Genomic DNA, 46,676 nt, shown 5'->3' with positions numbered 1-46,676 from the left:
CAAACCCTAAAAACGGCAACGTGCGTTGCCGTTTTGCTTTTATTACGGTGCCGGGTATGTGTATACCTGATGCACCGCTTCAATCTCCGCTAACACCTCTTCACTCAGGTTCAGATGGAAACTCTCAATGTTGGTTTTCAACTGCTCCAGGGTGGTCGCGCCCAGCAGGGTGCTGGCAACAAACGGCTGACGACGCACGAAGGCAAGCGCCATCTGCGCAGGGTCAAGACCGTGACGCTTTGCGATATCCACGTAGGCGGCGACGGCTTTCTGCGTCTGCTCGCCGCTGTAGCGGGTAAAGCGGCTAAAGAGGGTGTTACGCGCCCCGGCCGGTTTCGCCCCGTTCAGGTATTTCCCCGTCAGCGTGCCGAAACCGAGGCAGGAATAGGCGAGAAGTTCCACCTCTTCGTACTGTGTCACTTCGGCCAGACCCACTTCATAGCTGCGGTTAAGCAGGCTGTACGGGTTCTGGATGGTGACGATGCGCGGCAGATCGTGTTTATCCGCCAGATGCAGATAGCGCATCACCCCAAAGGCCGTTTCGTTAGAGACGCCAATGTAGCGGATTTTTCCCGCACGCTGGCACTCAGCCAGCGCTTCCAGCGTTTCCAGCAGCGTCACGGCAGGGGCGCTTTCATTCCAGCTGTAGCCAAGCTTACCAAAGCAGTTCGTGGGGCGCTGTGGCCAGTGAACCTGGTACAGATCGAGGTAGTCGGTCTGCAGACGCTTCAGGCTGGCATCCAGCGCGGCGCGGATATTTTTGCGATCGAGGATCTGATTCGGGCGGATCCCGGTATCGTTGTTGCGCGCGGGGCCACTGACTTTTGAGGCGATCACCAGCTTTTCACGGTTACCGTGTTTTGCCAGCCAGTTACCCACATACGTTTCGGTAAGTCCCTGCGTTTCCGGACGGGGGGGAACAGGGTACATCTCTGCGACATCAATCAGGTTAATGCCCTGGCTGACGGCATAATCGAGTTGTGCATGGGCATCGGCTTCGCTGTTTTGTTCACCAAATGTCATCGTGCCCAACCCCAGTTGGCTAATTTCGAGAGCGCTGTGGGGGATACGGTGATAATGCATAGCCGGCTTCCTCATGAGACATATAGACCGCGTCAGGGTGTTCCCGACAAAGGAATATAAACATGGCAGAGGGGAAGCAAAAGGGGAAGAAAAAAATCAAAAAGGCCAGCAAGCTACTGACCTCTCTCTGTTTATCGCTCGATAATTTGCGAGACTTCGTCGCGATTGATCTGCATTTTATTGCCTTCCTGATCGCGGTAGCTGACCAGACCGGTATCATCATCGACTTCGGGTTTGCCGTCAGTCAGGATCATTCGACCGTCTTTTGTCGCCATGACGTAATCGCTGCTACAACCCGATACGGCAAAGGCTAAACCGACTGCTGAAACTAACACTGCCCATTTTTTCATCGTTATTGTCCTCATCTGGCTCGTATCAAATCATAGTCTAGTATTAACCCGATATGGCGAATGGAGAAAGCGGTAAAATCTTAAAAACCAGGTGATTATGTTTGAGAGCTCTCAAAATAAGTAAAAAACTATGTGTTAAGCAGGAAATGGCGTGCCAGCAGCGCGCCGGTAAAATTCTTTTTGAGATAAAAACCGCGCGGCAGGGTCAGTATGGGTTCACCCTGTGCGCCGATGGCCTCCGTGAGCGCTTTACTGTTCGCCGCTTTCGGACGCAGCTGTAACACTTCTCCGTGTCGGGCTGTGATGCGCTCTACCTGCCCAAGCACGATCATGTCCATCAGCTCCTCCCAGTCCAGACGCAGCTGGTGCTCCTCATCATCGGTTGGGCTCCAGAGCAGCGGGGCGCCAATGCGACGATCGGCCAGCGGGATCGCCCGCTCGCCTTCAACCGGTACCCACAGGACGCGCTTCAGCTTATGGCGAACATGGCTGGTTTCCCACGTTACGCCGGTATTGCCGGTTAATGGCGCCACGCAGACAAACGTGGTTTCAAGCGGCTTCCCCTGACGGTCTATGGGAATGGTTTTTAACTCCACGCCAAGGGCGGCAAAATCTTGCTCAGGTTTACTCCCTGCGCTGGCGCCCAGCCAGAGCTCGAGCAGCATGCCGATCCAGCCTTTATCCCGTTTCAGATCCTTCGGGATCAGCAGCCCTGCCATGGCGGCCAGCTCGCCAAGCGAAAAGCCTGCCAGGCGCTGGGCCTGTTGTAGCAACTGGCTCTCGCTGGAGGGCGGTGAAAGCAAGGGTGTAAGCGGATGCATGATGGTAACCTTTTGATTAAAAAATAAACGAAGAAATTGTCCCCTGTGGATAGAGTTTAACTTTTTCTGTACCAATATGACATGTCTATGATTTATTGGATATTTTGTCGCGTTGAAATCGTTTCACCGTGGGCGGAAAAGCGGTTGTTCAAATCTGGTCACTGACAATGAACAGGATCTTACACCATGTTATCCACAGAAAAATGGGATAACTGGGCATAACCCTGACTACTGTTTCAATTTACAGCCTTGACGTGCGATGAAAATCGAATTTTCACACAAATTGTGACTAACTTATTGGCACAATCTGTGGATAAAACCGACGCTGTTCGATCTTTCATCAGCACAACGATCTCTGATGTGATGATCGTCACGCTATTCTGCTTTTTGTTTACCGATCTGCATTTAAATAACTGTAAATAAAGAAATTATATTAAGGTGGTATAAGAGGGAGACCGGCGGTGATAAAGGTTGTTCATCGGTAATCAGACACTTCTTCACAACTATATCCACAGAAAAGGTGAATAAAATTCCCCTCGCTGCCTCACATCTGTTTATAACTCAGCACTAATTTGTGAGTTATTCAAATGTTATTAGGTTGCAGGCCTGTAAGAGAGTGGTTTACCGCCTCCCTGTAGTGTGAAACAATCATTCATATATAAGGTTTAGTTTGGGGTAGTCCGGTGATTGATGACGATGGCTACCGCCCGAACGTAGGAATAGTAATTTGTAATCGTCAGGGCCAGGTAATGTGGGCCCGGCGGTATGGTCAGCACTCCTGGCAGTTCCCGCAAGGCGGGATCAATCCGGGAGAGTCCCCAGAACAAGCGATGTACCGGGAGCTTTTTGAAGAGGTCGGTTTAAGCCGGAAAGATGTTCGTATCCTGGCTTCGACCCGCAACTGGTTGCGTTACAAGTTACCGAAACGTTTGGTGCGTTGGGACACAAAGCCGGTTTGTATCGGCCAGAAACAGAAATGGTTTCTGTTGCAGTTGGTGGGTAACGATTCAGACATCAATATGCAGACCAGCAGTACGCCGGAGTTTGATGGCTGGCGCTGGGTGAGCTATTGGTATCCTGTTCGTCAGGTCGTGTCATTTAAACGCGATGTTTACCGTAGGGTGATGAAAGAGTTTGCAAGTGTGGTGATGCAGCTTCAGGAGATCCCGCCTAAGCCGCAGAGCGCACCTGCCTGGCGACGTAAAAGAGGTTAAGCTACGCAAATCATGCTCACCCGCTTGCGAGAAATAGTCGAGAAGGTGGCCAGTGCGCCGCGTCTGAACGAGGCGCTGAATATTCTGGTCACTGACATCTGTCTTGCGATGGAGACCGAGGTCTGTTCGGTGTATCTGGCCGACCACGATCGACGCTGCTATTACCTGATGGCAACCCGTGGTTTGAAAAAACCACGTGGACGCACTGTAACCCTCGCATTTGATGAAGGTATTGTGGGTCTGGTTGGGCGGCTGGCTGAACCCATCAACCTTGCTGATGCGCAAAAACACCCCAGCTTCAAATACATTCCTTCCGTAAAAGAAGAGCGCTTCCGCGCTTTCCTCGGTGTGCCGATTATCCAGCGTCGTCAGCTGCTCGGCGTGTTGGTTGTCCAGCAGCGTGAACTACGTCAGTACGATGAAAGCGAAGAGTCTTTCCTCGTGACGCTGGCTACGCAGATGGCGGCCATCCTCTCTCAGTCTCAGCTTGCCGCGCTCTTTGGTCAGTACCGCCATACGCGCATTCGTGCCCTTCCGGCCTCGCCAGGGGTGGCGATTGCTGAAGGCTGGATGGACGCCACGCTGCCGTTGATGGAGCAGGTTTACGAAGCCTCAACGCTTGATGAAGCGCTTGAGCGCGAGCGCCTTACCGCCGCGCTGGAAGAGGCGGCGAATGAATTTCGCCGCTACAGCAAACGTTTTGCCGCAGGCGCGCAGAAAGAGACGGCGGCCATTTTTGACCTCTATTCGCACCTTCTCTCCGATGCGCGTCTGCGCCGTGAGCTTTTTGCGGAGGTGGATAAAGGCTCGGTCGCGGAGTGGGCAGTTAAGAAGGTTATCGAAAAATTTGCCGAGCAATTTGCGGCGCTGACCGACGGTTACCTGAAAGAGCGGGCCGGGGATCTACGGGCCCTCGGACAACGGCTGCTGTTCCACCTTGATGACACTATTCAGGGGCCGAATGCCTGGCCAAAACGGTTTATTCTGGTCGCCGATGAACTCTCGGCAACGACGCTGGCTGAACTGCCCCAGGACAGGCTGGCCGGTGTCGTGGTGCGCGATGGGGCCGCTAACTCCCATGCCGCCATTATGGTGCGCGCGCTGGGTATTCCGACCGTTATGGGGGCGGATATCCAGCCGTCGGTTCTGCACCGACGGACGCTGGTGGTGGACGGCTATCGCGGAGAGCTGCTGGTCGATCCTGAGCCGGTTCTGCTGCAGGAATACCAGCGTCTTATCAGCGAAGAGAATGAATTAAGCAAGCTGGCAGAAAATGACGTTAACCTGCCCGCACAGCTTAAAAGCGGTGAGCGGATCAAAGTGATGCTCAATGCCGGTTTAAGCCCTGAGCACGAAGAAAAGCTTGGCAGCCGCATCGACGGTATTGGCCTGTACCGCACTGAGATCCCGTTCATGCTGCAGAGCGGTTTCCCCTCCGAAGAGGAGCAGGTGGCGCAGTATCAGGGCATGCTGCAGATGTTTAACGACAAACCGGTCACCCTGCGTACGCTGGATGTCGGGGCGGATAAACAGCTGCCCTATATGCCGATCAGTGAGGAAAACCCGTGCCTGGGCTGGCGTGGGATCCGCATTACGCTCGATCAGCCTGAGATCTTCCTGATCCAGGTGCGCGCGATGCTGCGCGCCAATGCGGCGACGGGTAACCTCAGCATTCTGTTGCCGATGGTCACCAGCATTGATGAGATCGACGAAGCGCGGCGGCTGATTGAACGCGCAGGCCGTGAAGTGGAAGAGATGATTGGCTATGCGATCCCGAAACCGCGGATCGGGGTGATGCTCGAAGTGCCTTCCATGGTCTTTATGCTGCCGCAGCTGGCAAACCGGGTTGATTTTATCTCCGTCGGCACGAACGACCTGACGCAATATATTCTGGCTGTCGACCGTAATAATACCCGCGTCGCCAGTATCTACGATAGCCTGCATCCGGCGATCATTCGTGCGCTGGCGATGATCGCCCGGGAAGCGGAGCAGTACGGTATTGATTTACGCTTGTGTGGTGAAATGGCAGGGGATTCGATGTGCGTCGCGATCCTGATTGGTCTGGGATACCGCCATCTGTCGATGAACGGCCGGGCCGTCGCACGCGTGAAGTATCTGTTGCGCCATATCGATATCAACGATGCCCGCGAGCTGGCTGAACGCAGTCTTGAAGCGCAACTGGCAACCGAGGTTCGCCACCAGGTCGCCGCGTTTATGGAACGACGCGGCATGGGCGGTCTGATCCGCGGCGGTCGCTAATCGCCTTTCGCCCTCTCCCTGTGGGAGAGGGCACCAGCGCGCATAAAATCCTATACACATCTTTTACATCTCTGGCGCATCCTCCGCGCCCGCCTTATGCTATGATTCGCAACTTTGGAGCCTCTGCTTACGGCAGAATCGCATTTCTACCGCTGTCCACTTTCAGCGGAATAACAACATCTTGTGGTGACAGATGAACAGTGGTTATCTGCATTTTCCGGAATTTGATCCGGTCATTTTCTCAATAGGACCTGTTTCGCTTCACTGGTACGGTTTGATGTACCTGGTGGGCTTCATTTTTGCCATGTGGCTCGCTGGCCGTCGCGCCAGCCGTCCTGGCAGCGGCTGGACCAAAAACGAAGTTGAAAACCTGCTGTATGCGGGCTTCCTCGGCGTGTTCCTCGGCGGCCGTATTGGGTATGTGCTGTTCTATAACTTCCCGGTATTCCTGAATGATCCGCTCTATCTGTTCCGCGTCTGGGACGGCGGCATGTCCTTCCATGGCGGTCTGATTGGGGTGATCCTGGTGATGGTGATTTTTGCCAAACGCACCAAACGCAACTTCTTCCAGGTTTCCGATTTTATCGCACCGCTGATCCCGTTTGGGCTGGGCGCTGGCCGTCTGGGTAACTTCATCAACGGTGAGCTGTGGGGACGTGTCGATCCGAGCGTGTCCTTTACCATGCTGTTCCCGGGCTCGCGTGCGGAAGATATCGCCCTGCTGCCATCACACCCGGAGTGGCAGTCCATTTTCGATACTTACGGCGTTCTGCCGCGCCATATGTCTCAGCTGTACGAGCTGGCGCTGGAAGGCGTGGTGCTGTTTATCATCCTGAACCTGTTTATCCGCAAGCCACGTCCAATGGGGGCCGTGTCCGGTCTGTTCCTGATTGGCTATGGCGCATTCCGTATCATCGTCGAGTTCTTCCGTCAGCCGGATGCGCAGTTTACCGGCGAGTGGGTACAGTACATCAGCATGGGGCAAATCCTCTCCATTCCGATGATTGTCGCGGGTGCCATTATGATGATTTGGGCGTATCGTCGTCGTCCACAGCAACAACTTTCCTGAGGAACCATGAAACAGTATCTTGAATTGATGAAAAAAGTGCTCGACGAGGGCACGCCGAAAAACGACCGCACCGGTACCGGTACGCTCTCCATTTTTGGCCACCAGATGCGCTTCAATCTGCAGGAAGGCTTCCCCCTGGTGACGACGAAGCGCTGCCACCTGCGCTCGATCATTCATGAACTGCTCTGGTTCCTGCAAGGCGATACCAACGTTGCATATCTGCACGAAAATAACGTCACCATCTGGGACGAATGGGCAGATGAGAACGGCAACCTGGGCCCGGTTTACGGCAAGCAATGGCGCGCATGGCCAACGCCTGATGGCCGCCATATTGACCAGATCACCACCGTGATGAATCAGCTGAAGAACGACCCGGACTCGCGCCGCATCATCGTTTCCGCCTGGAACGTGGGCGAGCTGGATAAAATGGCGCTGGCACCGTGCCACGCGTTCTTCCAGTTCTATGTCGCAGACGGCAAGCTTTCCTGCCAGCTCTACCAGCGCTCCTGTGATGTGTTCCTCGGCCTGCCGTTTAACATCGCCAGCTATGCGCTACTCGTTCACATGATGGCCCAGCAGTGCGACCTGGAAGTGGGTGATTTTGTCTGGACCGGTGGGGACACCCATCTCTACAGTAACCATATGGAACAGACGCATCTTCAGCTGACGCGCGAACCGCGTGCGCTGCCGAAGCTGATTATCAAACGCAAACCGGCGTCAATCTTCGATTACCGCTTTGAAGATTTTGAGATTGAAGGTTACGACCCGCACCCAGGCATCAAAGCGCCCGTCGCTATCTGATGGGTTAAAGCGTGACACAACCGGTGCTTTAGAGCGCCGGTTTTTTTTCGCCCTTATCCCCTTTCCCGACGCGCTATCCAGAAAGCGTGCAACACGCTGCAACTCTCCTGATTCTGCGGATAACGCCTCGTAAAACGATCATTCGTTGCTCGTCATGTCAACGGCGCTTCGCCACACTCCCGGTATGAAAAAAGAGAACGGTTTTACGCTTATCGAAACGCTGGTCGCCATTTCGCTTGTGGTTGTCCTCAGCGCTTCAGGTCTGTACGGCTGGGACAGCTGGCAACGGCAGCAGCGGCTGTGGCAGACCGCCAGTCAGGTGCGAGATTACCTGCTGTTTCTGCGCAACCATGCCAACCGTCATAACCGCGACCACCAGATTACTCTTCAGCGGGTGGGCGAAAAAAGCTGTCTGATGAGTTCTGTCGTGCAGGCCTGCGAGAAAGGCAGCCCCTTTGTACTGATTCCGCTCTGGCCTGACGTGAAGGTGAGTGAGGTAACGTCCTCTTTAGGGTTCTATGGATTACGGAATACAGCGTGGGCAGGGCGGATACGCGTTCAAAGCCAGGCTGGAGAATGGCTGATCATTGTCTCAAATGGAGGGCGCATCAGGATGTGTAAGGTCTCAGAGGAAAGTCCATGTCGATGAGGCAGCGCGGTTTTTCACTGACTGAAGTGCTGATTGCCACGGCGGTAAGCAGCCTTTTGCTGATAAGCGCATCGCGTTTCTTACCCGGCCTGCAGCGGGCGGTACTACTGCAATCCGGGCAGCGAGAGCGGGAGGAAGAGGTCTGGCAGCACCTGTTTGCGATCGGCAAACAGCTTCAGCGTGCGGGATACTGCGCGGGAAACTGTCAGGGACAAGGGCTGTTAATCGGCAGGCAAGGGAGCTGTGTCATTGTGCGGTGGGATGCCAACAGTAACGGCAAATGGGATAGCACAGCATCAGAAAACGACAGCACCGGTTTTCGCCTGGAATCGGGGGCGCTGGAAACCCTGCGTGGGGCAACGTCGTGCGAAGGAAAGGGATGGGAAAAGCTCACGGACCCGGAAAGTCTGGCGATCACGCACTTTAAGGTGAGTAAAGCCGATCGCGCCGGTTTTGCGCCAGAGCTGAATATTGAACTGGCTGCTCTTCGTCAGGGTGAACAGGGGGAACCCTGGCAGGCGCTGTACACGGTTACGGGGTACAACCTGTGAGGCGTCAACGCGGAATCTCTTCGCTAGCTCTGGTACTGCTGTTGCTGGTGCTCGGTACTCTGATCCTTACCGGCCTTAACCAGCAGCTCGTGACCTTTAGTGCGCTCGTCGCGGGTGAGAGCCGGTCGCTCCAGCAACAGGCGTCTGTGCAGTCCGCGCTTGAGTGGGGACGCGTTCAGCGTTGGTCATCAGCGCCACAGGTTCAGTGCAAAAAGGTATTCTCCTTGCAGGTGTGTTTGCGTCCGCTGGGTGAGGCGCATGTGCTACTGATTGCCGGCGGCAATGACCTGCTGCTCTGGCGTGCAGGGGAAATTATCGACGGTAAAGTTCACTTTTCGCCGCATGGCTGGAGTGATTTTTGTCCCCTACAGGAGAGTGCGTTATGTCAGCTGCCGTGAACAGAGAAAGAGGGTTTAGCATGGTGGAGGTTCTGTTGGCGATGATGTTGCTGGTGATGATCGTGACGGCACTGGCGGGTTATCATCGGGCGCTGGCGGCGCGGTTTGTCGTGTTTAACCAGTATCGCCAGCTTTGGCACCATGCCTGGAATCAGACACAGCTCTCACCAAAGAGTCTCCCCGCAGGCTGGCAGGCCAGTCGGGGGCAGACAACGTTCGCCGGATGTGTCAGCATCACGGTTACACTAATTTCTCCTCTGGGGCGGCGCGGTGAGTTAACGCGTCTGCATTGCCCGGTTAGCCAGTAGTCGGGAGCGTCTATGTTAAGGGTCTACCACTCAAATCGTCTGGATGTGCTGGAAGCACTGATGGAATTTATCGTTGAGCGCGAGCGGCTTGACGATCCTTTTGAGCCTGAAATGGTGCTGGTGCAGAGCACCGGTATGGCGCAGTGGCTGCAAATGTCGCTTTCGCGTAAGTTTGGCATTGCCGCCAATATTGATTTCCCGCTGCCGGCGAGTTTTATCTGGGAGATGTTTGTCCGCGTATTGCCGGACATTCCGGAGCAAAGCGCCTTCAACAAGCAAGGCATGAGCTGGAAACTGATGGCGCTGCTGCCAGAAATGCTGCAGCACGATGAATTTGCCATGCTGCGCCACTACCTCAATGACGATACCGATAAACGCAAGCTGTTCCAGCTGGCGTCGCGCACCGCCGACCTTTATGACCAGTATCTGGTCTACCGTCCGGAGTGGCTGGCCCGCTGGGAAGCGGGTGAGCAGGTAGAGGGGTTGCCAGAGGCGCAGGTCTGGCAGGCTCCCTTGTGGAAAGCGCTGGTGGAACATACGGAGAAACTTGGCCAGCCTAAGTGGCACCGTGCCAACCTCTATCAGCGGTTTATCTCTGTTCTGCAAAACAGCAATGAACGACCGCCGCGACTGCCTTCCCGTGTGTTTATCTGCGGTATTTCGGCGTTGCCACCGGTTTACCTGCAAGCGCTGAATGCGCTGGGTAAACATATCGACATTCATATTCTCTTTACTAACCCCTGTCGCCAGTACTGGGGCGATATTCAGGATAGTCGCTGGCTTTCTCGACTGGTGAGCCGCCAGAGGCGACGCCTTTTTGAAGAGCGTACCGTCCCCCTGTTTAAGGACAGTGCCTCCGCCGCGCAGCTTTTCGATGAACACGGTATTCAGAACCTGCCCAATCCGCTTCTTGCCTCCTGGGGGAAGCTGGGGCGTGATTACATCCATATGCTCTCCGACATCACGTCATCAGGCGAAGGCGATGTGGATGCCTTCGTTGAAATCTCTCCGGACAGCCTGCTGCATCATATTCAGTCAGATATTCTGGATCTGGAAAACCGCGCCGTTATGGGCGTGACGGCGGACGAGTTTGAACGCAGCGACAGGAAACGAAAGCTGGATCCTGACGATCGCAGCATGACGATCCACGTTTGTCATAGCCCACAGCGTGAAGTCGAAGTGCTCCACGACCAATTGCTGGCGATGCTGCAGGCGGATCCTGAGCTGACGCCGCGCGATATCGTGGTGATGGTGGCGGATATCGACAGCTACAGTCCCTTCATTCAGGCCGTGTTTGGCAGTGCGACAGGCGAGCGGTACCTGCCTTACGCCATCTCGGACCGTCGCGCCCGTCAATCTCATCCGGCGTTACAGGCATTTATCACGTTGCTGTCGCTGCCGGATAGTCGGTTTATCTCCGAAGATGTCCTGGCCTTACTGGATGTGCCCGTGCTGGCTGCACGCTTCAACATCAATGAAGAGGGGTTACGTTACCTTCGCCAGTGGGTTAACGAGTCTGGCGTGCGCTGGGGGATTGACGATGATAACGTCCAGGAGTTTGAACTTCCCCCAACCGGGCAGCACACGTGGCGATTTGGCCTGACGCGTATGCTGTTGGGCTACGCCATGGAAAGCAGCCAGGGCGAGTGGAACGAGGTTCTGCCTTACGATGAGTCCAGCGGCTTGATTGCGGAACTGGTGGGACATTTGGCGTCACTACTGATGCAGCTTAACCGCTGGCGACACGCACTGATGCAGCCGCGCCCGCTTGAAGAGTGGCTCCCGGTTTGCCGGGCACTGCTCAATGATTTCTTCCTGCCAGACAGCGATACCGAAGCGGCGATGGCCCTCATTGAAACGCAGTGGCAGGCTATCGTCGACGAGGGGGTAAATTCCCACTATCACGAGGCGATTCCGTTGTCGCTACTGCGGGATGAGTTGACGCAGCGGCTTGATCAGGAGCGAATTAGTCAGCGTTTCCTGGCGGGTCCGATCAATATCTGTACCCTGATGCCAATGCGTTCTATCCCGTTTAAAGTGGTTTGCCTGCTTGGCATGAATGACGGCGTCTATCCGCGCGCGCTGGCGCCGCTGGGGTTCGATTTGATGAGCGCAGACCCAAAACGGGGCGACCGTAGCCGCCGTGATGATGACCGCTATCTCTTCCTGGAAGCACTCATTTCCGCCCAGAGTAAGCTCTATATCAGCTATATCGGCCGTTCCATTCAGGACAACAGCGAGCGTTTCCCTTCGGTTCTGGTGCAGGAGCTGGTGGATTATATCGGCCAGAGCCATTACCTGCCGGGGGATGAAGAGCGCAACTGTGATGAGAGCGAGCAGCGGGTGAAAGCGCATATCACCTGTCACCACAGCCGCATGCCGTTTGATCCGGTGAATTACGTTGCCAGCGAGCGCCAGAGCTATGCCCAGGAGTGGCTGCCGGCGGCCAAAAAAGAGGGGAGCGCGCATACCGATTTCATTCAGGAACTTGACCCGCTACCGATTGATACCCTGACCGTCGAACAGCTTCAGCGGTTTTGGGCGCATCCGGTGCGCGCTTTCTTCCAGCAACGATTACAGGTCAACTTCCGCTCTGAAGAGAGCGAAATTCCTGATGCAGAACCCTTTACCCTGGAAGGGCTGGAGCGCTATCAGTTAAACCTGCAACTGCTGAATGCGCTGGTTGAAGAGGAAGATGCGGACAAACTTTACCGCCGCTACCGTGCGGCAGGGCAACTGCCTTATGGTGCGTTCGGGGAGATCGTCTGGGAGGCGCAGTGTCAGGAGATGACTGCTCTGGCAGAGCGCGTCAGAGCGTGTCGACAGCCCGGGAAGAGTATTGAAATCGATCTCAACTGTAATGGTGTGCAGCTTACGGGCTGGTTAACCCAGGTTCAGCCAGATGGTCTGCTGCGCTGGCGGCCCTCAATGCTGAGCGTTTCGCAAGGATTGCAACTCTGGCTGGAACATCTTGTCTACAGTGCGGATGGCCATAAAGGCGAAAGCCGCATCTTTGTGCGCAAAGAGGGCGAATGGCGCTTCCCGCCGATGGAGGCGGAGCAGGCCTTACAATACCTGTCTTTGTACATTGAGGGCTACCGTCAGGGAATGAACAAACCGCTCCTGCTCCTGCCTGAAAGTGGCGGGGCCTGGATAAAAGCCTGTTATGACGCGCAGAATGATGCGATGTTAACGGATGAGGCGTCACTGCAGAAGGCGCGCAGTAAATTTATGCAGGCCTACGAAGGAAACATGATGGTGCGTGGCGAAGGGGAAGATGTCTGGTATCAGCGCTTATGGCGCGCGCTTGAACCCGAGTACTTTGAGGCGATCAAGGAAGAGGCGCAACGCTACTTGTTACCGTTGTTCAGATTTAATCAGTCCTGAGTGCTGTATAAAAATTGCGCAGCCAGGGGTGTTCATTTATGATGCACTTCTTATCACGGACTGATGTACCCAAAGAAAGAGATGTTGGCGTGTCCAGCACGCAGTTTGTTAATGATGTAGCCGTGATAAAGAGGTCGTAATGCCTGGCAGCACCTTGTTTAAAGCGTTGGTTTTGTTTGTCGCCCTTTGGGCACCTGTCACTCAGGCAGACTCCGGTTGGCAACCCGTTCAGGAAACTATCCGTAAGAGTGAAAAAGATACCCGGCAGTATCAGGCCATCCGCCTTGATAACGGCATGACCGTGCTGCTGGTTTCCGACCCGCAGGCGGTAAAATCCCTCTCGGCACTGGTGGTGCCGGTTGGGTCGCTGGAAGATCCTGAATCCCACCCCGGGCTTGCACACTATCTGGAACATATGACGCTGATGGGGTCAAAAAAATACCCGCAGCCAGATAGCCTGTCCGAATTTCTGAAAATGCATGGCGGCAGCCATAATGCCAGTACCGCCCCGTACCGCACGGCCTTCTATCTCGAAGTCGAGAATGATGCGCTGGAAGGCGCGGTCGATCGCCTTGCTGATGCCATCGCCGCCCCGTTGCTGGATAAAAAATACGCCGATCGTGAACGTAATGCGGTGAATGCCGAACTGACCCTGGCCCGCACGCGAGACGGTATGCGCATGGCCCAGGTGAGCGCCGAAACCATCAACCCTGCGCATCCGGGGTCTCGTTTCTCCGGCGGTAACCTGGAGACATTGAGCGACAAACCGAACAGCCCGGTTCTGGATGCGCTGCACGCGTTTCGCGATAAATACTACTCCGCCAATCTGATGAAAGCGGTTATCTACAGCAATAAACCGTTGCCAGAGCTGGCGGGCATGGCGGCCAAAACCTTTGGTCGGGTGCCCAATAAAAATATCGACCGGCCGCAAATAGATGTTCCGGTGGTCACGGACGCGCAAAAAGGCATCGTGATCCACTACGTGCCTGCGCTGCCGCGCAAAGTGTTACGCGTTGAATTTCGCATTGATAACAACACGGCACAGTTTCGCAGTAAAACCGACGAGCTGGTGACCTATCTCATCGGTAACCGTAGCCCGGATACGCTGTCTGACTGGCTGCAAAAACAAGGGCTGGCAGAAGGTATCCGCGCCGACTCCGATCCGGTGGTAAACGGGAACAGCGGCGTGCTGGCGATATCCGCAACCCTGACCGACAAAGGTCAGGCACACCGCGATGAGGTGGTGGCCGCAATCTTCAGCTACCTCTCTCTGCTGCGTGAAAAAGGCGTCGACAAGCGCTACTTTGATGAACTGGCGCACGTGCTGGATCTTGATTTCCGTTACCCATCGATAACCCGCGACATGGATTATGTGGAGTGGCTGGCCGATACCATGATCCGCGTGCCGGTGGAACACACCCTCGACGCGGTGAACATTGCCGACCAGTACAACCCTGAGGCGGTCAAAGCCCGTCTGGCGATGATGACCCCGGAGAATGCCCGCATCTGGTACATCAGCCCGGATGAGCCGCATAACAAAACGGCTTACTTTGTCGATGCCCCTTATCAGGTGGATAAAATCAGCGCCCAGACCTTTGCCGACTGGCAAAAGAAGGCGGGAGAGATCGCGTTAAAACTGCCGGAACTGAACCCCTATATCCCGGATGATTTCTCGTTGATCAAAACCGAGAAGGACTATCCGCATCCGGCACTTATCATTGATGAGCCGACGCTGCGCGTGGTGTATAGCCCAAGCCGCTATTTCGCAAGCGAGCCAAAGGCCGACGTCAGCGTGGTGTTGCGTAACCCGAAAGCGATGAACAGCGCCAAAAATCAGGTGATGTTCGCGCTCAATGACTACCTTGCCGGTATTGCGCTTGACCAGTTGAGCAACCAGGCGGCCGTGGGCGGCATCAGCTTCTCCACCAACGCCAACAATGGTTTGATGCTCAATGCAAATGGCTATACCCAGCGTCTACCTCAGCTGTTCCAGGCGCTGCTGGAGGGCTATTTCAGCTATACGCCGACGGAAGAACAGTTTGAGCAGGCCAAATCGTGGTATGCGCAGATGATGGATTCTGCGGAGAAGGGCAAAGCTTACGATCTGGCGCTTATGCCAGCGCAAATGTTATCGCAGGTTCCTTATTTCCAGCGGGAGGATCGCCGCGCGCTGTTGCCTTCGATCACCTTAAAAGACGTGCTGGCTTACCGTGACGCGCTGAAAACCAACACGCGCCCGGAGTTCCTGATTGTCGGCAATATGAGCGAAGATCAGGCCAAAACCCTGGCGCAGAATGTTCGCACTCAGCTCGGCTCTAAAGGCGATGAGTGGTGCCGCAACCAGGACGTGCTGGTTGAGAAAAAGCAGAATGTAATCTTTGAAAAGGCGGGGAACAGCACGGATTCCGCACTGGCCGCAGTATTTGTGCCAACGGGTTATGATGAATTCGCCAGTTCAGCGCAGAGTGCCGTGCTGGGCCAAATTATTCAGCCGTGGTTCTATAACCAGTTACGCACGGAAGAGCAGCTCGGCTACGCGGTGTTTGCCTTCTCCATGAACGTGGGCCGCCAGTGGGGGCTGGGTTTCCTGCTGCAGAGCAGCGATAAGCAGCCGGCATATCTCTGGCAGCGTTACCAGGCTTTCTTCCCGCAGGTGGAAGCAAAACTGCGCGCCATGAAGCCGGAAGAGTTCGCCCAGATCCAGCAGGCCGTCATTGCGCAGGTCATGCAGCCGCCGCAGACGTTGGGTGAAGAAGCTTCGCAGCTGAGCAAAGATTTTGATCGCGGTAATCTGAAATTTGATTCGCGTGATAAAGTAGTGGCCGAGATAAAACAGCTGACGCCGCAAAAGGTTGCCGATTTCTTCCATCAGGCGGTGATTAAACCGCAGGGAATGACCATCCTGTCTCAGGTTTCCGGTAGCCAGAACGGGAAAACGGAGTACGTGAACCCGCAAGGCTGGAAAGTCTGGAAGAGCGTCAGCGCGCTGCAGCAATCTATGCCCTGGAGTAAGAAGAATGACCGACACCGCTGAGCCCCTTAATCCCTTACGTTTACCTCTTCAGGGTGAACGATTGATTGAAGCCTCAGCGGGAACGGGAAAAACCTTCACCATCGCCGCGCTCTATTTGCGTCTGCTGTTAGGGCTCGGCGGCAACGCCGCTTTTCCCCGCCCGCTGAGCGTGGAAGAGCTGCTGGTGGTGACCTTCACCGAAGCCGCCACCGCCGAGCTGCGTGGCCGTATTCGCGCCAATATCCACGAGCTGCGCATTGCCTGCCTGCGTCAGAGCACGGATAACCCCCTTTATGCCAGTCTTCTGGAAGAGATTGCCGACAGGCAACAGGCCGCAGAGTGGCTGCTACTGGCCGAACGGCAGATGGATGAAGCCTCCGTCTTTACCATTCACGGTTTTTGCCAGCGGATGCTGAGCCTGAATGCGTTTGAATCCGGCATGCTGTTTGAACAACAGCTCATTGAAGATGAAACCGTGCTTCGCTATCAGGCCTGCGCGGACTTCTGGCGTCGCCACTGCTACCCGCTACAGCGCGATATCGCCGAAGCGGTACATGCGTTGTGGAAGGGCCCTGAGGCGCTGCTGCGCGCGATCGATCGTTATCTTCAGGGGGAAGCGCCGGTGATCAAATCTCCGCCGCCGGCGGATGAAACCCTGGCATCACGCCATGAAAAAATCATCGCGCGAATTGTCGACATCAAGCAAAAATGGATTGAATCAGTCGGCGAGATTGACGCCATTATCGAAAACTCCGGGATCGACCGACGCAAATTCAACCGTGGCAACCAGGGGAAATGGATTGACAAGATCAACGCCTGGGCGCAGGAAGAGACGCGGGGCTACCAGCTCCCGGACGCGCTGGAGAAATTCTCCCGGCGTTTCCTCGTTGAGCGCACCAAACCCGACGGTATTGTGCCTGAACATCCCCTGTTTGTGGCGATTGAAACCCTGCTGTCTGAACCCTTGACGCTCAACGATCTGATGATCACCCGCGCCATGACGGAAATTCGCGAAGCCGTCGCCCGTGAGAAACGCCGCCGGGGGGAACTGGGATTTGACGATATGCTGAGCCGCCTCGATGCGGCCTTGTGCAGTGAGAATGGCGAAGCGCTTGCCGCCGCGATCCGCACCCGTTTCCCGGTGGCGATGATTGACGAATTTCAGGATACCGACCCTCAACAATACCGCATATTCCGCCGTATCTGGCGCCAGCAGCCCGGCACCGCGCTGTTGTTAATCGGCGATCCTAAACAGGCTATCTACGCCTTCCGCGGTGCGGACATTTTCACCTACATGAAGGCCCGCAGCGAAGTTGAGGCGCACTACACCCTGGATACCAACTGGCGTTCGTCTCCCGGGATGGTGGAAAGCGTGAATGCGCTGTTCAGCCGCATGGATACGGCGTTTATGTTCCGGGAGATCCCGTTCCAGCCGGTACAATTTGCCGAGAAAAATGCCTCGTTGCGCTTTGAGTTCAACGGCGAGACGCAGCCTGCCATGCGCTTCTGGCTGCTGGACGGTGAAGGATGTGGCGTCGCCGACTATCAAAACGCCATGGCCCAGCACTGTGCCGCGCAGATCCGTGACTGGCTCAGTGCGGGGGCTCGCGGCGAGGCGATGCTCTGGAAAGGCCAGGATGCACTCCCCGTAAAGGCATCGGATATCACGGTGCTGGTGCGGAGCCGTCAGGAGGCCGCGCTTATTCGGGATGCCCTGACCCTGCTGAGTATTCCGTCCGTCTACCTCTCAAACCGTGACAGCGTCTTTGAAACGCTGGAAGCGCAGGAGATGCTATGGCTGCTGCAGGCCGTGCTGGCCCCGGAGCGGGAAAGCACGCTGCGCAGCGCATTAGCCAGTGCGATGCTCGGGCTGAATGCCCGTGATATCGATGCGCTCAACAATGACGAGTCCGCATGGGATGCGGTGGTGGAAGAGTTTGTTCGCTACCGGGAGAAATGGCAAAAGCGCGGCGTGATGGCCATGGTGCGTGAGCTGATGGCACAGCGTCACATTGCGGAGAATATACTGGCAACCGCGGGCGGCGAGCGCCGGTTGACCGATATTTTACATATCAGCGAACTCCTGCAGGAGGCGGGCACGCAGCTGGAGAGCGAGCATGCTCTGGTGCGCTGGCTGGCACAGCAGATTGCCGACCCGAACAGCAATTCGTCCAGCCAGCAGATGCGCCTTGAGAGTGATAAACACCTGGTGCAGATCGTCACCATTCACAAATCGAAAGGGCTTGAGTATCCGCTGGTCTGGCTGCCGTTTATCGCCAATTACCGTGTGCAGGATCAGGCCTTTTATCACGATCGCGAGTCGTTCGAGGCGGTGCTCGATCTCAGCAACGCGGAGTCCAGCGTTGAGCTGGCAGAAGCCGAACGTCTTGCGGAAGATTTACGCCTGCTGTACGTGGCACTGACCCGTTCGGTCTGGCACTGCAGTCTGGGCGTTGCCCCTCTGTTCCGTCGTCGCGGTGAAAAGACCGGGGAGAGCGATTTTCACCTGAGCGCGCTGGGGCGCTTAATTCAGCATGGCGAGCCCAAAGACGCTGCGGGGTTACGGCAGTGTCTCGAATCACTTTGCGGGGAGCATGTTACCCTGCATATTCCGGCGCAACCGGATAATGACCGCTGGCAAATGCCGGAGCCGCGTGAGTCAGATCTGCATGCCCGCCAGGTGGTACGCCCGATTGCTGACGACTGGCGCGTCACCAGCTACTCCGGTTTACAGCAGCACGGACAGAGTGTTGCGCTGGATCTGATGCCAAAACTGGACGTGGATGCAGCGGGGACCGGAAGTGTACCCGTTGAGCCGGTGCTTACGCCGCACCAGTTCCCGCGTGGCGCCTCTCCAGGCACGTTTTTGCACAGCCTGTTTGAAGAGCTCGATTTCACACAGCCGGTTTCCGAAGAGTGGGTGCTGAAGATGTTACAGAGCGGCGGCTACGACGCACAATGGCAGCCGGTTCTGCGTGACTGGATCCACGCGGTTTTACACGCGCCGCTCACCACGCAGGGGGTCTCCCTCAGCCAGCTGACTGCCAGAGATAAGCAGGTCGAGATGGAGTTTTATCTCCCCATCGCCAGCCCGCTCAGGGCCGAGGCGCTTGATGGGTTGATCCGCGAGTACGATCCGCTTTCCGCCGGATGTCCGTCGCTGAACTTCCGCCAGGTGCAGGGGATGTTAAAAGGTTTTATCGACCTGGTTTTCCGCCATCAGGGGCGCTATTACCTGCTGGATTACAAATCGAACTGGCTGGGCGAAAACAGCGAAGCCTATACCCAACAGGCGATGGCGTCGGCCATGCAAATGCATCGCTACGATCTGCAGTACCAGCTTTATACCCTGGCGCTGCATCGTTATCTGCGCCATCGCATTGCCGATTATCGCTACGAAGACCATTTTGGCGGCGTGATTTACCTTTTCCTGCGTGGCGTGGATCCTAACGACCCGCGTTCCGGTGTCTTTAGCACGCGTCCGGCTGAGGAACTGATTGAAAAAATGGATAACCTGTTTGCTGCAGGCACGGAGGAGGTGGCATGACAATGCAGGCGCTACTGCTGGACGCGGTTGAACAACGATTACTGCGCCACCTTGATGTGCAGTTTGCCATGATGGTGGCGGGCGAAGAGCCAGCCGTGATGCTCGCCGCCGCCATTCTGAGCAAAGACGCGGGGGAAGGGCACGTCTGTCTGCCGCTGTCGCGTCTGGTGGTAGACGAGAAAATGCCCCCGGCTTTACAGGCCTGTTTCGCTCTGCTGGGTGACACCGTGGACTGGGAAGCGATATTACTCAGTTCGCCTGCCGTGAGCGGAACCGATACCGGTACGCCGATGATCCTCACCGGCGAGCGTTTGTATCTTAACCGACTGTGGCGCAACGAACTGACGGTGGCGCGCTTCTTTAGTGAGACGAACGCCCCGCTTCCCTGCGATGAAGCGCAGCTTCGGCAGGTGCTGGATACGCTGTTTACCTCTGAGAACGAAACAGACTGGCAGAAAGTGGCGGCCGCCGTAGCGTTAACGCGACGGATCTCGGTTATTTCTGGTGGCCCGGGCACCGGGAAAACGACCACCGTGGCAAAGCTGCTTGCTGCGCTGATTCAGCTCTCGGGTGAGCAAAAGTGCCGTATTCGCCTGGCGGCCCCTACCGGTAAAGCGGCGGCGCGTCTGACGGAGTCGTTAGGCGGGGCGCTGCAAAAATTACCCCTTACCGGCGAGCAGCTCGCGCTTTTCCCCAACGAAGCCAGCACGCTACACCGGCTGCTTGGCGCCCAGCCGGGTAGCCAGCGGCTGCGTTATCATGCCGGTAATCCCCTGCACCTTGATGTGCTGGTGGTGGACGAAGCGTCGATGATTGACCTGACGATGATGTCGCGTTTGATTGAGGCTCTGCCGCCTCACGCGCGCGTCATTTTTCTCGGCGATCGTGACCAGCTTGCCTCCGTGGAGGCCGGGGCTGTACTCGGCGATATCTGCACCTATGCCAGCCTGGGGTACACCGCGGAACGCGCGCAGGAGTTAGCGCGTCTTACGGGATGTTCGCTCGCCACTGAAAACCATTCCCTTGCGGGGGCTCTGCGCGACAGCTTGTGTCTGTTGCAAAAGAGCTACCGTTTCGGCAGCGACTCCGGCATTGGGCAGCTTGCGGCGGCCGTGAACCGCGGGGACCGTCACACCACCTGTGCGGTATTTGACGGCACCTTTACGGATATTGAGAAAAAATCGCTGCAAAACGGGGAGGAGTATCAGGCGATGCTTGATGATGCCCTGCTGGGGTATCAGCACTTCCTGACGGGCGTACAGCAGCAACGCACACCGGAGCAGGTGATTGCCGCGTTTGGCGAATATCAGTTGCTCTGTGCGCTGAGGGAAGGACCCTTTGGCGTCAGCGGCCTGAACGACAGGCTGGAACAGCTGCTGGCGCAAAAGCGTAAAATACACCGTACCCCGCATTCGCGCTGGTATGAAGGAAGACCGGTGATGATCTCCCGCAACGACAGCGCGCTGGGGTTGTTTAACGGGGATATTGGAATTGCGCTCGATCGCGGCCAGGGGCTGCGCGTCTGGTTTCAGATGCCGGACGGCAGCGTGAAGTCTTTCCAGCCGAGCCGTTTGCCTGAGCATGAAACCGCATGGGCGATGACGGTGCATAAATCCCAGGGCTCTGAGTTTAACCATGCGGCGCTGATCCTGCCCACGCAGCTTTCACCCGTCATCACCCGCGAGCTGATCTATACCGCCATTACGCGCGCGCGTCAGCGCCTGTCGCTGTACACCGATGAACGCGTGCTGGTGCAGGCTATCGCCACCCGCACGGAACGCCGAAGTGGGCTGAGCGCGATATTTGAGTCCCTCTGAACGAAAGCCCTCACCGGACGGTGAGGGCGTCGTCTCACCCCAGATCCGCCATCAGCACTTTGGAGCGCCGCTGATAGTTGTACATCTCTTTCTTCGTTTCCGGCAGCGAATCAATATCCACCGGCGTGAACCCACGCTCCTGGAACCAGTGAATGCTGCGCGTTGTCAGCACAAACAGCTTGCTCAGGCCCATCTGGCGCGCCTGCGCTGCCACGCGCTCAAGCAGCATTTCACCGCGTGACGAGCTGCGGTAGTCAGGATGCACCGCTACGCAGGCCATTTCGCCGATCTTCTCTTCCGGGAACGGATAGAGCGCAGCGCAGGCAATGGTCAGGTTATCACGCTGAATAATGGTGAATTTGTCGATCTCCATCTCCAGCTGCTCGCGCGAACGACGCACCAGAATCCCCTGCTGTTCGAGCGGGCGGATCAGCTCCAGAATGCCGCCGATGTCGTTAATGGTGGCGCGGCGGATCTGCTCCGCACTCTCCATCACAATCTGGGTGCCGATACCGTCGCGGGAGAACAGCTCCTGCAGCAGGGCACCGTCTTCCTGATAGCTGATCAGGTGGCTACGGCGCACGCCGCTGCGGCAGGCTTTCACGGCGCCACGCAGAAAACGCACGGTGCCGGAGTGGTAATCGCCTTCTGCTTCCAGCGCTTCCACGCGGGCCTGGGCTTCATTCGGGAAGAGCTCTGGCACGATAACCCCTTCGTCGTTCACCACCCCCTGGGAGGAGCAAAACCCAATCATTTTCTCCGCCTTCAGTTTGATCGCCAGCTGCGTGGCAATCTCTTCTGAAGTGAGGTTAAAGCTTTCACCGGTCACGGAAACCGCCACCGGGCCCATCAGTACGATGGCACCGCTGTCCAGCTGGCGGTGAATGGCTTCTTCATCAATACGACGAATGCGTCCGCTGTGGCAGTAATCGACGCCATCGTCCACGCCGAGCGGCTGGGCAATGATAAAGTTGCCACTCACGACGTTGATATGCGCGCCCTGCAGCGGCGTGTTGTTCAGGCTCATCGACAGGCGAGCCGTAATATCCAGCTGCAGCAGGCCAGCGGCCTGTTTCACCAGTTCAAGGGTTTTCGCATCCGTTACGCGGGTGTGTTTGTGATAAATCGGCTCGTGGTGATGAGCGGCCAGGTTGGCATCGATCTGCGGACGTGCGCCATAGACCACCACCAGGCGGATCCCGAGGCTGTGCAGCAGGCCAATGTCATTGACGATGCTGGAAAAATTTTCATGCTCAATGGCTTCGCCGCCAAGCATGATGACAAACGTTTTTCCCCGATGGGCGTTGATATAGGGAACAGAATGGCGGAATCCCTGGACCAGTTCGGTTCTACGCTCCTTCACCATGGTACAACCCTTAATGAATGTTTATTCGTAATTTCTGTATTTTTATTCGATTGTGGCCGCGTGTGCAAGCGTAAATTTTCCGCGCCCCACAGAAATCGATAAGTAATCCGTGCGTTAGCACAGGATTGTTTACCCTTTTATAGATGACAGTTTATGCGTCATTCGTTAAAGTTTTCGGTCAATCTGGACATTTTGTATATCAGTCAGTGTTCTTGCTCGGGAGAAGCATGTCGGGATCCAATTCAGCAATAAGCCGCCGCCGTTTGTTAAAAGGGGCCGGGGCAATGTGGTTGCTTAGCGTCAGTCAGGTCGGTCTTGCCGCCACCAGTCAGGTCGTGGCGGTGCGCGTCTGGCCATCGTCGACCTATACGCGCGTGACGGTCGAATCCAACCGCGTACTGAAATATAAGCAATTTGCCCTCAGTAACCCTGAACGTGTGGTGGTGGATCTCGAAGGCGTAAACCTCAACTCCGTGTTGAAGGGGATGGCGGCACAGATCCGCGGCGACGATCCGTTTATTAAATCGGCGCGCGTGGGGCAGTTTGATCCGCAAACCGTGCGCATGGTGTTTGAGCTGAAGCAGAACGTGAAGCCGCAGCTGTTTGCCCTTGCGCCTGTGGCAACGTTCAAAGAGCGTCTGGTGATGGATCTCTACCCGGCGAATGCGACGGACATTCAGGATCCCCTGCTGGCGCTGCTGGAAGACTACAACCAGGGCAACCTTGAGAAACAGGTCCCTCCTGCGCAAAGCGGCCCGCAGCCGGGAAAAGCAGGGCGCGATCGCCCGATTGTGATCATGCTCGATCCTGGCCACGGCGGCGAAGACTCCGGCGCGGTGGGGAAATATCGCACGCGTGAAAAAGACGTGGTGCTGCAAATCGCCCGTCGTCTGAAGGCGTTGATTGATAAAGAAGGCAATATGCGCGCCTACATGACGCGCAATGAGGATGTGTTTATCCCGCTGAAGGTCAGGGTGGCGAAAGCGCAGAAGCAGCGCGCGGATTTGTTCGTGTCGATCCATGCGGACGCCTTTACCAGCCGTCAGCCAAGCGGCTCGTCGGTGTTTGCGCTGTCCACCAAAGGTGCGACCAGTACCGCGGCGCGATACCTTGCGGACACCCAGAACGCCTCGGACCTGATTGGTGGCGTGAGTAAAAGCGGCGACCGCTACGTCGACCACACCATGTTCGACATGGTGCAGTCGCTGACCATCAACGACAGCCTGAAGTTTGGTAAAGCGGTGCTGGGTAAGCTGGGTAACATCAACAAGCTGCATAAAAACAGCGTTGAGCAGGCCGGGTTTGCGGTACTGAAGGCGCCGGATATTCCGTCTATTCTGGTCGAAACGGCATTTATCAGTAACGTGGAAGAGGAGCGTAAGCTCAAAACGGCCAAATTCCAGCAAGAGGTCGCGGAGTCGATTCTGGCAGGGATCCGGGCGTATTTCTCTGACGGGGCGACGCTGGCACGACGCGGGTAAATCTTTCAAGCCGGGTGAACGCCCGGCAAATTCACAAATGACAAAAACAAAAAAACACCCTTAAGGGTGTTTATTGTTTTAGAAGTGTTGGTTGCGGGGGCCGGATTTGAACCGACGACCTTCGGGTTATGAGCCCGACGAGCTACCAGGCTGCTCCACCCCGCGTCACCGTACTGCTTATACTTCTTCACATTGTGTTGGTTGCGGGGGCCGGATTTGAACCGACGACCTTCGGGTTATGAGCCCGACGAGCTACCAGGCTGCTCCACCCCGCGTCACCGTACTGCTTTTACTTCTTCACATTGTATTGGTTGCGGGGGCCGGATTTGAACCGACGACCTTCGGGTTATGAGCCCGACGAGCTACCAGGCTGCTCCACCCCGCGTCCGTGGATGCGCACTATACTCGGATAGGTTTGTGATGCAACCCCTTTTTTACATAAATCATTAACTTTGTATGTAAATTGAACGGCATTGCGACATTTGGACTATTTTTTGCTCAGAATTTGCCAAAGGGCATGCGATCGCATTTCATTAGCCCTGGCGGTTTGTTATCTTCATCACGCGGAAATGGGCAACTTAAAGACGAGATATAATGAAAGGACGTTGGGCGAAGTATCTGATGACGGGCGCAATGGTAGCCATTCTTGCCGCCTGCTCTTCTAAACCGACCGATCGCGGTCAACAGTATAAAGACGGGAAGTTATCCCAGCCTTTCTCGTTAGTTAATCAACCTGATGCCGTTGGCGCACCGATTAACGCCGGCGATTTTTCTGAGCAGGTTTACCAGATCCGCAACGCGTCGCCGCGTCTGTATGGCGCCCAGAGCAGCGTGTATAACGCGGTCCAGGACTGGCTGCGTGCAGGCGGTGATACACGCAATATGCGCCAGTTTGGTATCGATGCCTGGCAGATGGAAGGGGCGGATAACTACGGCAACGTCCAGTTCACCGGGTATTACACGCCTGTGATTCAGGCGCGACACACGCGCCAGGGTGAGTTCCAGTATCCTATTTATCGTATGCCGCCAAAACGAGGACGTCTGCCGTCGCGCGCTGAGATTTACGCCGGTGCGCTGAGCGAAAACTACGTTCTGGCCTACAGCAACTCCCTGATGGACAACTTCATCATGGACGTTCAGGGCAGCGGCTATATTGATTTTGGCGATGGTTCGCCGCTTAACTTCTTCAGCTATTCCGGCAAAAACGGCCACGCCTATCGCAGTATCGGTAAGGTGCTGATCGACCGCGGCGAAGTGAAGAAAGAAGACATGTCGATGCAGGCGATCCGCGAGTGGGGCGAAAAACACAGTGAAGCCGAAGTGCGTGAGCTGCTGGAGCAGAACCCGTCGTTTGTCTTCTTCAAACCGCAGAACTTTGCTCCGGTGAAAGGGGCGAGCGCCGTCCCGCTGATTGGCAGGGCGTCGGTGGCATCGGATCGTTCCATTATTCCTGCGGGCACCACGCTGCTGGCGGAAGTCCCGCTGCTGGACAACAACGGCAAATTCAACGGGCAGTATGAGCTGCGTCTGATGGTCGCGCTGGATGTCGGCGGGGCGATTAAAGGCCAGCACTTCGATATCTATCAGGGCATTGGCCCGGATGCCGGCCACCGTGCAGGCTGGTATAACCATTACGGGCGCGTATGGGTGCTGAAGGCCGCACCTGGCGCCGGAAGCGTATTCAGCGGCTGATTGTGGTATTCTGAGCGGAATACGGATTACTGTTCAGGGTGAGGAAAAACCTCACCCTTTTTACATCTGAGGTTTTATGTCTGTGGTAATCAGCGATGCCTGGCGCCAGCGTTTTGGCGGTACGGCACGTCTCTATGGTGAAAAAGCCCTGCAGCTGTTTGCGGATGCGCACGTCTGCGTCGTGGGCATTGGTGGTGTGGGCTCGTGGGCGGCAGAAGCGCTGGCGAGAACCGGTATTGGCGCAATCACGCTGATTGATATGGATGACGTATGCGTTACCAACACCAACCGTCAAATCCATGCCCTGCGTGATAACGTCGGTCTGGCAAAATCGGAGGTCATGGCAGAACGTATCCGCCTGATTAACCCGGAATGTCGGGTAACGGTGATTGATGATTTTGTGACGGCAGATAACGTCGCTGAATACATGAGCAAAGGCTACAGCTATGTGATTGACGCCATCGACAGCGTGCGTCCAAAAGCGGCGCTGATCGCCTACTGTCGTCGTTACAAGGTTCCCCTGGTGACGACCGGCGGCGCGGGCGGGCAAATCGATCCGACGCAGATTCAGGTGGCCGACCTGGCGAAAACCATTCAGGATCCGCTGGCCGCCAAATTGCGTGAACGGCTGAAGAGCGACTTCAACGTGGTGAAGAACAGCAAGGGCAAGCTGGGCGTTGACTGCGTATTTTCGACTGAAGCGCTGGTCTACCCGCAGGCGGACGGCTCAGTCTGCGCGATGAAAAGCACGGCGGAAGGGCCAAAACGGATGGATTGCGCCTCAGGTTTTGGCGCGGCCACCATGGTGACCGCCTCCTTTGGCTTTGTGGCGGTGTCTCACGCCCTGAAGAAGATGATGGCGAAGGCGGAACGTCAGGCCTGAACCTGACGCGCGGCATCCTGCACGGCTTCGCTCAGCGCGATAAGACCCTGACCGCGCGAGGCGCTAAGCTGTGCTCGCAGCCCCAGCTCATCAAAGAGCGCCAGCGGAGAGTGCGTCAGCAGCTCCGCCGCGCTTTTTCCCTCGATGGCGGTTAACAGTACCGCCAGCAGCCCGCGTACGATACGTCCTTCGCTGTCGCCAAAGAAATGCAGCTTCCCGTCGGAGACGCTCACGCCCAGCCAGACGCGATTCTCACAGCCTGCGATCTCTTTTGCCTGTGCTTTCAGTTCGTCAGAGAGGGTCGGTAATTGCTTACCGAGCAGGATCAGCTGGCGATATTTATCCTCCCACTGTAAAAGCGGGGCGAAGGTCTGCTTTAACGTCTCTTCTGTGATGACGGTACCAAACGGATGTCCGGCTAAATCTGCGCGAGTCATTAATCCACCAGTATTTCAAGGGCGCGGTCGACGGCGGCAACCAGCGCGTCGACGTCGCTTTGCGTATTATAGGGCGCAAACGAGGCGCGCAGCGTACCGCTTACGCCAAGCGCCGCCAGAAGCGGCTGGGCGCAGTGCTGCCCGGCACGCAGGGCAATGCCATATCCGGCCAGCAGCGTCACCATGTCGCTATGGTGTACGCCCGCGAAATCAAAGGCGAGCAGGCTCGAGTCCTGCACGCGGAACGAGCGGAAACCCGGGCGCTTTTTGAGTTCTTCCTCTGCCAGCGTCGCCAGTCCCCGGCTCCAGCTTTCAGCCTGAACAATGTCGGTTTCAGCGAGCCACTCGAGTGCGGCGCTCAGGCCAATGACGCCCGCGACGTTTGGTGTACCCGCTTCCAGGCGGTAAGGGACCTCCTGCGTGTTAAAGCCCTCGAAGGTCACTTCCGTAATCATCTTGCCGCCACCGAGCCACGGCGTCATTTTTGCCAACAGCTCTGGCTTACCGTACAACACCCCAATACCGGTTGGCCCGTAAAGCTTATGTCCTGAGAAGGCATAGAAGTCGATATCCAGCGCCTGCACGTCGGCGGGGAAATGCACCACGCCCTGCGCGCCGTCGACCATCACGACCATGCCGCTGGCATGCGCGATGCGAATTGCCTGCGCCAGGTCAGGGCAACCGCCGGTGACGTTTGACATCTGTCCAAGCGCCAGAATGCGGCTGCGGGGAGTGATAAACTCAGCCAGACGTGCCACGTCGGGCAGAAGATCTGAACCCAGCGGGAGTTTTACCACGCGTGCACCCGTTTGACCGGCGACCATCAGCCACGGTACCAGATTGGCGTGATGCTCCGCCTCACTGACGATAATCTCATCGCCCGGCTGAAGCAGCGGGCGCGCGTAGCATTGGGCCACCATGTTGATGGCTTCGGTCGTGCCGCGCGTCCAGACGATGTTTTTCCCGCTTTCGGCATTAATCAGGTGTGCGACCTGATCGCGCGCGGCTTCATAGCGCGCGGTTAACCGCTGCGCTTCGGCAAACTGGCTGCGATGCACATTGCCGGCACTCAGGCTGTAGAACTGCTGCGTCGCCTCAATCACCGCCTGTGGCTTAAGGGCGGTGGCGGCGCTATCGAGATAAATACCAGCATCGGCCAGCGCCGGGAACTGGGCGCGGAACTGCGCAGGGCTGAAAGCGTTCATGGGATTCCTCATTTCAATACTGCGATCGTCGCGCAATTTCCGCGGCAGGGCAAGGAGGTTGATATCTATCAGAATTGTCTGCTTATCCGGATGGCCCTCAAAAAGCAGGTTATGCTAAATAGTGTTAGGCGGATGTTTTAGCCTGTTATAAATCGAGGTTTGAATAGCATTAATTGCTAAAGGAGAATAATCATGAATAAGACAGCTGCAATCATCTCTGCCTGTGCGTTTACTTTTGCCCTGAGCGCCTGTTCCGGTAATAACTACGTGATGCACACCAATGATGGTCGTTCCATTGTTTCGGAAGGGAAACCGACAACCGATAACGATACCGGGATGATTTCATACAAAGATGCTAACGGGAACAAGCAGCAGATCAACCGCACGGACGTGAAAGAGATGAAAGAGATCGAGCATTAACCGATCGCAGGCGAAAAAAAAGCACCGCAAGTTGGCGGTGCTACATTAATCACTATGGACAGACAGGGTAAATGTACAGGAAGTGAAAAATTGGTAGCGTTGCTACCGTGGTCTGAATCGCAGACCAATTGCAAACACAACAACACAACATCACAACCGTAAGCCAAAAGCCCTTCAGAACACGCATTCCGAAAAAAGCTCTTCGTTCCGGCTCAGGAAGTGCCGCCACTATAGGTATTTGCTGGTAGTTCCTCAACGGACAAATTATAATGGCTCAGATAAAAAAAACTAATAGGTTAAACGTTGTTTCCTGTTTGTTAAAATCCGTTAACATCTAAGCCAGATAACCATGTCAAAGCGATTGCCACCCCTCAATGCATTACGTGTTTTTGATGCAGCAGCACGTCACCTGAGCTTCACCCGCGCAGCAGATGAGCTTTTTGTGACACAGGCCGCAGTAAGTCACCAAATCAAGTCTCTGGAGGATTTTCTGGGCCTTAAGCTGTTTCGTCGACGCAACCGTTCGCTGCTGTTGACCGAAGAGGGGCAGAGCTATTTTCAGGATATTAAAGAGATTTTTTCCCAGCTTACGGAAGCCACGCGTAAGCTTCAGGCGCGTAGTGCAAAAGGTGCCCTGACTGTCAGTTTATTGCCCAGTTTTGCCATTCAATGGCTGGTGCCCAGACTCTCAAGCTTTAACTCAGCTTATCCGGGGATCGACGTTCGAATCCAGGCGGTGGATCGTCAGGAAGACAAACTGGCCGATGATGTAGACGTTGCCATTTTTTATGGGCGCGGTAACTGGCCGGGCTTGCGTGTCGAGAAATTATACGCAGAATATCTCCTGCCGGTCTGTTCTCCCTTGCTGTTAACGGGCGACAAGGCGCTGAAGTCACCCGCTGACCTGGCTCAGCATACGCTTTTGCACGATGCTTCTCGCCGGGACTGGCAAACTTATACCCGTCAATTAGGTCTTACTCATATAAACGTGCAGCAGGGACCCATTTTTAGCCACAGCGCAATGGTGTTACAGGCTGCCATTCACGGGCAGGGCGTGGCGTTAGCGAACAACGTCATGGCGCAGTCCGAAATTGAGGCAGGCCGCCTGGTTTGTCCTTTTAATGATGTACTGGTCAGCAAGAATGCGTTTTATCTGGTTTGTCATGACAGTCAGGCAGAACTGGGTAAAATAGCCGCCTTCCGGCAGTGGATACTGGCGAAAGCGGCAAGTGAGCAAGAAAAATTCCGCTTCAGGTATGAACAATAACGTTTGTGTGCCGGGCACGCATCAATTCAGGACTTAAACATGACCAGCCGATTCATGCTGATTTTTGCCGCGGTGAGTGGCTTTATTTTTGTTGCACTGGGCGCTTTTGGCGCACATGTATTAAGCAAGTCGTTGGGCGCAGTGGAGATGGGCTGGATCCAGACCGGCCTTGAATATCAGGCGTTCCATACGCTGGCGATTTTTGGGCTGGCAGTGGCGATGCAGCGCCGTATCAGCATCTGGTTTTACTGGAGCAGCGTCTTCCTGGCGCTGGGTACGGTGCTTTTCAGCGGCAGCCTTTACTGTCTGGCACTTTCGCATTTACGCCTGTGGGCGTTTGTTACACCTGTCGGCGGCGTCAGCTTCCTGGCGGGTTGGGTATTAATGTTTATCGGAGCTATCCGTCTGAAACGCAAGGGCGTTGTTCATGAATAAGGTTGTTTTATATTGTCGCCCGGGGTTTGAGAAAGAGTGCGCCGCGGAAATTACCGATAAAGCGGCGAAGCGCGACGTCTTCGGCTTTGCCCGCGTGAAAGAGAACGCGGGGTATGTGGTATTCGAATGCTATCAGCCTGAAGATGCCGATAAGCTGGCGCGCGAGCTGCCGTTCAGCTCATTGATCTTCGCCCGCCAGATGTTTGTTGCGGGTGAGTTGCTCAAAGATCTTCCGCCGGAAGACCGCATCACGCCGATTGTCGGCATGCTGCAGGGCGTGGTGGAGAAGGGGGGCGAGCTGCGCGTTGAAGTCGCGGATACCAACGAAAGCAAAGAGCTGATGAAGTTCTGCCGCAAATTTACCGTGCCGCTGCGCGCGGCACTGCGCGATGCGGGTGTGCTGACGAACTACGAAACGCCGAAGCGCCCAGTGGTGCATATCTTCTTTATTGCGCCGGGCTGCTGCTATACAGGTTACTCCTACACCAACAATAACTCCCCGTTCTTTATGGGCATCCCGCGCCTTAAGTTCCCTGCCGATGCGCCAAGCCGATCCACCCTGAAACTGGAAGAGGCATTCCATGTCTTTATTCCGGCGGATGAGTGGGATGAGCGTCTGGCAAACGGTATGTACGCCGTCGATCTTGGCGCATGCCCGGGTGGCTGGACCTATCAACTGGTGAAACGCAATATGTGGGTCTCTTCTGTCGATAACGGCCCGATGGCGCAAAGCCTGATGGATACCGGACAAGTTACCTGGCTGCGTGAAGATGGCTTCCGCTATCGCCCGACCCGTAACAACATCTCCTGGATGGTGTGCGACATGGTTGAGAAACCGGCAAAAGTGGCCGCGCTGATGGCCTCCTGGCTGGTGAACGGCTGGTGTCGCGAGACGATTTTCAACCTCAAGTTGCCGATGAAAAAGCGCTACGAAGAGGTATCGCAAAACCTGGCCTATATCCAGGAACAGCTGGATGAACACGGCATTAACGTGGAAATCCAGGCGCGTCAGCTGTATCACGACCGTGAAGAGGTGACGGTGCATATTCGTCGCTGGTGGGCGGCTGTAGGCGGGCGTCGCGACGAGCGGTAGTTCCCCCTCACCCCGGCCCTCTCCCCAAAGGGGCGAGGGAGAAAAGACAGCACCGAGCGATCCCCTCTCCCCAAAGGGACGAGGGAGAAAAGACAGCACCGAGCGATCCCCTCTCCCCAAAGGGGCGAGGGAGAAAAGACAGTACCGAGCGATCCCCTCTCCCCAAAGGGGCGAGGGAGAAAAGACAGCACCGAGCGATCCCCTCTCCCCTATGGGGAGAGGGTTAGGGTGAGGGGGCGTTAACGCTCTAACCTCAACTGCTGCAAATTCCCGTCCAGCTGCAAATCCGTCTGTAGCGTTGCCACCTCCCGGCAGATAAACGCCATCTCTTTGTGCGCTTCCAGCTTCTTGCGCCATTTTTCTGGCACCTCGTCCAGACGGGCGTAAATACCTTCCAGACTCTGAAAATTCGTCAGCAGCTGGGCGGCACTCTTCGGCCCTATGCCCGCCACACCCGGAACCTTCGAGCTACTTATCCCTGCCAGACCCCAGTAGTCAGGCAACTGTTCTGGCGAGACGCCAAATTCACCGGCAATAAACGGGGCGTCGAGCCAGCGTTTCTGGAAGTAATCGCGGATGCGGATAGTGGGAGAGAGCAGCTGGCAGTAGCCTTTGTCGGTTGAGACGATCGTCGCCTGATGCCCGGCGCTGGCAACCTTCACCGCCAGCGTGGCCGCCAGATCGTCAGCTTCATTGCCCTGAGCCCCCCAGCAGGGCACGCCACGCTGCTCGAATGCCGAGCGGATCATCGGCATTTCTGCATGCAAATCGTCCGGCATCGGGGCGCGTCCGGCTTTATAGTCCGGTAAACGCTGGTGTCGCCAGCCGCTGTTGCGTGCTTCGTCATCAAACACTGCCACGACATGCGTCGGTTCGCTGTGGCGAATGAGTTGCTCCAGCGCATGCAGACAGGTGTCCTTACAGGGCGTGCCTTGCACCGCGTGGATCCGGCGAATCAGGTTGAGCGCGTCGACGATGAGCAAATGAACAGCCACAGATAATCTCCCTTCTATCTAATGCAAGAAGGGTAACACTGTCAGCAGCATGAAACTATGAATGGTGGGGAAAACAGGAAGAAGCCTCGCAAAACGAGGCTTCCTGGGAGGCTTAATCGCAGGTAACGATCTTCATCGCCAGGCCCCCGCGCGAGGTTTCGCGGTATTTGGCGTTCATATCTTTACCGGTTTCATACATGGTTTCGATAACCTTATCGAGACAGACACGCGGCTCGCTGGTGCGGCGCAGCGCCATACGCGCCGCGTTAACCGCCTTCACCGAGGCGATCGCGTTACGCTCGATGCACGGAACCTGTACCTGTCCGGCTACCGGGTCACAGGTCAGCCCCAGGTTGTGTTCCATACCGATTTCGGCCGCAATGCACACCTGCGCCGGGCTTGCGCCCAGCAGCTCTGCCAGACCTGCAGCAGCCATGGAGCACGCCACGCCAACTTCACCCTGGCAGCCCACTTCCGCGCCGGAAATCGAGGCGTTCATCTTGTACAGGGAACCAATCGCACTGGCGACCAGCAGGTAGCGCGCCAGCGAGTTCGCGTTCACTTCACGGATAAACTTGTCGTAGTACGCCAGCACCGCCGGAACAATGCCGCAGGCACCGTTGGTCGGCGCAGTGACCACCCGGCCCCCGGCAGCGTTCTCTTCGTTTACCGCCAGAGCGAACATGTTGATCCAGTCCACGACGGCCATCGGGTCCGTGGTCGTTTTGTCGGTGCTCACCAGCATACGACGCAGCGCGGCGGCACGACGCGGTACGCGAAGCTTGCCCGGCAAGACGCCTTCGGTGGTGATCCCGCGCTCAATACCGCCGCGCATCACTTCCCAGACGTTTGCAAAGTGCTGTTCCAGCTCTTCTTTACTGTGCAGGGCCAGCTCGTTTTTCATCATCAGACCGGAGAGGGAAAGTCCCGTCTCCTGGCAGTGACGCTGGAGATCCGCCGCCGTTTTGTACGGATACGGCACTTCTACAGAGGAGGTGCTGGTTTGACCAAAGTGGTCTTCGTCGACGATAAAACCGCCGCCGATAGAATAGTAAGTCTGGCTGTATACCGCGTTATCGCCTGCCAGCGCGGTAATCCGCATACCGTTTTCGTGCAGCGACAGGTTGTCGGCATGGAAATTCATGCAGCGATCAACCGGGAATTCCACTTCGTGTTCGCCGTTTGCCAGCAGCAGGCGACCGTGGGTGTTAACGTCCTGGATGAAGCCAGGGATCGCATCAATATCAACGGTATCCGGCAGGTTTCCCGCCAGGCCCATGATAATGGCGATATCGGTATGGTGACCTTTCCCGGTCAGGGAAAGCGAGCCGTACACATCGACAACCACGCGGGTGACGTCGTGCAGAATGCCGCGTGCAATCAAGTCATCCGTGAACTGCTTACCGGCTTTCATCGGTCCGACGGTGTGAGAGCTGGAAGGACCAATACCGATTTTGAAGATATCGAATACGCTAATCATGATGCGTCCATTGCTTTCAGTCAGAGAGGAAGGAGTGCGCCGTCCAGGGACGGCGCGGGTGATAATCAGAACATGGTGTACAGGGAGTAGAAGATCGCAGAGATAGCGATAAGCCCCATGATAACCACAAAGACGTTGCTCACATGACCGCTGTATTTACGCATAGCAGGGACTTTCTGAATCGCGTACATCGGCATCAGGAACAGAATCATCGCGATAACCGGGCCGCCCAGGGTTTCAATCATGCCCAGGATACTTGGGTTCAGGGTGGCAACAGCCCAGGTGGTCACCAGCATGAACAGCGCAGTGATTTTGTTCAGCTTGCTGATTTCAATGCTCTTACCTTTACCGCGCAGAGATTTAATCACCATACCGTTGAAGCCTTCACGTGCGCCCAGGTAGTGGCCGAGGAAGGATTTGGTGATGGCGATCATCGCGATGATCGGAGCCATCCACGCAATCAGCGGTGCGTTAAAGTGGTTTGCCAGGTAAGACAGAATAGAGATGTTCTGCTCTTTCGCTGCCGCCAGATCCGCCGGGGAGAGGCTCAGTACGCAGCTGAATACGAAGAACATAACGGTCAGCACCATCATGATGTGAGCGCGTGCCAGAATGCTGGAGCACTTCTTCTCAGCACCATTACCGTACTCTTCACGTTTCGCCACAGCGAAAGAAGAGATGATTGGAGAGTGGTTGAAGGAGAAGACCATTACCGGGATTGCCAGCCACAGGGTCATCAGCAGACCGTTACCGGTTGCAGATGCGCTGCTCAGGGACAGGGTTTCCAGCGCGGCACCGTTCCACTGTGGGATCAGGTAGCAGGCCAGTAACATCAGCGCAGCCACAAACGGGAACACCAGCACGCTCATCGCTTTAACAATCATCTGCTCACCAAAGCGCACAATGGTCATCATGCCCACAATCAGGATCAGAGACAGAATCGCACGTGGTGGTGGCGTCATGTGCAGCTGGTGCGTCATGAAGCTTTCAACGGTGTTGGTGATCGCTACGCTGTAGACCAGCAGGATAGGGTAAATCGCGAAGAAGTAGAGCAGGGTAATCAGTTTACCTGCACCCACGCCGAAATGTTCTTCAACCACTTCAGTGATGTCTTCACCCGGATTTTTACCGGACAGCACGAAGCGGGTCAGTCCGCGGTGTGCGAAGAAGGTCATCGGGAAAGCAATGATTGCCATAATGATCAGCGGGATCAGACCGCCGACGCCTGCGTTGATAGGAAGGAACAGTACACCAGCGCCGATTGCTGTGCCGTAAAGGCCAAGCATCCACATGGTATCCGTTTTGCGCCAACCACTTCGGGATTCAATCGAAGCAACGGTGCTGGTTTGAGTGGTTTCCATCTGTATCTCCTGGAGGAAGCGAATTGTCAGGTTTTTAGTCAAATCCGATGAAAAAGTGCCTGACGGTAATATGAAATTCGTTCAGTGACGGTTTTTTAATAATTTTCACCCGTAACTATTGGCGGGCGGAAAGATACATTCTAGTTATGAATCTATCAGTGATCCTGATCCCAAATGCAATAATCCACTTATGATGTGGGCATCTTTAGACCATTTATCTGTTAAAAAAACATCAAAGAGAATTTACGGGCGCGAAGGCTACCACCAACGACATGTGGGCTGAAAGACCGACCCGTGATATAGGTGTCTTTAGCTGTAAAGAAACAGGTTTTTAGGATTTTCTGGCAGGTAATTTGGATTAAGGCTGATAATTTACGGTCGCAAAAACGAAGTAATCGTTTGCGTATGTGAAAACTTTGTAAATCACATAAGGGATATATATGAATTGCTTTGGTAATAAAAAAGCCGGGATACGCGACAGGGCGACCCGGCTTTGGTGAGACGCTGCTAAGCGTTATGTGCAGATTTCGTAGCAAGGAATGTAGGCAGAGCCCGGCAGCTTCATGCGGTGTTGCGCAACAAAGCCCTGCAGCATGTCGTCCATGCGGCGCATCATTTCCGGATCGCCGTGGATCTTGTACGGACCATGCTGCTCGATAGCGCGAATACCTACCTCTTTAACGTTACCCGCCACAATGCCGGAGAAGGCACGACGCAGGTCGGCCGCCAGCACTTCCACCGGCTGATCCGGATACAGTTTCAGGTTTGCCATATTCTCATGCGTTGGCTCGAACGGGATCTGCAGGTCCGGCGCAATGCGGATTGACCAGTTAAAGCTGTAGGCATCCCCGGTATCACGGCGGTTTTCTTTCACCAGCGGCATCGCTTTTTTCATCTGACGCGCCACTTCCGCGGCATCATCAATGATGATGCGATAGTGGCGGCGCGCGGTTTCGCCCAGCGTATGCACGATAAACTCGTCCAGCACGCGGAAGTAGTCGGCGCTCTCTTTTGGCCCGGTCAGGATCAGCGGTAGCACCTGATCTTTGTTAGCCGGGTTCATCAGGATCCCCAGCAGATAGAGCAGCTCTTCCGCCGTTCCTACGCCGCCCGGGAAGATGATAATGCCATGGGCGATACGGACAAACGCCTCAAGACGTTTCTCGATATCCGGCATGATAATCAGCTCGTTAACCAGTGGGTTAGGTGGTTCAGCGGCGATGATTGACGGCTCGGTCATGCCGATAAAGCGTCCCTCTTTGTAACGCTGCTGAGCATGCCCCACCGCGGCACCTTTCATTGGCGCCTCCATGGCGCCCGGGCCGCAACCGGTACAGATATTCAGCTCACGCAGGCCGAGTTGTGTTCCCACCCGACGGGCGTAGAGATATTCGGTTTCGTTAATGGAGTGGCCGCCCCAGCAGACGACCATATTGGGTGCTTCGCCAACGTGCAGGGCACGGGCGTTGCGCAAAATGGAGAACACCAGGTTGGTGATATGGACTGAGCTTTCCAGGTCGAGATGCTGGAAGCGGCCGGCGTTGTGGATCTGCCCGTTAACAAACAGGATGTCGCGCAGCACGGCAAACAGGTTAGCCTGAAGTGAACGAATGATACGTCCGTCGACGAAGGCCTCTTCCGGTGGATTGATGACTTCAAGCTTCACGCCACGCTCGCGTCGCAGCACGTTGATATCAAAGCTTTCGAAGCGGGACAGCAGTTCTTTACTGTTATCTGTCAGGCTTCCGGAGTTCAGTACGGCAAGTGAACAGTTACGAAACAGTTGATAAAGATCGCTGCTGGCCGTGCGTTTAAGCATGTCCACTTCCAGCTGCGACAACATATCCATTGAGCCAAGTGGGCTAATATGTGTAATCAAGTGAGCTCCTTACGGGACGATTATCGTCTTTCCCTGTTGATTACAATAGCCCTGGCGCGTGACGTTTCACAACCTAAAGCGCGGAACAAACCGCGCATATTGTGAAAATAGTTATCTTACTGACGTACCAGCCGGCCCGTCGCAGGCACAAAATCGGTATTGGTCCGCCACGGGTTAATGTCCAGACCGCCACGGCGGGTGTAGCGCGCATATACGCTCAGTTTTTCTGGCTGGCAGAAACGCTGGATGTCGCTGAAGATGCGCTCCACGCACTGCTCGTGGAATTCGTTGTGATGGCGGAACGACACCAGATAGCGCAGCAGCTTTTCCCGGTCGATTTTCGGGCCGCGGTACTGGATCTGCACTGAGCCCCAGTCAGGCTGGTGGGTAATCAGGCAGTTGGATTTCAGCAGATGGCTGACCAGCGTCTCGTCGACCACCTTTCCGCTTGCCGCGTTTTCGAGGTAGTCGGCGCTGAATTCATAGTTCTCCACCTCGATGTCCTGATCGTCGATGCAGGTCCCGTTGAAGTGGGCAATCGGCTGCCCTTCCAGCTCGTGCAGGCGATACAGTGAAACGCTTACCTTGCCCTGCGCACAGGCGCTTAAATCACGTTCCAGCGTATGCTGAACGTCGTCCCAGCTGTTGAATCTGGTCTGGTTTAAGCTGTTGAGATAGAGCTTGAAGCTTTTGGATTCCACCAGATTCTGGCTGGCGTAATCCAGCTCAACGTGGCCCACCGCCACCTGCGGTAGCCCACGGGCGTTGAGCCACGAGAGTTCGTACAGCGTCCAGATATCCCCGCCGACAAACGGCAGCGCGTCCGCATGCAGACCCAGCGGATCGCGATTCAGGCTGCGCGGTACGCCCTGCAGCAGGCTGGCATCATAGGTATCGCGGTAGTCGGTCGATTTACCCAGCGTTAAGCCGGTTAACGCCTGATGATTTTCGTAAGACATGTTTCATAGCCACTTTACAGGTACACTTATGCCCTGAGTTTATCCTGTCTGACAAGAAGAGAGAAATCGGTGGACATCGAAACTGCAAATGCCCTGACTACCTTCACAACCCGCTATTGCGATGCCTGGCATGAAAAGCACGGTACATGGCCGCAAAGTGCTGATTTATATGGTGTACCCTCACCCTGCATTATCTCTTCGCCCGACGATTACGTGATCTGGCAGCCGAAGCCCAATACCGGTGAGCAAAATGTAAATGCGGTTGAACGGGCAATGGACATTGTGGTAAAACCAGCGGTTCATGCGTTTTATGCCACGCAGTTTGCAGGGGATATGCCTGCGCGCTTTGCGGACATGACGCTGACGCTGTTGCAGACCTGGAGCGAAGACGATCTGCAGCGTGTTCAGGAAAACCTGATTGGTCATCTGGTCACGCAAAAACGCCTTAAGCTTTCTCCGACGCTCTTTATCGCCACACTCGACAGCGAACTGGATGTTATCTCCGTCTGTAACCTGTCCGGAGAAGTGATTAAAGAGACCATCGGCACCCGCAATCGCGAGACTCTCGCCCCCTCTCTTGCGGATTTCCTCACCCGACTTGAGCCGCTTCTGTAATCCATGATGCTACACCGCGTGTGAGAGATCTCTTACAAGGTTTGTGAGAGATCGCTGGATCATTCAGTATTGCCTTATTCAATTAAGATTAATATCACACTGTATTTCAACGAATTACTGGATCATCGCTACGGATTTGGCGGTTTCTTACGGCTTACCCCCCTGACAGGGTGGGTTGTAAGACGAAGCGGAATAGCGGATTCTATCTCCGTCGACAGGACGCCGACACAAGAGACGAACATCAGGATGATGACGTTTCTTACACAGGACACGTCAGGATGGCGCTGCAGGAAGGCTTCAGGATGAAGCAAGTGGATAACGCAGGAAGCGTAAGGGACACCTCCAGGAAGGAGAACGAGAACCGGTCAGGATGGTCGGTGGGTCAGGAAGGCCAGGACGTTTCAGGATGAAACAGACACGTCAGGAAGATGTGTGCAGGATGCATGGGTTTACGGATGACCAGGCCTTCGGGCTTCAGGAAAAGTTGTCACGGATGAGCAGGGAGCACGAATTGTAGCTGGAATGCTGCGAAACGAACCGGGAGCACTGTTTTTACAGTGCTCCCTTTTTTTATTTCTGCCTTCCGCAATGCTATGCTGCGCGCCGTTCACTTTTTCAGTTGAGGTTACTATGACGCATTACGATAGCGTTCGTGCTCAGTTGCACGCCATCGAAGCCCTTTTGCGCCAACATCAGCTGTGGCAGGAGACCGCGCCGCAGCCAGAAGCGTTCGCGAGCACCCAGCCCTTCTGCCTGGATACGCTGGCACCGTTCGAGTGGCTCCAGTGGGTTTTACTTCCGCGAATGCACGCGTTGCTTGAGGGCGGACACCCGTTGCCGCAGGCGTTTGCTGTTTCTCCCTATTATGAAATGGCGCTGGAGGCGACGCACCCTGCGCGCGACGTGATGCTGGTCGAACTGGAAAAACTGGATGCCCTGTTTGCCGGTGAAGATGCATGACGCTTGAGATCCTCTATCAGGATGAATGGCTGGTGGCAGTGAATAAACCGTCAGGCTGGCTGGTGCACCGAAGCTGGCTGGATCGGGACGAGAAAGTGGTGGTGATGCAAACCGTGCGCGACCAGATTGGTCAGCATGTGTTTACTGCCCATCGTCTCGACAGGCCGACCTCCGGCGTGCTGCTGATGGGGCTTTCCAGCGAAGCAGGGCGTCTGCTGGCGCAGCAGTTCGAACAGCACCAGATCCAGAAACGCTACCACGCCATCGTCCGTGGCTGGCTGACTGACTCCGCCACCCTGGACTATCCGCTGGTGGAGGAACTGGACAAAATCGCCGATAAATTTGCCCGCGAGGATAAGGGCCCGCAGCCTGCCGTGACGGATTATCGCGGTATGGCGACCACCGACATGCCGGTCGCCACCAGCAAATTTCCCTCCACGCGTTACAGCCTGGTGGAGCTTTTGCCAAAAACCGGGCGTAAACACCAGCTTCGCCGACACCTGAAGCATCTGCGTCATCCGATTATTGGTGACAGCAAACACGGTGATTTGCGCCAGAACCGCAGCGCGGCCGAACATTTTGGCTGCAACCGTTTGATGTTACACGCCAGCGAGCTCAGCCTGACGCACCCGTTTACCGGCGAACCGCTGACTATCCGCGCGGGGCTGGATGACGTCTGGATGCAGGCGCTGTCACAGTTTGGCTGGCTGGGACAACTCCCCGAAAATGAAAGGGTTGAGTTTGTATCAGGCAACGTTCAGGATGAACAATAAGCGTATTCAAAAAGGGAAAATATCATGGCTGAAGTAGGCATTTTTGTCGGCACAATGTACGGCAACTCGCTGCTGGTCGCGGAAGAGGCTGAGGCGATTCTGGCAGGCAAGGGCCATAAAGCCACGGTCTATGAAGACCCGGCGCTGGCGGACTGGGAAAAGTATAAAGATAAATACATTCTGGTGGTGACCTCCACCACCGGGCAGGGTGATCTGCCGGACAGCATCGTGCCGCTGTTCCAGGGCATTAAAGAGCAGCTTGGCTATCAGCCTGACGTTCACTACGGCATCATTGCCCTCGGCGACAGCTCGTACGCCAACTTCTGCGGCGGCGGCAAGCAGTTCGATGCGCTCCTCCAGGAGCAGAGCGCCCAGCGCGTTGGCGAGATGCTGATGATTGACGCGGGCGAACACCCAGAACCCGAGAGTGAATCAAACCCGTGGGTGGAAAACTGGGCCTCACTTCTCAAATAACACTCTGCCCGGCGGCGCTTCGCTTGCGCGGGCCTACGGTTTTTCCTGGCCGGGTCAGGCGTAGCCGCCACCCGGCATTACACCCCGCACCAAACGCCATTTCCGTGAACCACCTTCCACTCCTCTGGGCTTATGCCCTAAACAACCTCCCTCACACCCTTTAATACTGTGTTTTTGCACGGTGAGAGAACGTGTCACTCCTTCATATACTTTTCCGGTCACGATAAAACGGCTGCAGGCCGTACCAAAACGACAAAACATAAATCTCATTCTGATTACCCTACCGGTGCTGTACAGAATGAACCTGGCGAAAGCTATGTTTCAGGAGTGCAACAATGAGTACATTAAGCCACGCAGCGAGCCGCGCTGAAAAGCGCACCAATGCCCGCTACTGGATAGTGGTGATGCTGTTTATCGTCACATCCTTTAACTATGGTGACCGCGCCACGCTGTCGATTGCCGGCTCGGAAATGGCGAAAGACATCGGCCTTGATCCCGTGGGCATGGGTTACGTTTTCTCTGCGTTCTCATGGGCCTACGTCATCGGGCAGATTCCTGGCGGCTGGCTGCTGGACCGTTTTGGCTCGAAACGGGTCTATTTCTGGTCCATCTTCATCTGGTCTGCCTTCACCCTGTTACAGGGCTTCGTCGATGTGTTCAGCGGCTTTGGCATCATCGTCGCGCTCTTCACGCTGCGCTTCCTGGTGGGCTTAGCGGAAGCCCCTTCGTTCCCGGGCAACAGCCGCATTGTGGCCGCCTGGTTCCCGGCGCAGGAGAGGGGAACGGCGGTGGCGATTTTTAACTCCGCACAGTACTTCGCCACGGTGATCTTTGCCCCCATTATGGGCTGGCTGACGCATGAGGTGGGCTGGTCGCACGTGTTCTTCTTTATGGGCGGACTGGGGATCATCATCAGCTTTGTCTGGCTGAAAGTGATCCACGAACCCAGCCAGCACCCTGGCGTGAATAAAAAAGAGCTGGAGTACATCGCAGAAGGTGGCGCGCTGATCAATATGGATCAAAAATCGGCGACGGCAAAAGTCCCGTTCAGCCAGAAATGGGCGCAGATCAAACAGCTCGTTGGCTCCAGGATGATGATCGGGATATATCTGGGTCAGTACTGCATTAACGCCTTAACCTACTTCTTCATCACCTGGTTCCCGGTGTACCTGGTGCAGGCCCGCGGCATGTCGATTCTGAAGGCGGGATTTGTTGCCTCGGTCCCGGCAATCTGCGGCTTCGTGGGGGGCGTGCTCGGCGGGGTGATCTCCGACTGGCTGATGCGTCGCACCGGGTCACTGAACATCGCGCGTAAAACGCCGATTGTGCTCGGTATGCTGCTCTCCATGACCATGGTGTTCTGTAACTACGTGAATGCGGAATGGATGATTATCGGCTTTATGGCGATGGCCTTCTTCGGCAAAGGCATCGGCGCGCTCGGCTGGGCAGTGATGGCGGATACGGCACCGAAGGAGATCAGCGGCCTGAGCGGCGGTCTGTTCAATATGTTCGGCAATATCTCCGGGATTGTTACGCCAATCGCCATCGGTTACATCGTCGGCACGACCGGATCTTTCAACGGTGCGCTGATTTATGTGGGGGTGCATGCGCTGGTCGCGGTGCTGAGCTATCTGGTGCTGGTGGGTGATATCAAACGCGTCGAGCTTAAACCTGTTGAGGAGCGTGGCTGATGACAACGCAATCGAGCCCAACCGTCACGGAGATGAAGGTTATCCCTGTGGCTGGCCAGGACAGCATGCTGCTCAATATTGGCGGCGCCCATAACGCCTGGTTTACCCGCAATATCGTGGTGCTGAAAGACAGCGCAGGGCATACCGGCATGGGTGAAGCCCCTGGCGGTGAGGTCATTTACCAGACGCTGGTTGATGCCATCCCGCAGGTGGTGGGCCAGCAGGTAGGCCGTCTGAATAAGGTGGTTCAGCGGGTGCATAAGGGCAATCAGTCGGCAGACTTTGACACGTTCGGGAAAGGCGCCTGGACGTTCGAACTGCGCGTCAATGCGGTCGCCGCACTGGAGGCCGCCCTGCTCGACCTGCTGGGCCAGGCGCTGAATGTCCCGGTTTGCGAGCTGCTGGGGCCGGGTAAACAGCGGGATGCGGTGACGGTGCTGGGCTATCTGTTCTACGTGGGCGATCGTAATAAAACCGATCTCCCTTATCTGGCGCGATCCACGGGTGACCACGACTGGTATCACCTGCGCCACCAGGAGGCGCTCTCCAGCGCAGCGGTGGTTCGTCTGGCCGAGGCCGCACAGGATCGCTACGGCTTTAAGGATTTCAAACTGAAGGGCGGTGTGCTACCCGGCGAGCAGGAGATTGAAACGGCACGGGCGTTGAAAAAGCGCTTTCCGGAGGCACGCATTACCGTTGACCCGAACGGCGCATGGCTGCTGGAGGAAGCGATTAGCCTGTGCAAAGGGCTGCAGGATGTTCTGACCTATGCGGAAGATCCTTGTGGCGCGGAGCAGGGCTTCTCGGGCCGTGAAGTGATGGCCGAGTTTCGTCGTGCCACCGGGCTGCCGGTGGCGACCAATATGATCGCCACCAACTGGCGTGAAATGAGGCATGCGGTGATGCTGAACGCCGTCGACATCCCGCTGGCAGACCCCCACTTCTGGACGCTTTCGGGCGCGGTGCGCGTGGCGCAGCTGTGCGATGAGTGGGGCCTGACCTGGGGCTGTCACTCGAACAACCACTTCGATATTTCGCTGGCGATGTTTACCCACGTTGGCGCGGCGGCGCCGGGTAACCCGACCGCCATCGACACTCACTGGATTTGGCAGGAGGGAGAAGCCCGCCTGACGAAAAATCCGCTGGAAATCAAACAGGGCAAGATTGCCGTACCGGATGCGCCGGGCCTGGGCGTGGAGCCTGACTGGGATCAGATCCACAAAGCCCATGAGGCGTATAAAAAATTGCCGGGCGGCGCGCGTAACGACGCGGGCCCAATGCAGTACCTTATTCCCGGCTGGACATTTGACCGTAAGCGCCCTGTTTTCGGACGTCACTGATAAAAGGATTGAACGATGAGTACTTTTTCTACCCCTGTCGTCACCGCCATGCAGATCGTACCGGTTGCGGGCCATGACAGCATGTTGATGAACCTGAGCGGCGCACATGCGCCATTCTTTACCCGCAATATTGTGATTATCAAAGACAATGCCGGCCACACCGGCGTGGGGGAAATTCCGGGCGGGGAGAAGATCCGCAAAACGCTGGAAGAGGCCATCCCGCTGGTGGTGGGCAAAACGCTGGGTGAGTACAAAAATGTTCTCAATACCGTGCGTAACACCTTTGCCGACCGCGATGCCGGTGGTCGTGGTCTGCAGACGTTCGATCTGCGCACCACCATTCACGTGGTAACCGGCATTGAAGCCGCGATGCTGGATCTGCTGGGCCAGCATCTGGGGGTTAACGTTGCCTCGCTGTTGGGCGAGGGTCAGCAGCGCAGCGAAGTGGAAATGCTGGGCTATCTGTTCTTTGTCGGCGACCGCAAGCTGACGCCTCTGCCCTATCAGAGCCAGCCGGATGACAAATGCGACTGGTACCGGCTCCGCCACGACGAGGCGATGACCCCGGACGCGGTGGTGCGTCTGGCGGAAGCCGCGTACGAAAAATATGGCTTCAACGATTTCAAACTGAAGGGCGGCGTGCTGGCCGGAGAGGAAGAGGCGCAAGCCATCACCGCGCTGGCAAAACGTTTCCCGCAGGCGCGCGTGACGCTGGATCCGAATGGTGCCTGGTCGCTTAATGAAGCGATCGCCATCGGCAAGCAGCTGAAGGGCGTGCTGGCCTATGCGGAGGATCCGTGCGGGGCTGAACAGGGTTTCTCTGGCCGGGAAGTGATGGCCGAGTTCCGTCGTGCCACGGGACTGCCGACCGCGACCAACATGATTGCCACCGACTGGCGTCAGATGGGACACACCCTGTCACTGCAGTCTGTCGACATTCCACTGGCGGACCCGCACTTCTGGACAATGCAGGGGTCGGTTCGCGTGGCGCAGATGTGCCATGAGTTTGGCCTGACCTGGGGCTCGCACTCCAACAATCACTTCGATGTGTCGCTGGCGATGTTCACCCACGTTGCCGCCGCCGCGCCGGGCACGATCACCGCTATCGATACGCACTGGATCTGGCAGGAAGGGAATCAGCGCCTGACCAAAGCGCCGTTTGAGATCAAAGGTGGCATGGTGCAGGTACCTTCCACGCCGGGGTTAGGCGTTGAGCTGGATATGGACCAGGTCATGAAGGCCCACGAGCTGTATCAGAAACACGGTCTGGGCGCCCGCGACGACGCGATGGCGATGCAGTACCTGATCCCTGACTGGGCATTCGACAATAAACGTCCGTGCATGGTACGATAAACGCAATGGGACCGCTCCCATTAGCGGTTCTTTACGTGGTGTATGCTTAACGTAACGACTATGCGTAAGGATGGCTTATGAAAATTGTTATCGCACCGGACTCGTATAAGGAAAGTTTAAGTGCGCTCGAGGTCGCGACAGCGATAGAGCGTGGTTTCCGCGAGATCTTTCCCGAGGCGGTTTACGTCAAGCTGCCGGTTGCGGACGGTGGCGAAGGCACGGTTGAGGCGATGATCGCGGCAACGCAGGGGCGAATGGTGCATGTTCCGGTGACCGGTCCCCTGGGCGAGCGGGTGGAAGGGTTTTACGGGATCTCCGGTGACGAGCAGAGCGCCTTTATTGAAATGGCGGCGGCAAGCGGTCTGGAGCTGGTTGCGCCTGCGCAGCGCGATCCGCTGAAAACGACCTCCTGGGGCACGGGGGAACTTATCCGCCACGCTCTGGATGCAGGCGTTAAGCATATCATCATCGGGATCGGGGGAAGCGCGACCAACGACGGCGGAGCCGGAATGGTGCAGGCGCTGGGCGCGAAACTGCTGGATGCCAGTGGAGAGTCCCTTGGCCTGGGCGGGCGCGAGCTGGGAAAACTCGCGCGAATCGATCTGAGTGGTCTGGATCAACGTCTGGCGGAGTGCCGGATTGAGGTCGCCTGCGACGTCACCAATCCCCTGACCGGAAAGGAGGGGGCGTCAGCCATATTTGGTCCGCAAAAGGGGGCCACACCCGAAATGATCGTCACCCTGGACAACGCGCTTGCTCAGTATGCGCGAGTCATTGCCCGGGATCTGGATATCGACGTGCTGAACCTGGCAGGTGGTGGCGCGGCGGGGGGCATGGGGGCCGCGCTGTACGCCTTTTGCGGCGCGCAGTTGCGCCAGGGTATTGAGATTGTGACCGACGCGCTACATCTGGCCGAGCAGGTGGCCGATGCGGATCTGGTGATCACGGGGGAAGGGCGTATTGACAGCCAGACGATCCACGGCAAAGTCCCGGTGGGCGTGGCGAAAGTGGCGAAACGCTTTAACAAACCCGTCATCGGCATCGCAGGGAGCCTGACGGCGGACGTTGGCGTGGTACACGATCACGGCATTGATGCGGTGTTCAGCGTGATCTACACCATCTGCTCGCTGGAAGACGCGCTGGAAAATGCCAGCGAGAACGTCAGGATGGCGGCAAGGAATATCGCGGCGGTGCTGAAAGTGGGGCAGGGGATGTAGTTTCCCCCCTCACCCTAACCCTCTCCCCTGTAC

General features: G+C 56.2%; 38 protein-coding genes and 3 tRNA genes. 27 read left to right on the top strand and 14 right to left on the bottom strand.

Going from position 1 to position 46,676, the window contains the following annotated elements; genetic code table 11:
* Window positions 1-42: 42 nt before the first annotated feature.
* The 3 genes from EKN83_RS21235 to mutH form a co-directional block, all read right to left on the bottom strand.
* The gene (locus EKN83_RS21235) at window positions 43-1,083 is read right to left on the bottom strand and encodes an NADP(H)-dependent aldo-keto reductase (protein WP_094919657.1); all 1,041 of its coding nucleotides are present in this window, start codon (window positions 1,081-1,083) and stop codon (window positions 43-45) included.
* Window positions 1,084-1,214: 131 nt separating this feature from the next.
* Complete coding sequence (locus EKN83_RS21230) at window positions 1,215-1,433, bottom strand: YgdI/YgdR family lipoprotein (RefSeq protein WP_008499668.1); 219 nt, start codon at window positions 1,431-1,433, stop codon at window positions 1,215-1,217.
* 128 nt (window positions 1,434-1,561) lie between these two features.
* A complete protein-coding gene (gene mutH, locus EKN83_RS21225; protein WP_126801650.1) occupies window positions 1,562-2,254 on the bottom strand; it encodes a DNA mismatch repair endonuclease MutH in 693 nt (230 codons plus the stop codon).
* Between the two features lie 683 nt (window positions 2,255-2,937).
* Between mutH and rppH the strand changes: the two genes are divergently transcribed.
* The 12 genes from rppH to recD all read left to right on the top strand — a co-directional run bounded on the left by rppH (window position 2,938) and on the right by recD (window position 21,267).
* On the top strand, window positions 2,938-3,468 hold the full coding sequence (gene rppH, locus EKN83_RS21220) for an RNA pyrophosphohydrolase (RefSeq protein ID WP_013098553.1): 531 nt from the start codon (window positions 2,938-2,940) through the stop codon (window positions 3,466-3,468).
* A gap of 12 nt (window positions 3,469-3,480) precedes the next feature.
* A complete protein-coding gene (gene ptsP, locus EKN83_RS21215; protein WP_126801649.1) occupies window positions 3,481-5,727 on the top strand; it encodes a phosphoenolpyruvate--protein phosphotransferase in 2,247 nt (748 codons plus the stop codon).
* Between the two features lie 193 nt (window positions 5,728-5,920).
* Window positions 5,921-6,796, top strand: coding sequence for a prolipoprotein diacylglyceryl transferase (lgt, locus tag EKN83_RS21210; RefSeq protein WP_025760096.1), 876 nt, complete (start codon window positions 5,921-5,923; stop codon window positions 6,794-6,796).
* A 6-nt stretch (window positions 6,797-6,802) separates the two neighbouring features.
* Window positions 6,803-7,597 carry a thymidylate synthase gene (thyA, locus tag EKN83_RS21205; RefSeq protein ID WP_047959396.1) on the top strand — a complete coding sequence of 265 codons (795 nt, stop codon included), beginning with the start codon at window positions 6,803-6,805 and terminating at the stop codon, window positions 7,595-7,597.
* Between the two features lie 184 nt (window positions 7,598-7,781).
* Window positions 7,782-8,246, top strand: a complete 465-nt coding sequence (locus tag EKN83_RS21200) for a prepilin peptidase-dependent protein (protein WP_126801651.1) — start codon at window positions 7,782-7,784, stop codon at window positions 8,244-8,246.
* Window positions 8,237-8,797, top strand: coding sequence for a prepilin peptidase-dependent protein (locus EKN83_RS21195; protein WP_045285822.1), 561 nt, complete (start codon window positions 8,237-8,239; stop codon window positions 8,795-8,797). Before EKN83_RS21200 ends, EKN83_RS21195 begins: the two co-directional genes overlap by 10 nt.
* The gene (locus tag EKN83_RS21190; protein ID WP_126801648.1) at window positions 8,794-9,195 is read left to right on the top strand and encodes a DUF2509 family protein; all 402 of its coding nucleotides are present in this window, start codon (window positions 8,794-8,796) and stop codon (window positions 9,193-9,195) included. Before EKN83_RS21195 ends, EKN83_RS21190 begins: the two co-directional genes overlap by 4 nt.
* Window positions 9,180-9,503 carry a prepilin-type N-terminal cleavage/methylation domain-containing protein gene (locus tag EKN83_RS21185; protein WP_126801647.1) on the top strand — a complete coding sequence of 108 codons (324 nt, stop codon included), beginning with the start codon at window positions 9,180-9,182 and terminating at the stop codon, window positions 9,501-9,503. The genes EKN83_RS21190 and EKN83_RS21185 overlap by 16 nt, the downstream gene beginning before the upstream one ends.
* A gap of 12 nt (window positions 9,504-9,515) precedes the next feature.
* Entirely contained in the window at window positions 9,516-12,890 is a 3,375-nt protein-coding gene (gene recC / locus EKN83_RS21180; protein WP_126801646.1) for an exodeoxyribonuclease V subunit gamma, read from the top strand.
* A gap of 139 nt (window positions 12,891-13,029) precedes the next feature.
* Window positions 13,030-15,924 (top strand): pitrilysin, encoded by a 2,895-nt coding sequence (gene ptrA / locus EKN83_RS21175; protein WP_126801645.1) that lies wholly within the window; start codon window positions 13,030-13,032, stop codon window positions 15,922-15,924.
* A complete protein-coding gene (gene recB / locus EKN83_RS21170; RefSeq protein ID WP_126801644.1) occupies window positions 15,908-19,450 on the top strand; it encodes an exodeoxyribonuclease V subunit beta in 3,543 nt (1,180 codons plus the stop codon). Before ptrA ends, recB begins: the two co-directional genes overlap by 17 nt.
* Window positions 19,447-21,267 carry an exodeoxyribonuclease V subunit alpha gene (recD, locus tag EKN83_RS21165; protein WP_126801643.1) on the top strand — a complete coding sequence of 607 codons (1,821 nt, stop codon included), beginning with the start codon at window positions 19,447-19,449 and terminating at the stop codon, window positions 21,265-21,267. The genes recB and recD overlap by 4 nt, the downstream gene beginning before the upstream one ends.
* 34 nt (window positions 21,268-21,301) lie before the next feature.
* Here the strand turns inward: recD and argA are convergent, their stop codons facing one another.
* Window positions 21,302-22,633, bottom strand: a complete 1,332-nt coding sequence (gene argA / locus EKN83_RS21160; protein WP_014885072.1) for an amino-acid N-acetyltransferase — start codon at window positions 22,631-22,633, stop codon at window positions 21,302-21,304.
* 227 nt (window positions 22,634-22,860) lie between these two features.
* Here argA and amiC point away from each other — a divergent pair, with 227 nt between their 5' ends.
* Window positions 22,861-24,114 (top strand): N-acetylmuramoyl-L-alanine amidase AmiC, encoded by a 1,254-nt coding sequence (gene amiC, locus EKN83_RS21155; RefSeq protein ID WP_025760261.1) that lies wholly within the window; start codon window positions 22,861-22,863, stop codon window positions 24,112-24,114.
* Window positions 24,115-24,202: 88 nt separating this feature from the next.
* Here the strand turns inward: amiC and EKN83_RS21150 are convergent.
* The 3 genes from EKN83_RS21150 to EKN83_RS21140 all read right to left on the bottom strand — a co-directional run bounded on the left by EKN83_RS21150 (window position 24,203) and on the right by EKN83_RS21140 (window position 24,499).
* A tRNA-Met gene (locus EKN83_RS21150) sits at window positions 24,203-24,279 on the bottom strand.
* A 33-nt stretch (window positions 24,280-24,312) separates the two neighbouring features.
* A tRNA-Met gene (locus EKN83_RS21145) sits at window positions 24,313-24,389 on the bottom strand.
* Window positions 24,390-24,422: 33 nt separating this feature from the next.
* Window positions 24,423-24,499 (bottom strand) — tRNA-Met (locus EKN83_RS21140).
* 209 nt (window positions 24,500-24,708) lie between these two features.
* On the opposite strand from EKN83_RS21140, the gene mltA reads away from it, so the two are divergent.
* Window positions 24,709-25,806, top strand: a complete 1,098-nt coding sequence (gene mltA, locus EKN83_RS21135) for a murein transglycosylase A (RefSeq protein WP_025757038.1) — start codon at window positions 24,709-24,711, stop codon at window positions 25,804-25,806.
* Between the two features lie 76 nt (window positions 25,807-25,882).
* A complete protein-coding gene (gene tcdA / locus EKN83_RS21130; protein ID WP_006811804.1) occupies window positions 25,883-26,689 on the top strand; it encodes a tRNA cyclic N6-threonylcarbamoyladenosine(37) synthase TcdA in 807 nt (268 codons plus the stop codon).
* Here tcdA and csdE read toward each other — a convergent pair.
* The gene (gene csdE, locus EKN83_RS21125; protein WP_126801642.1) at window positions 26,680-27,126 is read right to left on the bottom strand and encodes a cysteine desulfurase sulfur acceptor subunit CsdE; all 447 of its coding nucleotides are present in this window, start codon (window positions 27,124-27,126) and stop codon (window positions 26,680-26,682) included. The two genes, tcdA and csdE, sit on opposite strands and share 10 nt — an antisense overlap.
* Window positions 27,126-28,331 carry a cysteine desulfurase CsdA gene (gene csdA / locus EKN83_RS21120; RefSeq protein WP_045286496.1) on the bottom strand — a complete coding sequence of 402 codons (1,206 nt, stop codon included), beginning with the start codon at window positions 28,329-28,331 and terminating at the stop codon, window positions 27,126-27,128. Before csdA ends, csdE begins: the two co-directional genes overlap by 1 nt.
* Window positions 28,332-28,523: 192 nt before the next feature.
* Here csdA and EKN83_RS21115 point away from each other — a divergent pair, with 192 nt between their 5' ends.
* The 4 genes from EKN83_RS21115 (at window position 28,524) to rlmM (ending at window position 31,546) form a co-directional block, all read left to right on the top strand.
* On the top strand, window positions 28,524-28,751 hold the full coding sequence (locus EKN83_RS21115; RefSeq protein ID WP_008499648.1) for a YgdI/YgdR family lipoprotein: 228 nt from the start codon (window positions 28,524-28,526) through the stop codon (window positions 28,749-28,751).
* A gap of 349 nt (window positions 28,752-29,100) precedes the next feature.
* Window positions 29,101-30,018 carry a glycine cleavage system transcriptional regulator GcvA gene (gene gcvA / locus EKN83_RS21110; protein WP_008499647.1) on the top strand — a complete coding sequence of 306 codons (918 nt, stop codon included), beginning with the start codon at window positions 29,101-29,103 and terminating at the stop codon, window positions 30,016-30,018.
* Window positions 30,019-30,057: 39 nt separating this feature from the next.
* Window positions 30,058-30,453 (top strand): DUF423 domain-containing protein, encoded by a 396-nt coding sequence (locus tag EKN83_RS21105; protein ID WP_008499646.1) that lies wholly within the window; start codon window positions 30,058-30,060, stop codon window positions 30,451-30,453.
* A complete protein-coding gene (gene rlmM / locus EKN83_RS21100) occupies window positions 30,446-31,546 on the top strand; it encodes a 23S rRNA (cytidine(2498)-2'-O)-methyltransferase RlmM (protein WP_025757041.1) in 1,101 nt (366 codons plus the stop codon). The genes EKN83_RS21105 and rlmM overlap by 8 nt, the downstream gene beginning before the upstream one ends.
* Before the next feature lie 239 nt (window positions 31,547-31,785).
* On the opposite strand, the gene xni is transcribed toward rlmM, so the two are convergent.
* From xni to queF, 5 genes are all read right to left on the bottom strand, one after another.
* Entirely contained in the window at window positions 31,786-32,541 is a 756-nt protein-coding gene (xni, locus tag EKN83_RS21095) for a flap endonuclease Xni (protein ID WP_126801641.1), read from the bottom strand.
* Between the two features lie 112 nt (window positions 32,542-32,653).
* Window positions 32,654-34,021, bottom strand: a complete 1,368-nt coding sequence (sdaB, locus tag EKN83_RS21090) for an L-serine ammonia-lyase II (protein ID WP_025757043.1) — start codon at window positions 34,019-34,021, stop codon at window positions 32,654-32,656.
* A 65-nt stretch (window positions 34,022-34,086) separates the two neighbouring features.
* Entirely contained in the window at window positions 34,087-35,382 is a 1,296-nt protein-coding gene (locus EKN83_RS21085; RefSeq protein WP_025757044.1) for an HAAAP family serine/threonine permease, read from the bottom strand.
* A gap of 514 nt (window positions 35,383-35,896) precedes the next feature.
* Complete coding sequence (gene ppnN, locus EKN83_RS21080) at window positions 35,897-37,261, bottom strand: nucleotide 5'-monophosphate nucleosidase PpnN (RefSeq protein ID WP_025757045.1); 1,365 nt, start codon at window positions 37,259-37,261, stop codon at window positions 35,897-35,899.
* Between the two features lie 116 nt (window positions 37,262-37,377).
* Window positions 37,378-38,220, bottom strand: coding sequence for an NADPH-dependent 7-cyano-7-deazaguanine reductase QueF (gene queF, locus EKN83_RS21075; protein WP_126801640.1), 843 nt, complete (start codon window positions 38,218-38,220; stop codon window positions 37,378-37,380).
* 69 nt (window positions 38,221-38,289) lie between these two features.
* Between queF and syd the strand changes: the two genes are divergently transcribed.
* The 8 genes from syd (at window position 38,290) to EKN83_RS21030 (ending at window position 46,643) form a co-directional block, all read left to right on the top strand.
* Entirely contained in the window at window positions 38,290-38,835 is a 546-nt protein-coding gene (gene syd, locus EKN83_RS21070) for a SecY-interacting protein (protein WP_126801639.1), read from the top strand.
* Between the two features lie 630 nt (window positions 38,836-39,465).
* Entirely contained in the window at window positions 39,466-39,795 is a 330-nt protein-coding gene (locus EKN83_RS21065) for a YqcC family protein (RefSeq protein ID WP_025757048.1), read from the top strand.
* A complete protein-coding gene (gene truC, locus EKN83_RS21060; protein WP_126801638.1) occupies window positions 39,792-40,568 on the top strand; it encodes a tRNA pseudouridine(65) synthase TruC in 777 nt (258 codons plus the stop codon). The genes EKN83_RS21065 and truC overlap by 4 nt, the downstream gene beginning before the upstream one ends.
* A 24-nt stretch (window positions 40,569-40,592) precedes the next feature.
* Complete coding sequence (locus EKN83_RS21055) at window positions 40,593-41,042, top strand: flavodoxin (RefSeq protein WP_025757050.1); 450 nt, start codon at window positions 40,593-40,595, stop codon at window positions 41,040-41,042.
* A gap of 335 nt (window positions 41,043-41,377) precedes the next feature.
* Window positions 41,378-42,733 (top strand): MFS transporter, encoded by a 1,356-nt coding sequence (locus EKN83_RS21045; RefSeq protein ID WP_126801637.1) that lies wholly within the window; start codon window positions 41,378-41,380, stop codon window positions 42,731-42,733.
* On the top strand, window positions 42,733-44,073 hold the full coding sequence (locus tag EKN83_RS21040) for an enolase C-terminal domain-like protein (protein ID WP_126801636.1): 1,341 nt from the start codon (window positions 42,733-42,735) through the stop codon (window positions 44,071-44,073). Before EKN83_RS21045 ends, EKN83_RS21040 begins: the two co-directional genes overlap by 1 nt.
* Before the next feature lie 15 nt (window positions 44,074-44,088).
* Complete coding sequence (gudD, locus tag EKN83_RS21035) at window positions 44,089-45,426, top strand: glucarate dehydratase (RefSeq protein WP_025757053.1); 1,338 nt, start codon at window positions 44,089-44,091, stop codon at window positions 45,424-45,426.
* Between the two features lie 77 nt (window positions 45,427-45,503).
* Window positions 45,504-46,643 (top strand): glycerate kinase, encoded by a 1,140-nt coding sequence (locus tag EKN83_RS21030; protein WP_095449223.1) that lies wholly within the window; start codon window positions 45,504-45,506, stop codon window positions 46,641-46,643.
* Window positions 46,644-46,676 lie beyond the last annotated feature (33 nt).

The organism is Enterobacter sp. WCHEn090032 (assembly GCF_003986875.1).
In the GTDB taxonomy this organism is placed as follows: domain Bacteria; phylum Pseudomonadota; class Gammaproteobacteria; order Enterobacterales; family Enterobacteriaceae; genus Enterobacter; species Enterobacter sichuanensis.
Note: the sequence above shows the minus strand (reverse complement) of the source record. Positions and strands in the feature narration are given on the sequence as shown.

What these genes read in the sequence shown, in the direction of transcription:
- EKN83_RS21235 (WP_094919657.1), bottom strand. Translation starts at nt 1,083, where the DNA reads ATGCATTATCACCGTATCCCCCACAGCGCTCTCGAAATTAGCCAACTG.
- EKN83_RS21230 (WP_008499668.1), bottom strand. Translation starts at nt 1,433, where the DNA reads ATGAAAAAATGGGCAGTGTTAGTTTCAGCAGTCGGTTTAGCCTTTGCC.
- mutH (WP_126801650.1), bottom strand. Translation starts at nt 2,254, where the DNA reads ATGCATCCGCTTACACCCTTGCTTTCACCGCCCTCCAGCGAGAGCCAG.
- ptsP (WP_126801649.1), top strand. Translation starts at nt 3,481, where the DNA reads ATGCTCACCCGCTTGCGAGAAATAGTCGAGAAGGTGGCCAGTGCGCCG.
- lgt (WP_025760096.1), top strand. Translation starts at nt 5,921, where the DNA reads ATGAACAGTGGTTATCTGCATTTTCCGGAATTTGATCCGGTCATTTTC.
- thyA (WP_047959396.1), top strand. Translation starts at nt 6,803, where the DNA reads ATGAAACAGTATCTTGAATTGATGAAAAAAGTGCTCGACGAGGGCACG.
- EKN83_RS21200 (WP_126801651.1), top strand. Translation starts at nt 7,782, where the DNA reads ATGAAAAAAGAGAACGGTTTTACGCTTATCGAAACGCTGGTCGCCATT.
- EKN83_RS21195 (WP_045285822.1), top strand. Translation starts at nt 8,237, where the DNA reads ATGTCGATGAGGCAGCGCGGTTTTTCACTGACTGAAGTGCTGATTGCC.
- EKN83_RS21185 (WP_126801647.1), top strand. Translation starts at nt 9,180, where the DNA reads ATGTCAGCTGCCGTGAACAGAGAAAGAGGGTTTAGCATGGTGGAGGTT.
- recC (WP_126801646.1), top strand. Translation starts at nt 9,516, where the DNA reads ATGTTAAGGGTCTACCACTCAAATCGTCTGGATGTGCTGGAAGCACTG.
- ptrA (WP_126801645.1), top strand. Translation starts at nt 13,030, where the DNA reads ATGCCTGGCAGCACCTTGTTTAAAGCGTTGGTTTTGTTTGTCGCCCTT.
- recB (WP_126801644.1), top strand. Translation starts at nt 15,908, where the DNA reads ATGACCGACACCGCTGAGCCCCTTAATCCCTTACGTTTACCTCTTCAG.
- recD (WP_126801643.1), top strand. Translation starts at nt 19,447, where the DNA reads ATGACAATGCAGGCGCTACTGCTGGACGCGGTTGAACAACGATTACTG.
- argA (WP_014885072.1), bottom strand. Translation starts at nt 22,633, where the DNA reads ATGGTGAAGGAGCGTAGAACCGAACTGGTCCAGGGATTCCGCCATTCT.
- amiC (WP_025760261.1), top strand. Translation starts at nt 22,861, where the DNA reads ATGTCGGGATCCAATTCAGCAATAAGCCGCCGCCGTTTGTTAAAAGGG.
- mltA (WP_025757038.1), top strand. Translation starts at nt 24,709, where the DNA reads ATGAAAGGACGTTGGGCGAAGTATCTGATGACGGGCGCAATGGTAGCC.
- tcdA (WP_006811804.1), top strand. Translation starts at nt 25,883, where the DNA reads ATGTCTGTGGTAATCAGCGATGCCTGGCGCCAGCGTTTTGGCGGTACG.
- csdE (WP_126801642.1), bottom strand. Translation starts at nt 27,126, where the DNA reads ATGACTCGCGCAGATTTAGCCGGACATCCGTTTGGTACCGTCATCACA.
- csdA (WP_045286496.1), bottom strand. Translation starts at nt 28,331, where the DNA reads ATGAACGCTTTCAGCCCTGCGCAGTTCCGCGCCCAGTTCCCGGCGCTG.
- EKN83_RS21115 (WP_008499648.1), top strand. Translation starts at nt 28,524, where the DNA reads ATGAATAAGACAGCTGCAATCATCTCTGCCTGTGCGTTTACTTTTGCC.
- gcvA (WP_008499647.1), top strand. Translation starts at nt 29,101, where the DNA reads ATGTCAAAGCGATTGCCACCCCTCAATGCATTACGTGTTTTTGATGCA.
- EKN83_RS21105 (WP_008499646.1), top strand. Translation starts at nt 30,058, where the DNA reads ATGACCAGCCGATTCATGCTGATTTTTGCCGCGGTGAGTGGCTTTATT.
- rlmM (WP_025757041.1), top strand. Translation starts at nt 30,446, where the DNA reads ATGAATAAGGTTGTTTTATATTGTCGCCCGGGGTTTGAGAAAGAGTGC.
- sdaB (WP_025757043.1), bottom strand. Translation starts at nt 34,021, where the DNA reads ATGATTAGCGTATTCGATATCTTCAAAATCGGTATTGGTCCTTCCAGC.
- EKN83_RS21085 (WP_025757044.1), bottom strand. Translation starts at nt 35,382, where the DNA reads ATGGAAACCACTCAAACCAGCACCGTTGCTTCGATTGAATCCCGAAGT.
- queF (WP_126801640.1), bottom strand. Translation starts at nt 38,220, where the DNA reads ATGTCTTACGAAAATCATCAGGCGTTAACCGGCTTAACGCTGGGTAAA.
- EKN83_RS21065 (WP_025757048.1), top strand. Translation starts at nt 39,466, where the DNA reads ATGACGCATTACGATAGCGTTCGTGCTCAGTTGCACGCCATCGAAGCC.
- truC (WP_126801638.1), top strand. Translation starts at nt 39,792, where the DNA reads ATGACGCTTGAGATCCTCTATCAGGATGAATGGCTGGTGGCAGTGAAT.
- EKN83_RS21055 (WP_025757050.1), top strand. Translation starts at nt 40,593, where the DNA reads ATGGCTGAAGTAGGCATTTTTGTCGGCACAATGTACGGCAACTCGCTG.
- EKN83_RS21045 (WP_126801637.1), top strand. Translation starts at nt 41,378, where the DNA reads ATGAGTACATTAAGCCACGCAGCGAGCCGCGCTGAAAAGCGCACCAAT.
- EKN83_RS21040 (WP_126801636.1), top strand. Translation starts at nt 42,733, where the DNA reads ATGACAACGCAATCGAGCCCAACCGTCACGGAGATGAAGGTTATCCCT.
- gudD (WP_025757053.1), top strand. Translation starts at nt 44,089, where the DNA reads ATGAGTACTTTTTCTACCCCTGTCGTCACCGCCATGCAGATCGTACCG.
- EKN83_RS21030 (WP_095449223.1), top strand. Translation starts at nt 45,504, where the DNA reads ATGAAAATTGTTATCGCACCGGACTCGTATAAGGAAAGTTTAAGTGCG.